57 protein-coding genes and 1 pseudogene (1 of these 58 cut by a window edge) are annotated in these 54,196 nt (G+C 74.0%); 24 read left to right on the top strand and 34 right to left on the bottom strand.

The features are described from left to right. Positions 1-295, top strand: the final stretch of a protein-coding gene (locus ACIRRH_RS10035) for a PHB depolymerase family esterase (RefSeq protein ID WP_403064400.1). It extends 1,184 nt beyond the left edge of the window; 295 of the gene's 1,479 nt are visible here — the last part of the coding sequence; the start codon falls outside the window, past its left edge; it ends in the stop codon at positions 293-295. A gap of 101 nt (positions 296-396) precedes the next feature. On the opposite strand, the gene mca is transcribed toward ACIRRH_RS10035, so the two are convergent. Further along, complete coding sequence (gene mca, locus ACIRRH_RS10030) at positions 397-1,302, bottom strand: mycothiol conjugate amidase Mca (RefSeq protein ID WP_403064397.1); 906 nt, start codon at positions 1,300-1,302, stop codon at positions 397-399. Positions 1,303-1,601: 299 nt separating this feature from the next. Here mca and ACIRRH_RS10025 point away from each other — a divergent pair, with 299 nt between their 5' ends. Both ACIRRH_RS10025 and ACIRRH_RS10020 read left to right on the top strand, forming a co-directional pair. Then, on the top strand, positions 1,602-2,249 hold the full coding sequence (locus tag ACIRRH_RS10025; protein ID WP_403064394.1) for a TetR/AcrR family transcriptional regulator: 648 nt from the start codon (positions 1,602-1,604) through the stop codon (positions 2,247-2,249). A 120-nt stretch (positions 2,250-2,369) separates the two neighbouring features. Beyond that, positions 2,370-3,050: a DUF6445 family protein gene (locus ACIRRH_RS10020; RefSeq protein ID WP_403064392.1), complete on the top strand. Its 681-nt coding sequence runs from the start codon at positions 2,370-2,372 to the stop codon at positions 3,048-3,050. A gap of 76 nt (positions 3,051-3,126) precedes the next feature. On the opposite strand, the gene ACIRRH_RS10015 is transcribed toward ACIRRH_RS10020, so the two are convergent. Further along, positions 3,127-3,750, bottom strand: coding sequence for an endonuclease (locus tag ACIRRH_RS10015; RefSeq protein ID WP_403064389.1), 624 nt, complete (start codon positions 3,748-3,750; stop codon positions 3,127-3,129). Between the two features lie 166 nt (positions 3,751-3,916). On the opposite strand from ACIRRH_RS10015, the gene murQ reads away from it, so the two are divergent. Further along, a complete protein-coding gene (gene murQ, locus ACIRRH_RS10010) occupies positions 3,917-4,822 on the top strand; it encodes an N-acetylmuramic acid 6-phosphate etherase (protein ID WP_403064386.1) in 906 nt (301 codons plus the stop codon). A 56-nt stretch (positions 4,823-4,878) separates the two neighbouring features. Here murQ and ACIRRH_RS10005 read toward each other — a convergent pair whose 3' ends face one another. Together ACIRRH_RS10005 and ACIRRH_RS10000 are read right to left on the bottom strand one after the other, a co-directional pair. Continuing rightward, on the bottom strand, positions 4,879-5,391 hold the full coding sequence (locus ACIRRH_RS10005; protein ID WP_403064383.1) for an isochorismatase family protein: 513 nt from the start codon (positions 5,389-5,391) through the stop codon (positions 4,879-4,881). A gap of 6 nt (positions 5,392-5,397) precedes the next feature. Further along, the gene (locus tag ACIRRH_RS10000; protein WP_403064380.1) at positions 5,398-6,072 is read right to left on the bottom strand and encodes a TetR/AcrR family transcriptional regulator C-terminal domain-containing protein; all 675 of its coding nucleotides are present in this window, start codon (positions 6,070-6,072) and stop codon (positions 5,398-5,400) included. A 127-nt stretch (positions 6,073-6,199) separates the two neighbouring features. Between ACIRRH_RS10000 and ACIRRH_RS09995 the strand changes: the two genes are divergently transcribed. Then, the gene (locus ACIRRH_RS09995; RefSeq protein ID WP_403064377.1) at positions 6,200-7,525 is read left to right on the top strand and encodes an MFS transporter; all 1,326 of its coding nucleotides are present in this window, start codon (positions 6,200-6,202) and stop codon (positions 7,523-7,525) included. Positions 7,526-7,593: 68 nt separating this feature from the next. Here the strand turns inward: ACIRRH_RS09995 and ACIRRH_RS09990 are convergent, their stop codons facing one another. Then, positions 7,594-7,905, bottom strand: coding sequence for a hypothetical protein (locus tag ACIRRH_RS09990; protein WP_403064374.1), 312 nt, complete (start codon positions 7,903-7,905; stop codon positions 7,594-7,596). Positions 7,906-8,136: 231 nt separating this feature from the next. After that, complete coding sequence (locus ACIRRH_RS09985; RefSeq protein WP_403064371.1) at positions 8,137-9,636, bottom strand: glutamate synthase subunit beta; 1,500 nt, start codon at positions 9,634-9,636, stop codon at positions 8,137-8,139. A gap of 177 nt (positions 9,637-9,813) precedes the next feature. On the opposite strand from ACIRRH_RS09985, the gene ACIRRH_RS09980 reads away from it, so the two are divergent. Then, positions 9,814-10,494 (top strand): response regulator transcription factor, encoded by a 681-nt coding sequence (locus ACIRRH_RS09980; protein ID WP_403064368.1) that lies wholly within the window; start codon positions 9,814-9,816, stop codon positions 10,492-10,494. Beyond that, positions 10,491-11,885 (top strand): ATP-binding protein, encoded by a 1,395-nt coding sequence (locus ACIRRH_RS09975; RefSeq protein ID WP_403064365.1) that lies wholly within the window; start codon positions 10,491-10,493, stop codon positions 11,883-11,885. The genes ACIRRH_RS09980 and ACIRRH_RS09975 overlap by 4 nt, the downstream gene beginning before the upstream one ends. Positions 11,886-11,938: 53 nt before the next feature. Here ACIRRH_RS09975 and efeB read toward each other — a convergent pair whose 3' ends face one another. From efeB to ACIRRH_RS09960, 3 genes are all read right to left on the bottom strand, one after another. Continuing rightward, positions 11,939-13,288, bottom strand: coding sequence for an iron uptake transporter deferrochelatase/peroxidase subunit (gene efeB, locus ACIRRH_RS09970; RefSeq protein ID WP_403064362.1), 1,350 nt, complete (start codon positions 13,286-13,288; stop codon positions 11,939-11,941). Continuing rightward, a complete protein-coding gene (gene efeU, locus ACIRRH_RS09965) occupies positions 13,288-15,345 on the bottom strand; it encodes an iron uptake transporter permease EfeU (RefSeq protein ID WP_403064359.1) in 2,058 nt (685 codons plus the stop codon). The genes efeB and efeU overlap by 1 nt, the downstream gene beginning before the upstream one ends. Before the next feature lie 240 nt (positions 15,346-15,585). Then, positions 15,586-15,912, bottom strand: coding sequence for a hypothetical protein (locus tag ACIRRH_RS09960; RefSeq protein WP_224283245.1), 327 nt, complete (start codon positions 15,910-15,912; stop codon positions 15,586-15,588). Between the two features lie 376 nt (positions 15,913-16,288). Here ACIRRH_RS09960 and ACIRRH_RS09955 point away from each other — a divergent pair, with 376 nt between their 5' ends. Then, positions 16,289-17,944 (top strand): cytochrome bc complex cytochrome b subunit, encoded by a 1,656-nt coding sequence (locus ACIRRH_RS09955; RefSeq protein WP_403064356.1) that lies wholly within the window; start codon positions 16,289-16,291, stop codon positions 17,942-17,944. Between the two features lie 94 nt (positions 17,945-18,038). On the opposite strand, the gene ACIRRH_RS09950 is transcribed toward ACIRRH_RS09955, so the two are convergent. After that, positions 18,039-18,368 carry a cytochrome C oxidase subunit I gene (locus ACIRRH_RS09950; protein WP_403064353.1) on the bottom strand — a complete coding sequence of 110 codons (330 nt, stop codon included), beginning with the start codon at positions 18,366-18,368 and terminating at the stop codon, positions 18,039-18,041. 276 nt (positions 18,369-18,644) lie between these two features. On the opposite strand from ACIRRH_RS09950, the gene ACIRRH_RS09945 reads away from it, so the two are divergent. The 3 genes from ACIRRH_RS09945 (at position 18,645) to ACIRRH_RS09935 (ending at position 21,469) form a co-directional block, all read left to right on the top strand. Beyond that, positions 18,645-19,259, top strand: coding sequence for a TetR family transcriptional regulator (locus ACIRRH_RS09945; protein ID WP_403064350.1), 615 nt, complete (start codon positions 18,645-18,647; stop codon positions 19,257-19,259). Between the two features lie 27 nt (positions 19,260-19,286). Beyond that, positions 19,287-20,909: an FAD-dependent monooxygenase gene (locus ACIRRH_RS09940; RefSeq protein ID WP_403064347.1), complete on the top strand. Its 1,623-nt coding sequence runs from the start codon at positions 19,287-19,289 to the stop codon at positions 20,907-20,909. A gap of 128 nt (positions 20,910-21,037) precedes the next feature. Then, a complete protein-coding gene (locus ACIRRH_RS09935; RefSeq protein ID WP_403064344.1) occupies positions 21,038-21,469 on the top strand; it encodes a YchJ family protein in 432 nt (143 codons plus the stop codon). A gap of 45 nt (positions 21,470-21,514) precedes the next feature. On the opposite strand, the gene ACIRRH_RS09930 is transcribed toward ACIRRH_RS09935, so the two are convergent. After that, complete coding sequence (locus ACIRRH_RS09930) at positions 21,515-22,582, bottom strand: polysaccharide deacetylase family protein (protein WP_403064341.1); 1,068 nt, start codon at positions 22,580-22,582, stop codon at positions 21,515-21,517. A 202-nt stretch (positions 22,583-22,784) separates the two neighbouring features. Here ACIRRH_RS09930 and ACIRRH_RS09925 point away from each other — a divergent pair, with 202 nt between their 5' ends. After that, a complete protein-coding gene (locus ACIRRH_RS09925) occupies positions 22,785-23,324 on the top strand; it encodes a GNAT family N-acetyltransferase (protein WP_403064339.1) in 540 nt (179 codons plus the stop codon). Here the strand turns inward: ACIRRH_RS09925 and ACIRRH_RS09920 are convergent. Then, positions 23,296-24,246: a carbohydrate kinase gene (locus ACIRRH_RS09920; protein ID WP_403064336.1), complete on the bottom strand. Its 951-nt coding sequence runs from the start codon at positions 24,244-24,246 to the stop codon at positions 23,296-23,298. The genes ACIRRH_RS09925 and ACIRRH_RS09920 overlap by 29 nt on opposite strands. Before the next feature lie 336 nt (positions 24,247-24,582). Between ACIRRH_RS09920 and ACIRRH_RS09915 the strand changes: the two genes are divergently transcribed. Both ACIRRH_RS09915 and ACIRRH_RS09910 read left to right on the top strand, forming a co-directional pair. Then, positions 24,583-26,136, top strand: coding sequence for a M1 family metallopeptidase (locus tag ACIRRH_RS09915; RefSeq protein ID WP_403064333.1), 1,554 nt, complete (start codon positions 24,583-24,585; stop codon positions 26,134-26,136). 233 nt (positions 26,137-26,369) lie between these two features. Continuing rightward, positions 26,370-26,606, top strand: coding sequence for a hypothetical protein (locus tag ACIRRH_RS09910; protein ID WP_403064330.1), 237 nt, complete (start codon positions 26,370-26,372; stop codon positions 26,604-26,606). A 38-nt stretch (positions 26,607-26,644) separates the two neighbouring features. Here ACIRRH_RS09910 and ACIRRH_RS09905 read toward each other — a convergent pair whose 3' ends face one another. The 4 genes from ACIRRH_RS09905 to ACIRRH_RS09890 form a co-directional block, all read right to left on the bottom strand. Next, entirely contained in the window at positions 26,645-28,228 is a 1,584-nt protein-coding gene (locus ACIRRH_RS09905; protein ID WP_403064328.1) for a sigma-70 family RNA polymerase sigma factor, read from the bottom strand. Positions 28,229-28,436: 208 nt separating this feature from the next. Next, a complete protein-coding gene (locus ACIRRH_RS09900; RefSeq protein ID WP_403064325.1) occupies positions 28,437-29,426 on the bottom strand; it encodes a CAP domain-containing protein in 990 nt (329 codons plus the stop codon). 115 nt (positions 29,427-29,541) lie between these two features. Next, the gene (locus ACIRRH_RS09895) at positions 29,542-30,021 is read right to left on the bottom strand and encodes a GNAT family N-acetyltransferase (RefSeq protein ID WP_403064322.1); all 480 of its coding nucleotides are present in this window, start codon (positions 30,019-30,021) and stop codon (positions 29,542-29,544) included. Positions 30,022-30,392: 371 nt separating this feature from the next. After that, positions 30,393-31,766 carry an FAD-dependent oxidoreductase gene (locus ACIRRH_RS09890; RefSeq protein WP_403064319.1) on the bottom strand — a complete coding sequence of 458 codons (1,374 nt, stop codon included), beginning with the start codon at positions 31,764-31,766 and terminating at the stop codon, positions 30,393-30,395. 318 nt (positions 31,767-32,084) lie between these two features. Between ACIRRH_RS09890 and ACIRRH_RS09885 the strand changes: the two genes are divergently transcribed. The 4 genes from ACIRRH_RS09885 (at position 32,085) to ACIRRH_RS09870 (ending at position 34,411) form a co-directional block, all read left to right on the top strand. Further along, positions 32,085-32,345 (top strand): ferredoxin, encoded by a 261-nt coding sequence (locus tag ACIRRH_RS09885; RefSeq protein ID WP_403064316.1) that lies wholly within the window; start codon positions 32,085-32,087, stop codon positions 32,343-32,345. Between the two features lie 91 nt (positions 32,346-32,436). After that, positions 32,437-33,651, top strand: coding sequence for a cytochrome P450 (locus tag ACIRRH_RS09880; RefSeq protein ID WP_403064313.1), 1,215 nt, complete (start codon positions 32,437-32,439; stop codon positions 33,649-33,651). Between the two features lie 150 nt (positions 33,652-33,801). Further along, positions 33,802-33,966, top strand: coding sequence for a hypothetical protein (locus tag ACIRRH_RS09875; protein ID WP_403064310.1), 165 nt, complete (start codon positions 33,802-33,804; stop codon positions 33,964-33,966). A 103-nt stretch (positions 33,967-34,069) separates the two neighbouring features. Next, positions 34,070-34,411, top strand: coding sequence for a hypothetical protein (locus ACIRRH_RS09870; protein ID WP_403064307.1), 342 nt, complete (start codon positions 34,070-34,072; stop codon positions 34,409-34,411). Positions 34,412-34,524: 113 nt separating this feature from the next. Here ACIRRH_RS09870 and ACIRRH_RS09865 read toward each other — a convergent pair whose 3' ends face one another. Genes ACIRRH_RS09865 through ACIRRH_RS09850 form a run of 4 tightly spaced genes read right to left on the bottom strand, consistent with a single transcriptional unit; the run spans position 34,525 to position 36,317 of the window. Next, positions 34,525-35,421 (bottom strand): hypothetical protein, encoded by an 897-nt coding sequence (locus ACIRRH_RS09865; protein ID WP_403064304.1) that lies wholly within the window; start codon positions 35,419-35,421, stop codon positions 34,525-34,527. 53 nt (positions 35,422-35,474) lie between these two features. Further along, the gene (locus ACIRRH_RS09860) at positions 35,475-35,759 is read right to left on the bottom strand and encodes a DUF427 domain-containing protein (protein WP_363394172.1); all 285 of its coding nucleotides are present in this window, start codon (positions 35,757-35,759) and stop codon (positions 35,475-35,477) included. Between the two features lie 60 nt (positions 35,760-35,819). Then, positions 35,820-36,056: a DUF6296 family protein gene (locus ACIRRH_RS09855; protein ID WP_403064300.1), complete on the bottom strand. Its 237-nt coding sequence runs from the start codon at positions 36,054-36,056 to the stop codon at positions 35,820-35,822. Positions 36,057-36,071: 15 nt separating this feature from the next. Further along, on the bottom strand, positions 36,072-36,317 hold the full coding sequence (locus tag ACIRRH_RS09850; RefSeq protein WP_403064297.1) for a DUF2277 domain-containing protein: 246 nt from the start codon (positions 36,315-36,317) through the stop codon (positions 36,072-36,074). Between the two features lie 156 nt (positions 36,318-36,473). Here ACIRRH_RS09850 and ACIRRH_RS09845 point away from each other — a divergent pair, with 156 nt between their 5' ends. Beyond that, positions 36,474-37,697, top strand: a complete 1,224-nt coding sequence (locus ACIRRH_RS09845; protein WP_403064294.1) for an MFS transporter — start codon at positions 36,474-36,476, stop codon at positions 37,695-37,697. 14 nt (positions 37,698-37,711) lie between these two features. Here the strand turns inward: ACIRRH_RS09845 and ACIRRH_RS09840 are convergent, their stop codons facing one another. Next, complete coding sequence (locus ACIRRH_RS09840; protein WP_403064291.1) at positions 37,712-38,254, bottom strand: gamma carbonic anhydrase family protein; 543 nt, start codon at positions 38,252-38,254, stop codon at positions 37,712-37,714. A 247-nt stretch (positions 38,255-38,501) separates the two neighbouring features. After that, a complete protein-coding gene (locus ACIRRH_RS09835; protein ID WP_403064288.1) occupies positions 38,502-39,068 on the bottom strand; it encodes a DJ-1/PfpI family protein in 567 nt (188 codons plus the stop codon). Between the two features lie 255 nt (positions 39,069-39,323). Between ACIRRH_RS09835 and ACIRRH_RS09830 the strand changes: the two genes are divergently transcribed. Both ACIRRH_RS09830 and ACIRRH_RS09825 read left to right on the top strand, forming a co-directional pair. Further along, positions 39,324-39,872: an RBBP9/YdeN family alpha/beta hydrolase gene (locus ACIRRH_RS09830; protein WP_403064285.1), complete on the top strand. Its 549-nt coding sequence runs from the start codon at positions 39,324-39,326 to the stop codon at positions 39,870-39,872. Between the two features lie 19 nt (positions 39,873-39,891). Then, positions 39,892-40,503 carry a hypothetical protein gene (locus tag ACIRRH_RS09825; protein ID WP_403064283.1) on the top strand — a complete coding sequence of 204 codons (612 nt, stop codon included), beginning with the start codon at positions 39,892-39,894 and terminating at the stop codon, positions 40,501-40,503. A 112-nt stretch (positions 40,504-40,615) separates the two neighbouring features. Here the strand turns inward: ACIRRH_RS09825 and ACIRRH_RS09820 are convergent, their stop codons facing one another. The 5 genes and pseudogenes from ACIRRH_RS09820 to map form a co-directional block, all read right to left on the bottom strand. Beyond that, the gene (locus tag ACIRRH_RS09820) at positions 40,616-42,937 is read right to left on the bottom strand and encodes a transglycosylase domain-containing protein (protein ID WP_403064280.1); all 2,322 of its coding nucleotides are present in this window, start codon (positions 42,935-42,937) and stop codon (positions 40,616-40,618) included. 170 nt (positions 42,938-43,107) lie between these two features. Further along, positions 43,108-44,610 carry an alpha/beta hydrolase gene (locus ACIRRH_RS09815; RefSeq protein ID WP_403064277.1) on the bottom strand — a complete coding sequence of 501 codons (1,503 nt, stop codon included), beginning with the start codon at positions 44,608-44,610 and terminating at the stop codon, positions 43,108-43,110. Between the two features lie 157 nt (positions 44,611-44,767). Beyond that, positions 44,768-45,180 (bottom strand): annotated as a pseudogene (locus tag ACIRRH_RS09810) (acyl-CoA thioesterase). Positions 45,181-45,254: 74 nt separating this feature from the next. Then, positions 45,255-45,950, bottom strand: a complete 696-nt coding sequence (locus ACIRRH_RS09805) for an HAD family hydrolase (protein ID WP_403064274.1) — start codon at positions 45,948-45,950, stop codon at positions 45,255-45,257. 47 nt (positions 45,951-45,997) lie between these two features. Further along, on the bottom strand, positions 45,998-46,765 hold the full coding sequence (gene map, locus ACIRRH_RS09800) for a type I methionyl aminopeptidase (RefSeq protein ID WP_403064271.1): 768 nt from the start codon (positions 46,763-46,765) through the stop codon (positions 45,998-46,000). A gap of 99 nt (positions 46,766-46,864) precedes the next feature. Here map and ACIRRH_RS09795 point away from each other — a divergent pair, with 99 nt between their 5' ends. Beyond that, positions 46,865-47,134, top strand: a complete 270-nt coding sequence (locus tag ACIRRH_RS09795; RefSeq protein WP_224282047.1) for a helix-turn-helix domain-containing protein — start codon at positions 46,865-46,867, stop codon at positions 47,132-47,134. A 132-nt stretch (positions 47,135-47,266) separates the two neighbouring features. Here the strand turns inward: ACIRRH_RS09795 and ACIRRH_RS09790 are convergent, their stop codons facing one another. The 3 genes from ACIRRH_RS09790 to ACIRRH_RS09780 are packed head-to-tail and all read right to left on the bottom strand — an operon-like array spanning position 47,267 to position 50,546. Beyond that, entirely contained in the window at positions 47,267-48,661 is a 1,395-nt protein-coding gene (locus tag ACIRRH_RS09790) for an ABC transporter substrate-binding protein (protein WP_403064268.1), read from the bottom strand. A 50-nt stretch (positions 48,662-48,711) separates the two neighbouring features. Beyond that, the gene (locus tag ACIRRH_RS09785; RefSeq protein ID WP_403064265.1) at positions 48,712-49,614 is read right to left on the bottom strand and encodes a carbohydrate ABC transporter permease; all 903 of its coding nucleotides are present in this window, start codon (positions 49,612-49,614) and stop codon (positions 48,712-48,714) included. Next, positions 49,611-50,546 carry a carbohydrate ABC transporter permease gene (locus tag ACIRRH_RS09780; protein WP_403064262.1) on the bottom strand — a complete coding sequence of 312 codons (936 nt, stop codon included), beginning with the start codon at positions 50,544-50,546 and terminating at the stop codon, positions 49,611-49,613. The genes ACIRRH_RS09785 and ACIRRH_RS09780 overlap by 4 nt, the downstream gene beginning before the upstream one ends. Before the next feature lie 215 nt (positions 50,547-50,761). Here ACIRRH_RS09780 and ACIRRH_RS09775 point away from each other — a divergent pair, with 215 nt between their 5' ends. Next, positions 50,762-51,448: an SMI1/KNR4 family protein gene (locus tag ACIRRH_RS09775; protein ID WP_403064260.1), complete on the top strand. Its 687-nt coding sequence runs from the start codon at positions 50,762-50,764 to the stop codon at positions 51,446-51,448. A 12-nt stretch (positions 51,449-51,460) separates the two neighbouring features. Here the strand turns inward: ACIRRH_RS09775 and ACIRRH_RS09770 are convergent, their stop codons facing one another. The 3 genes from ACIRRH_RS09770 to ACIRRH_RS09760 form a co-directional block, all read right to left on the bottom strand. Further along, a complete protein-coding gene (locus tag ACIRRH_RS09770; RefSeq protein ID WP_403064257.1) occupies positions 51,461-52,222 on the bottom strand; it encodes an SDR family NAD(P)-dependent oxidoreductase in 762 nt (253 codons plus the stop codon). Beyond that, positions 52,222-52,470 (bottom strand): hypothetical protein, encoded by a 249-nt coding sequence (locus tag ACIRRH_RS09765; RefSeq protein ID WP_403064254.1) that lies wholly within the window; start codon positions 52,468-52,470, stop codon positions 52,222-52,224. Before ACIRRH_RS09765 ends, ACIRRH_RS09770 begins: the two co-directional genes overlap by 1 nt. Positions 52,471-52,548: 78 nt before the next feature. After that, complete coding sequence (locus tag ACIRRH_RS09760; RefSeq protein WP_403064251.1) at positions 52,549-53,127, bottom strand: TetR/AcrR family transcriptional regulator; 579 nt, start codon at positions 53,125-53,127, stop codon at positions 52,549-52,551. Between the two features lie 153 nt (positions 53,128-53,280). On the opposite strand from ACIRRH_RS09760, the gene ACIRRH_RS09755 reads away from it, so the two are divergent. Next, positions 53,281-53,751, top strand: a complete 471-nt coding sequence (locus tag ACIRRH_RS09755; protein WP_403064248.1) for a DoxX family protein — start codon at positions 53,281-53,283, stop codon at positions 53,749-53,751. Here ACIRRH_RS09755 and ACIRRH_RS09750 read toward each other — a convergent pair. Next, positions 53,740-54,051 (bottom strand): MTH1187 family thiamine-binding protein, encoded by a 312-nt coding sequence (locus ACIRRH_RS09750; protein WP_403064246.1) that lies wholly within the window; start codon positions 54,049-54,051, stop codon positions 53,740-53,742. The two genes, ACIRRH_RS09755 and ACIRRH_RS09750, sit on opposite strands and share 12 nt — an antisense overlap. Positions 54,052-54,196 lie beyond the last annotated feature (145 nt).

The following is a 54,196-nucleotide window of genomic DNA, read 5'->3' as shown; positions in this document are numbered from 1 at the left end:
CACCGGGCTCACGGCCGGCACCACGTACGGCTACGCCGTGGCGGCGGTCGACGGGTCGGGCACGGTCGGCACCCGGTCGGCGGCGGTGACGGCGACCACCCCGGGCGGGGGTACGCCCCAGTGCTTCACCGCCAGCAACTACGACCAGGTCCTGGCCGGCCGTGCCACCCAGAGCGGTGGCCTGACCTACGCGCTCGGCTCGGGCCAGAGCATGGGGCTCTGGAACACGTTCGTCATCCACACCCTGAAGCAGACCGGCCCGGGCTACTACGTGCTCGCCGACGGCCAGTGCTGAGCGGGCGACAGCCGATGCCGACGTGAACAACACGGCACCGGACAGCATCGCCATCGCCCGTACGACGACGGCCCCCACCGCCACCGCGCCCTCCGTGAGGCTCATCCCGCCCCCACTTCCGCCCGGAGCCCGGCGAACAGGTCGGTCTCGATCTCGCCCGGCACGGCCGCCGTGCCGGGCCCCGGCACCAGGCTCCGGGCCAGGTGGTAGTCCTCGGTCGGCCAGACCTCGCGCTCGATGTCCCGCGGGTGGGACATGAAGGCCACGCCCGGCTGGACCTGAGTGGCGTGCGCCAGCATCGCCGCGTCCCGTACGGCGAACTGCTCGGCGCACGCTATCCGGGTGGTGGTGGCCAGGGCGGCCGGGGTGTCGGGCCAGCCGGCGAGCAGCTCGCCCATCTCGGAGGGGACGCCCCGTTCCGTCATGGCCTCGTGCAGGGCCTGGAACCAGGCCCGGGAGAGCGCCAGGTGGTAGTAGAGCTTGGGCACCTGCCAGGGCTCGCCCAGCCCGGGGTGGCGCTCCGGGTCGCCGGCGGCTTCGACGGCGGCCACGGTGACCCGGTGGGTCATCACGTGGTCCGGGTGCGGGTAGCCCCCGGTCTCGTCGTAGGTGATCACCACCTGTGGGCGGAACTCCCGGATCAGCGCGACCAGCGGTGCCGCCGCGAGCTCCACCGGCCGGGCGGCGAAGCAGCCCTCCGGGAGCGGTTCGTCCGGACCGGGCATCCCGGAGTCGACGAAGCCGAGGAACTGCTGGCGCACACCGAGGATCTCCCGGGCGGCCGCCATCTCCTCGCGCCGGACGCGGGCGATGTCGGCCCGGACCTCGGGCCGGTCCATGGCCGGGTTGAGCACCGAGCCGCGCTCGCCACCGGTGCAGGTGGCGACCAGGACGTCCACGCCCTCGGCCGCGTACCGGGCGAGGGTGGCCGCGCCCTTGCTGGCTTCGTCGTCGGGGTGCGCGTGCACGCTGAGCAGACGAAGGCCGTTCGGGTGACGGGTGAACACGGGTGCCTCCATGTGTGGGCGGTCGGGAACCGAGCGGCTGTCAGCCGGATTCGCGGGTGTTCGGACAGAGCAGCGCCGGAGCGACGGCGAGCTCGGACAGGGCCCGCACCCACCGGAAGGCCTCGCCGGCCGAGCCGCTGCCGGCCGGCCCTTCGCCGCGACGGACGTGGTCATGCGCCCTCCCCGAGTCGTTCCCCGGCGGCCGCTCCGGCCACCCGAGGAGAACTTAGGACGGACCCAGCAACTGGGTCAAGCACAATTACTGTGCTCGACCCAGCGAACTGCGCTACGCTCCTGCCATGACCGAGACCGGGACAACTCCGAACCTGCGCGAACTCAACAAGCGCCGCACCCGCGAGGCGATCTCGCACGCCGCGACCAGGCTCTTCATCGAGCAGGGCTTCGACCGCACGACCATCGCCGAGGTCGCGGCCGCCGCGGGCGTCGCCAAGATGACCGTCACCAACCACTTCCCGCGCAAGGAGGACCTCTTCTTCGACCTGCACGAGGAGCTCGCCGGCCGGCTCGCCGGAACCGTCGCCGGGCGCGCGCCGGGCGAGTCCGCGCTCGCCGCGCTGCGCCGCGACTGCCTGGCCGGGCTCGACCGGCACGACGCCCGGCTCGGCTTCGCCGACCCGGCCTTCGCCCGCACCGTCTTCGACAGCCCCGCGCTGGCCGCGCGGCTGCGCGAGCTGCACGAGCAGGGCGAGACGGCACTCGCCGAGGCACTGGCCGGAGCGGTGCACGAGATACCCGTCGGTTTCGAGTGCCGGGTCGCCGCCGCGCTGCTCGCCGCCGTCGACCGCGCGGTGTTCGCCGAGGTGTTCCGCCGCACCCTGGCCGGCGAGGAGCACGCGGCGATCGCCGCCGCGGTCCGCCCCTCGGCGGCCCGGGCCTACGACCGCCTGGAGGGCACCCTCGGGGGCTTCGCCGTGCGGGAGGCGTAGAGCACCCGAACGCCGCGCCGCACCGGAGGCCCGGGAATGTGCCCAGGCCAGCACACCCTTGACGAAAGGTTGACCTGCTCACGGCAGAAGGTTGACGATCACCGCCTCTATCGTCGGCCCATGCCCTCACAGCCCATCAGGCCCACCGCCCTGCCGGTCCTGCCCTACCGCAAGCCCACCCGGGGCCGGGACTACTGGGTCCTGGACAATGTGCTGCCCGACCCGGACGCCGTCCGGGAGCGCTGTCTGGCCCGCGGGGACTGGACCGAGGGCTACCCACACCGTCCCGAGACCTGGCCCGGAATGCGCACCATGCCGGGCCTGGACCCGGAGGAGCTGGCCCGGGTCGAGTCGCTGGTCCGCAAGGCCACCGGCGCCCCCCGGCTCTGGGTGCAGAGCACCCCGGGCGGCGGCACGCTCAACCACAATTGCGTCCAGGTCGTCGGCGCCGGGGAGTCGGAGTCCCGCCCGCACACCGACTCCCGCGCACTCTGCCGCTACGCCGCCGTCCTCTACCTCAGCCCCGGCGCCCCCAAGGACGCCGGCACCAGCTTCTACCGCCAGCAGTTCCCCGGCGGCCGGCTCGGCGGCAACCTGGTCAACGCCCCGCACAACAACCTGGTCGAGGCGCTCGGCACCCGCCACGTGCCGGCCGATCACTTCACCGAGGACGTGCGCGTCCCCAACCGCTACAACCAACTGCTCCTCTACCACGCCAACCTGATCCACAGCGCCACCGGCTACTACGGCACCGACCTGGCCGAGCGGCGGATGACGGCGGTCTTCTTCTGGATGGCCTGACCCCGCACGCACCCTTCGGACGACCGGGCCCTCACCCAGTTCCGGGACGGCTGCCCCGCCCCGGGGCGCCCCGCCCTCACCCGGCCCCGACGTGCGCCAGACTCGCCCTGGTCAGTGCCGCCGCCAACCTGGCCAGGTCCCCCGGCCCGACCAGCGCCGCCAGTGCGTCCGGTTCGCCCGGCAGCCCGAGCGTCCGGGCCTCCGCGAGCACCCGCTCGTCGAAGTACGGCCGCAGCGAGGGCCAGACCGCCTGTGCCTCGCGCCGGAAGATCCCGGCGCCGACCGGCCCGATCCGGGGGAACTCCCGGAGCAGCTCGCCGATCCGCTCCGGCTCTCCCCCCGCCTCCTCCCGCAGCCGCCGCAGGTCACCGTGCCAGCGGTCGAGCAGCAGCTCGGCCCCCTGCCCGAGCGCGGTGGCGGTGCTCTCGTCGTAGCGCACGTAGTGGGCCCGGCCCAGGGCCGCGATGAGCGTCCCGCGCCGGGCGTCGGCCATCGCGCGCGGGGTCCGCAGCCCGGCGGCCGACAGTTCCCGGGCCGCCGCCGTGGCGGTGGCGGCGCTGATCCGCACCGAGCACAGCACGGTCAGGACGAGCAGCCGGTAGAGCGGCGAGGGCTTGTCGCGCAGCGTGATCCCGGCCTCCCCCGCGTAGGTGCGGCCGAACCGGTCCAGCAGTTCGGCAACGGTCGGCCCCACGGCCATCACCTCCCTCCTCTCCACGCTTGCCCGGATTCGGGCGCCCCGCACCCGGGGAGGCTGGCCGCATGAGTGAGCGCAGCATGGGGGTACCCCCGGCCGGAGGCTGGGGGAGAATCATCGACAGGTGCGCGTGGGCGCATGCCCCTGCCGAGCGAAGCGAGGCGGGCGCATGAGCCGTGACACCGTATCCGCGACCGAGACCATCCGCCCCGAGTGGGCCGCGATCGACCAGCTGCCCACGGTCGAGCTGCTCCGTCTGATGAACGCCGAGGACCGCACGGTGCCCGCCGCCGTGGCCGGGGAGCTGGACCGGATCGCCGCCGTGGTCGACGCCGTGGCCGCCCGGATGGCGCGTGGTGGTCGGCTGGTCTACGCCGGCGCGGGGACGGCCGGGCGGCTCGGTGTACTGGACGCCGTCGAGTGCCCGCCGACCTTCGGCACCGATCCGGCGCTGGTCGTCGGGCTGATCGCGGGCGGGCGCCCGGCCGTCACGGCGGCCGCCGAGGGCGCCGAGGACCGCACCGACCTCGCCGGGGCCGACGTGGCCGCGCTCGCCCTCACCTCCGCCGACACCCTGGTGGGTGTCTCCGCCTCCGGCCGTACGCCGTACCCGTTGGCCGCCGTCCGCGCCGCGCGGGCGGCCGGGGCACTGACCGTCGGGCTGGCCTGCAACCGGGGCTCGGCGCTCGCGGCCGCGGCCGAGCTGGGCATCGAGGTGGAGGTCGGACCCGAGGTGCTGGCCGGATCGACCCGGCTCAAGGCGGGCACGGCGCAGAAGCTGGTGCTCAACCTGCTGTCCACGGCCGTGATGGTCCGGCTCGGCCGGACGTACGGAAATCTGATGGTCGACCTCCGCGCCACCAACGACAAGCTGCGCGAGCGCGCCCGACGGATCGTCGCCGAGGCGACCGGCGCCGACGAGGCCGCGGTCGACCGCGCCCTGACCGCGACCGGCGGCCGGGTCAAGGACGCGATCCTGTCCCTGCTCGCGGACGTGGACGCCCCCTCCGCCGCCCGACTGCTCACGGCCTCGGACGGACGGCTGCGCGAAGCCCTCCGCCTCGCCAGGCCGTAGCAGCCCCCGGCCGCAGCAGCCCCCCGCCTCGCCCGGCCGCGACCCGGCCCTCCGGCTCACCCCAGCCGCACGTCCGCCGCCGCAACGACCTCGCCGAGCCGCGGGAAGTCCAGTTCCACCGACGCCCGGTGCTCCTCCGCCGTGAGCGCGGCCATCGCGTCCTCGACGAACACCACCCGGTACCCGTGGTCGCCTGCCGCCCGGGCGCTCGACTCCACGCCGAGGTTGGTGGCGATCCCGGCGAACACCAGGGTCTCCACGCCCCGCGCCCGGAGCAGCCCGTCCAGACCCGTGCCCTGGAACGCGCCGATGGTGCGCTTCACCACGACCTCGTCGGCCACTGCCGCGACCTCCGCGAGCAGCCCGCTCCCCGGCGGCTGCTCGGTGACGTTCGGCCGCTCGACCCGGACCGCGACCACGGGCGCGCCCGCCGCCCGGAACTCCCGGGCCAGCTCCAGCGAGGCCTTCACCACCTCCGAACCGGTGCGCGGCGCGAGCGGGTTGGCGACGATCCGGTCCATCAGGTCGATCAGGACCAGGGCCGTGCTGCGGGGGTCAAGGGTGGTCATGGAGGGTCACGCTAGTCCATCGGACGACTGGCCCGTCGACCCCGGAGCGCCCTCCGCCGCCTCCCGCGCGATCTCCGCCCGGAACCCCTCGATCAGCACCCGCAGCCCGTACTCGAAGTCCGCGTCGTGATCGGTCATCCGCAGCACGTCGACCGCCTCGCGCAGCAGCGGCAGTTCACGCAGCGCCTCGTCCGGGAACGGCGGCCGGTCGCGGACCGCGGCGTCCTGTCGCCAGGCCTGCTCCTCGGTGACCCAGCCCATGATGTACCGATCGACGGTCAACAGCAGCCGCAGCGCCGTGCGCGGGCGCAGCCCGGCCCCGCAGAGGGCGCTCAGCTGGGCCTCGACCGCCGGGAGTTCGTCCTCGGTGGGCAGGGTGCCGGCGTGCACCCGGGCGCCGTCGCGATAGGCCAGCAGGGCGTTGCGCTTGGCGCGGGCGTCGGCGGCGATCCACTCGGGCCAGTGCGCCGGGTCCGGCGCGCGGTCCGGCGGGAGTGCCTCGGCGAGCATCGCCTCCGCCATCAGGTCGAGCAGTTCCCGCTTGTTCTTGAAGTGCCAGTACAACGCCGGTGACTGGACGCCGAGTTCACGGGCCAGCCGGCGGGTGGTCAGCCCGTCGATGCCCTCCTCGTCGAGCAGGCGCAGCGCCGTGCGCACCACTTCGTCGCGTTGCAGCGCCATCCGATCGGCCTCCTGGTCATTCGCTTGTCAGACCACCTTATCGCCGATAAGTTCCCTCACTGGAATTTATCAGCGATAAGGACGGCCGCCGCGACGCCGACCGGCCGCGAAGGGATCACCCCACCTCATGACCACCGGACCGAACACGACCTCCGGAACGGACCGCTTCCGGTCCCGACTGCTGCCGAACACCGCGCCCTGGCGGTCCTCCCGGGACTTCCGGCTGACCTGGACCTCCGGCACGGTCACCCTGCTCGGCTCGATCTTCACCATGACCGCGATCCCGCTCCAGATCGCCGACCTCACCGGCTCACCGCTGGCCGTGGGCGCGGTCGGCGCGGTCGAACTCGCGCCCACCATCCTGTTCGGCCTCTACGGCGGCGTCCTCGCCGACCGCGCCGACCGCCGCACCGTCGCGCTGGTCACCGAGATCGCACTGGCCGCGCTCAGCGCCCTGCTGCTGGCCAACGCGCTGCTCGGCACCCCCGCCGTCTGGCCCCTCTACGTCGCCGCCGGGGTGGCGGCGGCCCTCCAGGGCATCCAGCAGCCCTCGGTCGAGGCGATGGTCCCCCGACTGGTGCCCCAGGACCAGCTGGTGGCGGCGGGCGCCCTGCTCTCGCTGCGCTGGAGCATCGGCGGCGTGGTCGCCCCGGCGGGGGCCGGCCTGCTGATCGCCACCGCCGGCGTCCCGGCGGCCTACCTCGTCGACCTCGGCACCTTCCTGCTATCGATCGCGCTGCTCGCCCAGGTCCGGCCGGTCCCCTCGGCGCGGGACGCCGAGGCACCACAGCTCACCGAGTTCCTCGACGGTGTCCGGTACGCGGCCCGGCGACCCGACCTGACGGGCACCTACCTGGCCGACCTCGCGGCCACCGTCTTCGCCCTGCCAACCGCACTCTTCCCCTTCCTCGCCGCGGACCTGGACGCCGGCTGGGCGCTCGGCCTGCTCTACTCGGCCAGTGCGGTCGGCAGCCTGATCGCCGCCGCGACCGGCGGATGGGCGGAGCGGGTGCACCGGCACGGCCGGCTGGTCCTGCTCTCCGCCGCCCTGGTCGGCACGGCGACGGCCGCGGCCGCCTTCGCCCCGGGCCTGTGGGCCGTCCTGCTCTGCCTGACCGTCGCGGGCGGCGCGCACTGGATCGGCGACACCTTCCGCAGCGCCATCTGGAACCAGTCCATTCCGGACGAACTCCGGGGCCGCGCAGCCGGGTTGGAGATGCTGATCGGCTCCGCCGGCCCGGCCCTGGGCGACCTGCGGGCCGGCGGGCTCGCCGCCCGGCAGGGCATCCGGGCGGCCCTGCGCACCGGCGGCCTGCTCTGCCTCGGCAGCTCGGCCGCGCTGTCCGCCGCGATCCCCGCGCTCTGGCGCTACGACCAGCGCGCGCACCGCGCCGAGCCGGCCGGGGTGGAGCCCACCCCGTGCCGCACCACCCGCACCGACCCCACCGCATGACGCACCAACCGCACCGGCCCCGCACCGTGACGCACGCACAGGGCCGGCCCCAGCGCACGAACCGCCACTCAGTCCAGGACGAGCGCCGCCGCGTGCCGCTCGATCAGCTCCCCCAGCCGCCGGACGTCCTCGGCCCCACGCTTGGGCACCATGGTCAGCACCCGCGTCTCCTCGTTGCCGCCCAGCAGCAGGAACAGCCCGGGCGTCTCCAGGTGGTACCGCTGGTCCCGCCAGCCGAGCTCGGTGACCGAGACCGCAGTGCTCACGACCACCCCGTAGTCGTCCAGCAGGACCCGGAACTCGCCCTTGTCCGCCACCATCCGCATCGCCCGCCGCACCCGCAACCGGGGCTGCGCGAGCACCACCAGCAACGCGAACACCACCAGCACCGTGGCCGGCAGCAGCGCAACCCGCCGACAGCGGCGAGCAACCCGGTACCCGCCGTCGCACCGGCGGCCACCGCGTACCGAGCCGGCCGCCGGGGAGTTCGGCGTCCACCGCCGACGCGGCACGGCCGATCCCGGAGGCGGGACCCGGATGCCCCGAATCCGCCACCCGCCGCCCGCCGCGCGCGGCCTGCGCCCTCGCGGCCCGCGCGGACGCTCCCGGACTCACACCGTGAGCGCCCGCGCCGAGGCCCGGATCGGCGCCGGCAGCTCCGTCCACCCCCGCAGGTACCGGTCCACCACCGCCGCCACCGCCCGCCCCTCCGCGATCGCCCAGACGATCAGCGACTGCCCGCGCCCGGCGTCCCCCGCGACGAACACGCCCTCCGTCGCCGTGGCGAAGCCGTCGTCCCTGGCCAGGGTTCCCTCCGGCCCGGTGGCGAGGCCGAGTTGGGCGAACAGCCGCCGGTCCGGCTCGGGCCCGGTGAAGCCCAGTGCGAGCAGCGCCAGCTGCGCCGGCAGGCTCCGCTCGGTGCCCGCCCGCGGGCTGCGGTCGACCGGCTCGGCCTCCGCGAAGCGGACGGCGGCCAGCCGGCCGTCCGGCCCGGGCTCGAAGCCCACGGTGGCCGCCTCGAACACCCGGGGCCCGGCCTCCGCGGCACAGGACTCCTCGTGCGAGGTGGTCTCCCGGTACACCTTGGGGTGCACGGGCCAGGGCTGCCCGGAGGCCCGGCGCTGCGGCGGACGCGGGTTGATGTCCAGCTGGGTGACCGAGGCGGCGCGCTGGCGCAGCGCCGTCCCCAGGCAGTCCGCCGCCGTGTCCCCACCGCCGACGATCACCACGTGCCGCCCTTCGGCGGACAGCGGCGAGGCCGGGCAGTCGCCCTCGTCCACCCGGTTCGCCCAGGTCAGGTACTCCATCGCCTGGTGGACCCCGGACAGGTCCTGCCCCGGTACCGGCAGGTCCCGGCAGGCGGTCGCGCCCACCGCGACCACCACCGCGTCGTACCCGGCCCGCAGTTCCTCGCCCGGGACGTCCCGGCCGACCCACACCCCGGTGCGGAAGGCGGCGCCCTCGGCCCGCAGCTGGTCCAGCCGGCGCTCCAGCCGGTGCTTCTCCAGCCGGAACGGCGGGATGCCGTACCGCAGCAGCCCGCCCGCGCGGTCGGCCCGCTCGTACACCGTGGTGGCGTGCCCGGCCCTGGTCAGCTGCTGGGCGGCGGCGAGCCCGGCCGGGCCCGAGCCGATCACCGCGACCCGCCGCCCGTCGGCCCGCTCGGGCGGCCGGGGCCCGTCCCAGCCTGCCTCCCAGGCGCGGTCGGCGATCGCCAGCTCCACGTTCTTGATAGTCACCGCCGCGCCGTCGATCGCCAGCACACAGGCGCTCTCGCAGGGCGCCGGGCAGAGCCGCCCGGTGAACTCCGGGAAGTTGTTGGTCGCCAGCAGCCGCGCCGCAGCCGCCTGCCAGTCCGCTCCCGCGTCCGGTTCCCCGGCCGTCCCCGACTCCGCCACCAGCCGGTTCCACTCCGGCACCAGGTTCCCCAGCGGACAGGCGCTGTGGCAGAACGGCAGCCCGCAGTCCATGCACCGCCCGGCCTGCCCGCCCACCATCGGCAGCAGGGACCCCGGCCGGTACACCTCCTGCCGGTCCCCCAGCCGCTCCCGCGCGTCCCGCCGCGTCCGCTCCGCGCGCGGGGTGGTGAAGAAGGCCATCCGGTCTGCCATCGCGGCCTCCGGTAGGGCGTGCCGACACGGACCAGGCGGCTCACCCGGCGGCGCGCCACCGTCTGGCCACCGTACGCCCGCGAAGCACCGTGCGAAAGAGGCAGCGGTCCCGGACCGGCCCGGGATACCGCGGCCCCGCCCGGAAGCGTCGTGAGCACGCCAGGGAGAATCTCCGCCATGACCCACACCGTGCTGATCGCCGAGGACGACCGGGCCATCCGCGACTCGCTCGCCCGCGCCCTGATGCTGGAGGGCTACCGGGTGCGGATCGCCGCCGACGGCACCCAGACCCTGGCCGTCCTCGCCGAGCAGCGCCCGGACGTCCTGGTGCTCGACGTGATGATGCCCGAGCCGGACGGCCTGGAGGTCTGCCGTCGGCTGCGCGCGGCAGGTGACCGCACCCCGGTGCTGATGCTCACCGCCCGGGTCGAGGTGCCGGACCGGATCGCCGGCCTCGACGCCGGCGCCGACGACTACCTGGTCAAACCCTTCGACGTGGACGAGCTGTTCGCCCGCATGCGCGCCCTGCTGCGCCGTCGGCCGCCCGAGCCCGCCGCCGAGGTGCTGACCGTCGCCGACCTGCGGATGGAGCCGTCGGCCCGACGGGCCTGGCGCGCCGCCCAGGAGCTCGAACTCTCCCGCACCGAGTTCGACCTGCTGGAGCTGCTGGCCCGGCACGCCGGCGCCGTCCTCGACCAGGCCACCCTGTACGAGCGGATCTGGGGCTACGACTTCGGCCCCGGCTCGAAGAACCTCGCGGTGTTCATCGGCTACCTGCGCCGCAAGCTCGACCGCCCCGGCCTGGTGCCGCTGATCCACACCGTCCGCGGCGTCGGCTACACGCTGCGCGAGCCGTGACCGGCCCGGTGCCCCGCCGACCGCTGCGGACACGCCTGCCGCGCCCGGGCCTGCGCACCACCCTCGCACTGGCCTTCGCCGCGATCGCCGCGCTGGTCGCGGTGCTGATCGGCGCGCTCGGCTACCACGCCGCCGCCCGGCTGATCCGGGACGACGAGACCGCCGACTTCACCGCCGCCGTCGACTCCGTGGACCGGCAGGTCGAGCGGCAGGTCCTCCTTCCGGGCGACTTCGCCGGTGCGAGCGGGCTGAGCGACGACCTGGTGCGCCCGATCCGGGTCACCACGCAGTCCCTCGACCCCGACGGCCGGGTGCTGCCCGGCACCGCCCGGCTCGACCTGCCGCCGACGCCGGCCGACCACGATCTCGCCCACGCCGAGCAGCCCGGCCGCACCTCCACCGGGCTGCGCCACTGGCACGGCGACGCCTACCGGGTCGGTGTGGTCTCGCTCGGCGGCCGGCGCGGCGCGGTCCAGATCATCCAGCAGGTCGAGCCCACCGAGAAGCTGCTGACCGCCCTGCGGACCCGCACGGTGGCCCTGGTGGCGGTCGTCGCGGTGCTCGCCGGCGGGGCCGGCCGGCTGCTCGCCCGACGGATCACCGGACGGCTGGTCCGGCTCACCGACGCGGCCGAACTGGTCGCCGCCAGCGGGCGGTTGGACGTCCCGGTACCCGCCGCCGGAACGGACGAGGTAGGCCGGCTCGGCCGGGCCTTCGACCGGATGCTCGTCCGGCTCGCCACCGCCAAGGAGAACCAGCGCCGGCTGGTCCAGGACGCCGGGCACGAGCTGCGCACCCCGCTGACCAGCCTGCGCACCAACCTCTCGGTGCTCCCCAGTCTGGACCGGCTGCCACCCGCCGAGCGCGCCGCGCTGATGGCCGACCTGGCCGAGGAGGCACGGGAGTTGACCCAGCTGGTGGAGGAGCTGGTGGCGCTCGCGGCGGACCGCAGGGCGGACGAGCGGCCGACCGGGGTGGTCCTCGCCGACGTGGTCCGGCAGGCCGCCGCCCAGGCCCGGCGGCGCAGCGACCGGGAGATCGTGGTGGACGCGGACGGGACCGTCGTCACCGCCCGGCCGGACGCGCTGGCCCGCGCGGTCGGCAACCTGCTGGACAACGCCGCCAAGTTCGACCCGGCCGGGACGAGCCCGATCGAGGTGGTGGTGCGCGGCCGACGGGTGGAGGTGCGCGACCGCGGCCCGGGCATCGACCCGGCCGACCTCGACCGGGTCTTCGACCGCTTCTACCGGGCCACCGCCGCCCGCAGCCTGCCCGGTTCCGGACTGGGCCTGGCCATCGTGCACGAGGTGGCCCGCTCGCACGGTGGGACGGCCTTCGCCGCCAACCGGGAGGGCGGCGGCGCGGTGATCGGTTTCACCCTCGGTTCCTGAACGCGCCCGGACACGAAGGGGGCACGCCGGGGCCCGCCCTGTCCGGCACCGCGTCAGACGGCGGCCAGCAGCCCCCGCCCGAGCCAGTCGGCGTCGTCCCGCACGCCGGGCAGGGCGAAGAAGTACCCGCCGCCGGTCGGCGAGATGTAGTCCACCAGCGGCTCGCCGACGAGCCGGGTCTGGGTGGCCTCGAACTGCCGGACCACGTCCTGCTGGTAGCAGCAGAACACCAGGCCCATGTCCAGGTTGCCCGTCGGGTCGATCCCCCGGTCGTAGTTGAAGCCCCGGCGCAGGATGCGCGAGTCATCGGTGTCGGCGGTACGCGGGTTGGCCAGCCGGATGTGCGCGTCGAGCGGGATCGCGGTGCCGTTCGGGTCCTTGGCGTAGTCCGGCGCATCGGTCTCCCCGACGCCGTCCAGCGGCGCGCCGGTGTCGCGGCGGCGGCCGAACATCTTCTCCTGCTCGGTGAGGGTGACGCGGTCCCAGAACTCGATCAGCATCCGGATGATCCGGATCACCTGGTAGCTGCCGCCGGTCGCCCAGGCGGGCTCGCCCGTCCCGTCGGCGACCCAGACCAGCCGGTCCATCTCGCGCGCGGATCCGGTGTCCGGGTTGACGATGCCGTCCTTGAAGCCGAGCAGGTTCCGCTGCGCGCCGTCCGGGCGGGACTGGTTCTGGAAGCCGTCGATCCGCCAGAGGATCTGCATGGCGCCCCGGGTGTGCCGGGTGATGTCGCGCAGCGCGTGCAGCACGGTGTCCTGGCGGTCGGCGCAGATCTGCAGCGAGAGGTCGCCGTGCAGTTCGGCGGCCTGGAGGTTGTCGTTCGGGAAGGTCCTCATCGGCGCGAGCCTGACCGGTTTGGCCTTGGCCAGCCCGTAGCGGTCGTCGAAGAGCGAGGCTCCGACGCCGACCGTGACGGTCAGGTGGTCGGTGGGGACGGTCGGGCCGAGGATGCCGCTGTCCGAGGGCGGCGCTCCGACGCCGAGGTCGGGCGGGGTGCCGCCGGCGGTGAGGAAGCGGATCCGCTCGGTCAGGGTCCGGAACAGCTGTTCCAGCTCCTTGCGGTCCTGGGCGATCACCTGGCAGGAGACGAAGGCCGCGAAGCCGGGGGCCGGGGTGGTGATGCCGGCCTGGTGGGCGCCGTGGAACGGGACCGCCCCGCTCCTCTCCTGCTCGCCGTCCCCGGCGGCGGCCGGGCCGGCGCCGAGGGTGAGGGCGCCGCCGGCCAGGACGGCCGCTCCGGCACCGGCGCCGAGCGCGGCGCGGACGAAGCTGCGCCGGGCCGGTCCGCCCGGGCAGCCGCCCTGCGCGGCGACCCCGGCAGCAGCGGGGGCCTCCACGGCTGCGGTCTGCGCGACGTGCGGGAACGGGCAGGACCCGGTGGCTGCGGTGTGGTCGGTCATCAGGCGGCCTTCCGGATCTCGAGCAGGGCGGGGACGGGGGCGAGGTCTTCGAGCAGTTCGCCGGTGGCGCCGTTGAGCTGCCGCCGGGCGTCGGCGGGCAGCCGGTCGACCGGGGTCCAGCCCTCGGGCCGGTGGGCGGCGGCGACCAGGTCGCCGACCCGCTTCATCCCGGCGTTCACCCTGACGAGCACCTGCGGGTCCCGCCCGTCGAGCAGCGGCTGGAGCAGGGTCAGCAGCTCCTGGGTGCCGGTCAGGTTCGCCTGGGCGGTGGCCAGGTTGGTGCCGCTGCCCATGTCGGTGTCGCCGGTCAGCTCGAACCGGAGGGTGTTCTCCAGGATCTCGTGGGCGCGCAGCGGCAGGTCACCGGGGGCGAAGTCCTGCCCGGGGAAGTCGTGCGCCAGCTTGGCGACGTCCTGCGCCAGTTCGTCGGCGACGGGCGTCAGCTCCTCGGCGGACTGGCCGTGCCAGAGGCCGTACTCCAGCCGCAGGAAGCCGGTGAAACCGGGGTCCCGCTCCTTGTCGGCGAGGCCGTCCGGGCGGCCGTCGATCTTGCCGTCGAGGTCGGCGAAGGTGCCGTACGCGGCGCCGAGCGAGGCGTACTGGAGGTGGGCGGTGAGCCAGTCGGCCTTCGCCGCGCCGAGGTTGCCGTCGTGCACGTCGGCCTGGAGCTTCCGGCTCTGCGTCACGAGCGTCGCGAGGCCCTGGTCGACGTACTCCTTGTAGCTGTCGAGCGGGGCCTTGAGGTCGTCCTCGCCGACCGGCTTGACGGCCTTGACCTCGGTGCCGCCGCCGCTGACGTGCACGGCGGCCGAGGTGACGGGCTTCCCGCCGGTGGGCACGCAGCGCCAGGCGTAGTTTCCGGAGCCGATGGTGGCGGTCAGGGCGCGGGTGGTGCCGGGCGCCAGGCCCTCGATCTCGCCGTACACCGCGCCGCTGCCCGGGTCGACCAGGTAGACCTCGGCGACCTTGTCACCGGTGTTGCGCATCTGGAACACCTGCTGGCCGGGCCGCGGGTCGGCGAAGCCCTTGCCGCACTCCTGCTCGGAGACGGCGACGGTGGCGGAACCGTTCTGCTTGCCGTCGCTGACCGCGATCACGGCACCGGCCACCACCACCGGGACGGCGACAGCCGCGGTCGGCAGCACCCAGCGCGGCCGGCCCGCCCGTACCGGTTCGGCCCCGGCCTCGACGGCCTTCTCCGCGACGGCCTTCGCCGCGGCGGGGGAAGCAGCCGGGGTGCTCGCGCCGCCGCGGACCCCCTCGACGAACAGCGTCATCACGACACCCAGGTACGCGACGTAGCCGACGGCCTGGAGCACCGTCATGGTGACGGTCAGGTTGAGGGTGCCCTGGACCAGGGTCGCGTACCAGGACGAGGCGTCCAGGTGCCCGCTCAGGTCGAAGGCGTACGAGCTGCCGCCGCCGACCAGCCCGGACTCCTGGAGGTCGCGCAGGCCGTAGCCGAGCACGCCCGCCGCGACGACGATCAGGCCGATGCCGGTGATGGCGAAGAACCGGGTGAGGTTCATCCTCAGGGCCCGCCGGTACAGGCCCCAGCAGAGCCCGGTCGAGAGCAGCAGGCCGACGGCCGCGCCGATCAGCGGTCCGGTGGACTCCCCGGCGGTGCGCACGTTGGTCCACAGGAAGAGCGAGGTCTCCAGGCCCTCGCGGGCGACGGCGAGGAAGCTGGTGAGCACCAGCGCGCCAGCGCCCATCGCCAACGAGGCCCGGACCTTCTCCTTGATCTCGGCGGAGAGGGTGCGCGCCGAGCGCCGCATCCAGAACACCATCGCGGTGACGAAGCCGACCGCGATCAGGCTGAGCACGCCGCCGAACGCCTCCTGGGCGTGGCCGGAGAGGCTGGCGGCGGTGAAGGTGAGCACCGCGCCGAAGCTCAGGCTGAGCGCGACGGCCGCCGCGACGCCCGTCCACACCTGGGGCAGCCGGGCCTTCTGGTCCGCCCGGACCAGCGTGGCGACCAGGATCGACACGACCAGTCCGGCTTCCAGGCCTTCGCGCAGCCCGATCAGGAAGCTGGGAAACGCCTCATCCCACATGCGGCGGGCTCCTCCCCCGGGCCCGGCCCGGGTCGTTCACCTGTCCTCGACCCCGCTGCGGTGGCGGCGGAGCGGCGCAGCCGCGACGCCCCGGACACTGCGTCCGGGGCGTCGCGGCTTAGCTTAGGCAAACCTTAGAGCCGACGAGGTCAACTGCACCCCCGCTTCAGGTAAGGGTTCGGTATGAGACCCCCCGCGTCGAGCGAACCGGCAGGCCGGAGGGCCGTCAGGAGGACCGCGTCACCCCCACCACTGCTCCGGCACCGGTTCCGGGTCGGACGATTCCGGGACCGTCACCGGTTCGGCGCAACGCACCAGCAGATCACCCTCCTCCGTCCCGGCGACCAGGTAGCCGCACTCGCGCAGTACGACCGCGGCCGCGCCGCTCAACGCCGCGAGCGCCTCCCGAGAGGGCGGCGCACCCGGCTCCGCGCCCGGCCTCCAGCCGACCAGCACACCCTCGGGGTGACGGTCGATCCACAGCGGTGAGGGACCCTGCCCGGTGTCGAACCCGGCGCGGGCCAGGGCCTCGGTGACGTCCTCGAAGAGTTCACGGTGATCCACCATTGGCGCAGCGTAGGCCCAGGACCGCGCAACCCCCGGACGCGGCGCGCGCCGAAACGGTTCAGCGGCACCCGAGCGCAGCATCGGCACTCGTTGGGCCGAGCGGCGGCCAGCCGATCGGGCGTCAGGGACCCCCGTCCGGCCCGACACGAGCGGCCGGACGGGCCGATGGACGTGCACAGTCGGCCCCCTGCCGACAGCATGACAGAGTAAGCGCTCCATCACCCTGAGCAACGGGTCCGGCGGAACACCTGGTCCGCGCGCCGGTGCGGCCGGCGGAACCCGTATCGAGAGGTCCCATGATCACAACACTTCGCCGGCCGGCGTTCTCGCCGGCGGGCCTCCAGCACGGCACGCCGAGGACGCCGGGGAGCCCGTCGTGAGAACCGACCAGCAGTCGCAGCCGGGACCGGCGACCAGCACGCGCGCCAAGCCCGCCAACAAGGCCGAGACCCTGGCCGACTGGACCGACGGCCGGCTCGGCATCTACTCCCTGGCCAAGTCCAATCTCCGCAAGATCTTTCCCGACCACTGGTCCTTCATGCTGGGCGAGATCGCGCTCTACACCTTCGTCATCATCATCCTCACCGGTGTCTGGCTCACCATGTTCTTCACACCGAGCATGGGCGAGGTCGTCTACGACGGGACGTACGTCCCGCTCAGGGGCATCCCGATGTCCGAGGCCTACAACTCGACGCTCAGGATCAGCTTCGACGTGCGCGGCGGCCTGCTGATGCGCCAGATCCACCACTGGGCGGCGATCGTCTTCGTCGCCTCGATGCTGACCCACATGATGCGCGTCTTCTTCACCGGCGCGTTCCGCAAGCCGCGCGAGATCAACTGGGTCTTCGGCGCGCTGCTGCTGATCCTCGGCATGTTCGACGGCTTCATGGGCTACTCGCTGCCGGACGACCTGCTCTCCGGCACCGGCATCCGCTTCATGGAGGGGGCCATCCTGGCCATCCCGATCGTCGGCAGCTACCTGCAGTTCTTCATGTTCGGCGGCGAGTTCCCGGGCACCGACATCATTCCCCGGCTGTTCACCGTCCACGTCCTGCTGATCCCGGGAGTCATGCTGGGCCTGCTCGTGGCGCACCTGATCCTGGTCTTCTACCACAAGCACACCCAGTTCGCCGGGCCCGGCCGGACCAACCAGAACGTGGTCGGCATGCCGCTGATGCCGGTCTACATGGCCAAGGCGGGCGGCTTCTTCTTCCTGGTCTTCGGCGTGGTCGCGGTGATGTCGGCGATCGCCACGGTCAACCCGATCTGGGCCTACGGCCCGTACCGCCCGGACCAGGTGTCCACCGACGCCCAGCCGGACTGGTACATGGGGTTCTCCGAGGGCCTGATCCGCGTGATGCCCGGCTGGGAGATCAGCGTCTGGGGCGGCCACACCCTCAACCTCGGGGTGTTCATCCCGCTGATGGTCTTCCCGCTCGTGCTGCTGTTCATCTGGGGTTACCCGTTCCTGGAGGCCTGGATCACCGGGGACCGGGGCGAGCACCACATCGCCGACCGGCCGCGCAACGCCCCGGTCCGCACCGCCTTCGGCGTGGCGTGGATGAGCCTCTACCTGCTCCTGCTGGCCGGCGGCGGCAACGACCTGCTGGCCACCCACTTCCACCTCTCGATCAACGCGATCACCTATGCGGTACGGATCGGCTTCTTCACCGTGCCGGTGGTCGTCTTCGTGATCACCAAGCGGTGGTGCCTGGGCCTCCAGCGGCGGGACAGGGAGAAGGTGCTGCACGGCCGGGAGACCGGCGTCATCAACCGGCTCCAGCACGGCGAGTTCGTCGAGGTGCACGCCCCCCTGCCGCCGGGCCGGCTCTACACCCTCACCGCGCACGACCAGCCGCAGCCCTCCGAGCTGCCGCCGGAGGTGGACGAGAACGGGGTGGCCCGCAAGGCCGGGCTGTGGACCCGCGCGCGGGTGAAGCTCTCCCGCGGCTTCTACGGCAAGTACGGCCAGATCACCAAGCCCACCGTCGAGGAGCGCGAGGAGGTCACCAGCGGCCACGGCCACCACTGATCCAGCCCCGACGCCGGGAAGGGCCCGCTGCGCCGGGAACGGCACAGCGGGCCCTCGTCGCACCCGGGCCCGTCGACGGCGGGCCCGGAGCCGCTCAGCCGCGCAGGACGGCGGGGACGACGGCGAACAGCGCCGCCGCCACGGTGACGGAGAGGCAGAGCGCCGCCCAGCGGGCGCAGATCCGGCGGCACTCGGCGCGGTACCGGGCGGCCAGCCGCCGGCAGCGCTCGACCGCGCGGTCGACGACCTCCTCGGCGTAGCGCAAGCGGTCGGCGGCGTAGGCCTGTTCGAGGCTCTCCCGCTCCGGCGCCGGCAGCCACGGGAACTGCGCGGCGAACGCGCGGGCGTCCCGTTCGGCCGCCGCGACCTCCGCCTCCCAGGCCAGGAATCCCTCGATGCGGGCGAACTCCGCCCGGGGGTTCACCCGGGCACCGGCGCCGGCGGGCCTGCCCTGACGAGGGGTCCGCACTCTCGGCGGACGCTGTCTGCCACCCATGACCGCTCCTCAAGTCCTGTCGAGTCGTCCCGCCGGAAAGCCTGCGGGGAAGGGCTCCTGACGGGGATCGCTCCGCGACCAGGCAACTACTATCAGCGACAAACCGCAGGTGGCGGACGGCTCGCCACAGTCCACGCGCCCCGGAAAAACTTGCGCGCCGCGCACTATTGCGCAACGCGCACTTTTTGCGGGACAGTGGTGGCCATGACGAAGGGTCAGCCCGGTCTGCGGGAACGGAAGAAGGCCGCGACGCGGGAGGCACTCAGCTGGGCGGCCCTGTGCCTGGCGGTGGAGCGGGGGCTGGAGAACGTCCGGGTGGAGGACATCGCCGCCGCCGCCGGCGTGTCCCCCCGCACGTACAACAACTACTTCTCCAGCAAGGCCGAGGCGATCGTCCACCGGCACCGCGACCGCCTCCGGCAGTCCACCGAGGCACTGCGGGAGCGGCCCGCCGGGGAACCGCTCTGGGAAGCGCTCACCCGGGCCCTGCTCGCCCCGCACCACGACGCGGCCGAGCAGCCGGACCCACAATGGACCGCCGCTATACGGCAGTTGCTGCGCGAGCCGGTGCTCCAGGCCGAGCTGATGCGCGACGCGGCGCAGACTGCGGCCGGGCTCACGGCCGCGGTGGCCGCCCGGACCGGCACCGACCCGGAGCGGGACCTCTACCCGAAGCTGGTCACCGCGGCCGCGCTCGCCGCGATCAAGGCCGCCAACGACCAGTACCTCACCGCCGACCCGCCGGTGCCGTTCCAGTCGGTGCTCGAGGACGCCCTGCGGCAGCTGGCCGCCGGGCTGCCGGCCCCGTCGCCACATTGAACTCACGCTCTCAGAGGGGGACTCGAGATGGACCACGACGTCGTCGTCGCCGGCGCCGGCCCGAACGGGCTGCTGCTGGCCTGCGAACTCGCACTGGGCGGAATCCGGCCGGTGGTGCTGGAACGGCTGCCCGCACGCTCACAGGCCCAGAAGGCCAACGGGCTGGTCGGCCAGGTGCTCCGGCTGCTCGACCACCGCGGCCTGTACGAGCCGCTCACCGGCACCCCGGGCGCGCCACGGCCCGTGCCCCGCTTCGTGTTCGGCGCCTTCCCGCTGGAGCTGCACCTGCTCGACGAGAACCCGCTGCACGCGCTGCCCGTACCGCAGCACCGCATCGAGGAGGTGCTGGAGGAACGCGCTCACGCACTCGGCATCACCGTGCTCCACGGCCGCCAGCTCACCGGCTTCGCCCAGGACGAGGCCGGGGTGACGGTCGAGCTGAGCGGCCCGGCGGGCCCCGAGCGGCTGCGCGCCCGCTACCTGGTCGGCGCGGACGGCGGCCGCAGCGCCGTCCGCAAGCTCGCCGGGATCGGCTTCCCCGGGGTGACCTCGTCCGACCCGGTTTCGCGGATCGCGCATGTGCGACTCCCCGAGGACGTGCGCACCACCGCCGACGGCGAGTTCCTGCTGCCCGGCTGCCCGGTCCCGTTCCGCCCGTTCACCCACACCCGCACCGAACACGGCGTCATCGTCCTCGCCCCGCTCGGCCCGGACATCACCATGGTCGCCACCATCGAGTGGGGCGGACGGCCAGTGGACGAGACGACGCCGCTCACCCTCGACGAGCTGCGCGCCAGCATCCACCGGGTGACCGGCGCCGACCTGGCGCTCGCCCCGGCCCGCACGCCCGGACCGTTCACCCCACGCCGCCAGGTCGGCCACAACACCCGGCTCGCCGAGAGCTACCGGCAGGGCCGCGTGCTGCTGGTCGGCGACGCCGCCCACGTGCACGCCGCGACCGGCGGTCCGGGCCTCAACCTCGGCCTCCAGGACGCCGCCAACCTCGGCTGGAAGCTCGCCGCCGAGCTGCACGGCTGGGCCCCGCCCGGCCTGCTGGACACCTACCAGCGCGAACGCCACCCGGTCGGCGAGCGGGTGTTCATGCACTCCCAGGCCCAGACCGCCCTGATGGCCACCGGCCCCGGCACCACCGCCGTGCGCGCCCTGTTCGGCGAGCTGCTGGCACACCCGGACAACCTCGGCCGGATCGCCGCGCTGATGGCGGGCAGCGACGTCCGCTACGACGTGGACTGCCCGCACCCGCTGGCCGGGCGGTTCGTGCCGGACCTCACGGCGACCACCCCGGATGGCCCCGTCAGGATCGCCGAACTCGCCCGCACCGGGCGCCCGTTGCTCATCGACCTCACCAACGGGGAGCTGGGCCTCGCGGACCCGGCGGCGGGCTGGAAGGACCGGGTGGACCTCGTCACGGCCTGCTGCCCGCAGCCGCCGGCCGGGGCCCTGCTGCTGCGCCCGGACGGCTACGTCGTCTGGGCCACCGAGCCCGACCGGGCGGATACGGACGAACTGGTCCGGGCGCTGCGCAGCTGGTTCGGCGCGCCCGCTCCTGAACACGAGCTCCCTGTTCCTGCGCACGAGCGCCCGGCCCTTGAGTACGCGCACCCGAGGACGGACGCCCAGCCGCTCTGAGTACCCCGGGGCCGGGGCTCCGGGCGACGGGGACGGGCCCGCCCCTCGGTGCGCCGAGGGACGGGCCCGTTCCCGTCGTGTGCGGGGCGGCCGGGGAACCGCCCGGCGGGTGGGGGACAATGGGCGGCATGTCCCGACGTCGTTCCGCGCCCCGCCCCGCCGCGCCCCGGCTGCTGCCCTCCTCCCCCTGCCCGTGCGGCCTGCCCGCCGCCTACGGCGACTGCTGCGGCCGGCTGCACCGGGGCCAGGCCTCGGCCACCACCGCCGAATCCCTGATGCGCTCCCGGTTCAGCGCCTTCGCCGCGCAGGACGAGGCGTACCTGCTGCGCACCTGGCACCCGGACACCCGGCCCGCGGAGGTCGACTTCGACCCGGGGCTGCGCTGGACCGGGCTGGAGGTGGTGGCCACCACCGAGGGCGGCGCGTTCCACGCGGAGGGCACGGTGGCCTTCCGGGCGCACTGGACCGAGGGCGGCGAGGAGGGCGTGCTCACCGAGAACAGCCGCTTCGTGCGGCACGAGGGCGCCTGGGTGTACCTCGACGCCCTCTCCCTCGGCTGAGCCGCCCGGCCCTCGGCCGCTGCGGACGGCCGCTGAAGGCGGCCGCTACAGGTAGTCGTCCAGCCGGGCCAGCGCGAAGCCCTGCGCGGTGACGTCGTTGACGACCTTGCGCAGCAGGTCCGGCATGGACGCCTTCCAGACGTCGGTGCCCCGGAAGTGGGTCAGGATGATGTCGCCCGGATGCAGCTTCTGGTCTCCGTAGCGCCACTCCATGTGGTCCGGGAAGGCCTCCTCGTTCCACATCGGCACCGCCTTCACCCCGCAGGAGGCTGCCGCGCGCAGGGTGTCGTCGTTGTACTCGCCGTACGGCGGCCGGAACAGCCGGGGGCGCACGCCGATCTGCCGCTCCAGCTGGTCCTGCTGGGTGCAGATCTCCCCGCGCTGGGTCTCGTAGTCCAGCACCTTCAGGTTGCGGTGGTTGATCGTGTGGTTGTTGATCTCCACGCCCTGGGCGTGCAGGTCGCGGAAGTAGCCGTAGTTGTCACGCGCGACGTAGTCGGAGACGTAGGCGCTGAGCGGGATGCCCAGTTCCCGGGCCATCCGGGAGAACTCGGGGTCCTTCTCGGCGCCGTCGTCGACGGTCAGGAAGACCACCTTGTCGTCGGTCGGCACCCGGTAGACGACGGGCGGGCGACCGTCCGCGAGCTTGACCCCCTGCCCCGGGGTGAGCGCGGCCTTGGCCGCCGGGCGCGGCGGGGCCTTGAGCGGCGGGCGCTCCAGGCCCCAGCGCTGGGCGGTCTCCAGCGCGGTGCGGGCGGCCACCTCCTGACGGGCCGTGGACTCGCTGCTGCTCTCCTCCTTGCGGGCCAGGCCGGGCAGCAGTTGCTTCGCCTCGGGCGGGGCGCCCACGCGGTCGCCGCCCCCGGGGGCTGCGGCGCCCTCGGCGGCGGGCGCCGGCTTCGCGTTCGCGTCGGCGGCCGGGGCGGCCTTCGGGCCAGCGTCGGCGGCCGGGGCGGCCTTCGGGCCAGCGTCGGCGGCCGGGGCAGCCTTGGGGCCTGCGGGAGCGGCCGGACCGGCGCAGCCGGCGAGGACGGCGGAGAGGCAGACGGTGGCCAGCAGACCGGCCCGTACACCACTCCGGCGCTGCTGACTCCCCCTCAGACTCCCACTCATGCGACAACCTGATGGTCTATTCATAGATGCACTGCTCCCCCGCCGTCCACCAGCGCCAATCCCCTCGTCACCCGCGCGGGGCAACGACGCACCGGGGCCTTGCCGTTCCTTCGCCCGGGCGTCCGGGTGTTCGGAGATCAGGGCTCCGGGGGGCCGGGAAAACCGATTGCGGTGCCGGAGCCATGAAGTGGATCATGCGCGCATGACGAACACCGCGCCCGGCCACTCCGGCCTCTGGACCGCCGCCACGGCCGACGTGACCAGCCCCGAGGCCCTGGACCTGCTGCGTGAGTACTACTACGACGTGGCCAACCGCTACTACCGCCTGCACTTCGACCGGGAGGGCACCCCCGAGGAGCTGGAGTCCGGCCTGGCCGGCTCCCCCAGCGACGACCTCGCCGCCCCGGACGGCTCGTTCCTGATCGGCCGTCACGACGGCGCCGCCCACGCCTGCGCCGGACTACGGCGACTCGACGCCACCACGGCCGAGCTCACCCGCGTCTTCGTCCGCCCCGGCCTGCGCGGCACCGGCGGCGGCGCCGTACTGCTGGCCGCCGTAGACCGGGCCGCCCGCTCCCTGGGCGCCGACCGGATCGTCCTCGACACCCGCCTCGACCTGATCGAGGCCCGCACGCTGTACCTGCGGAACGGGTACCGGGAGATCCCCGCCTACAGCAGCGGACCGTACGCCGAGATCTGGTACGGGAAGGACCTCACCGCGGTTGAGCAGCCCGGCGGTTGAGCCGGTCCACCCGGCGGCCGCCGGAGCGGGACTGCGGCCCGTCCGCCAGCGCGGTCGCCAGTTCGGCCGCCGAGGGCGGGTTGGCGCCCGGGCGGGCGACGGTCAGCGCGGCCGCCGTCACCGCGTGGGTGAGGCAGGTCGCGAGGTCGGCGCCGGTCGCGCGGGCGTGCAGGAAAGCGGCCATGAAGGAGTCGCCGGCTCCGACGGTGTCCGCGACCGGCACCGGAACGGCCGCGGCCTCGACGTGTCCGCCCTCGGTGGTGCGGGCGAACGCCCCCTCGGCGCCGAGGGTGACCGCGACCGTGGAGGGGCCGAGGGCCAGCCAGCGCTCGGCAGCCGCCTCGGGCCGCTCGCCCGGGTAGAGCCAGGCCAGGTCCTCGTCACTGGCCTTGACCACGTCGCTCAGCGCCACCCAGCGCTCGACCCGCCGGACGGCCTCGGCCCGGTCGCCCATCAGCGCCGGGCGCACGTTCGGGTCGTAGCTGATCTGTGCCTGCCCGCGCCAGCGCTCCACCAGTGCCTGCACCGATCCCGCGCCGGGCTCGGTGACCGCGGCGATCGAGCCGAGGTGGATCGCGGCGGGCGGCTCGGCGAGTTCGGTCGGCGGGAGCGTCCAGCGGATGTCGAAGGCGTAGCGGGCCCGCCCCTGCCCGTCCAGTTCCACCACCGCCGAGGGCGTCCGGGCGACCTCGGCGGCCCGCACCCGCACCCCGGCCGACTCCAGGTGCTGCCGGATCAGCCGGCCGTTGGCGTCCGGCCCCAGCTCGGTGAGCAGCGTGGTCCGGCGGCCCAGCCGGGCCAGCCCGTAGGCGACGTTCGCGGGGCTGCCGCCGGGGTGCACCCGGTCCGGCGCGTCACCCGTGCGGACGATGTCGGCGACGCACTCACCGATCACCAGAACGGGGGAAGCTGGGCTGGTCACGGCGGCTCCTGGCATCCGGTACGCGGGCGTCGTATCGGATGCCAGCCTACGGGGCGCGTCCGGGCGTGCAGCGCCGGGGCAGAAGAGTACGGCCGCCGGACCTGGCCAGGTTTTCCGACGGCCGTGGCTCGTCCGTCAGGGGACGAAGCACTCCCCACGGTAGACCGCGGACGGGGGCGCCGCCATCACCGTGGGCCGTCCGGGGACCACGGTGTGTCGTCGAACCGCACCGACCGCGCCCGTGCCGGCCCGGCGGTCCGCTAGCATCCCTGGCCAGGCTCTCCCGTCCGGGCGGTTCCTGCCTCCGCTCCCGCTCGTGAAGTGCGGTGATCACCCTTGTTCAGGCCCCGCGCCGGCCTGGTCCTGTCGCTCGCGCTCAGTACGGCGCTGCTGTCCGCGAGCGTGCCGACGGCCGGCGCCGCCGACGGGCTGGGTGATCCGGTCTTCCCCTCGCTCGGGAACACCGGGTACCGGGCGCTCGGGTACGACCTGGCCTTCGACTACCGGGCCGGGACCAGGACGGTGGACGCCACGGCCGTGCTCACGGTACGGCCCGACCGCACCCTGGCCCGGCTGGAGCTGGACGCGCTCGGACTGACCGTACGCACCGTCCGGGTCGACGGGCGGCCGGCGGGCTTCGCGACCCACGACGAGAAGCTGACGGTCACCCCGGCCAGGCCCTTCCTCCCTGGCGCCGTCACCCGGCTGACCGTCGAGTACACCGCCGACCCACGCGCCGAACTGCCGCACACCGGCTGGGTGCCCACCCCGGACGGCTTCGCGGTGGCCGGCCAGCCGAACAGCGCGCACACCGTCTTCCCGTGCAACGACCACCCGGGCGACAAGGCCCGGTTCACCATCGCGGTGACCGCCCCGGACGCTCTCCTCGGCGTCGCCAACGGGGAGTTGGCGACCACCGAGCAGCTCGGCGACGGCCGCACCACCCGCCGGTACGTCTCCCGCGAGCCGATGGCCACCGAGCTCGTCCAGGTCTCGGTCGGCGACTACACCGTGCGCGAGCGCACCGGCCCGCACGGCCTGCCGCTGCGCGACGTCGTGCCGACCGCGCGCGCCGCCGAGCTGGAACCCGCGCTCGCCCTCACCCCCGGCCAACTCGCCTGGGCCGAAGCGCACCTGGGGCCCTTCCCGTTCGAGACGTACGGGATCCTGCCGGCCGACACGGACGACCCGTCCGCGTTCGCCTTCACCGGTCTGGAGAGCCAGACGCTCACCCTCTACAAGCCGGACTTCCTACGGCAGGCGGAGCCGGCGATCGGCTCGCACATGATGCACGAGCTGGTCCACTCCTGGTTCGGCAACAGCGTCTCCCCCGCCAGGTGGTCCGACCTCTGGCTCAACGAGGGCCACGCCGACTTCTACGGCCTGATGTACCGATATGAGCGCGGGTGGCCGGACGCCCGGGGCCACACCACGCTGGTCGACCGGATGCGCCACCTCTACGGGATGGGCGACCAGTCCCGGCACGACTTCGGACCGGTCGCCTCCCCCACCGCCGCCGACCTCTTCCGCGACCAGCGGTACACGGGCGGCGCGCTGGTGCTGTTCGCGCTGCGGGAGAAGGTCGGGACGCAGACCTTCGACCGCATCGAGCGCGCCTTCCTCGGCACGTACCGGTACGGGAACGCGACCACCGAGGACTACGTGCGGACGGCCTCGGCGGTGTCCGGGCAGGACCTGCGGGGCTTCCTGGACGACTGGCTGTACGGGCTGCGGACGCCGCCGATGCCGGGGCATCCGGACTGGGTGGTGGGCCCGGTGGGCCTGATGGGCGCGGCTCCGGGAGCATCGGCTCCGGAGGCTTCGGCCTGGGAGGGTGGGGCCGCAGGGGCGGGCGGGCCCGCGGTGGCGCGGGGCTCCGGGACGCTCTGACGGCGCGGCTGGGGCTGCTGGTGTACGCCCGGCGCGCCGCCGTGCGTCCGCCCGCACCGTGCACGCCCCTGACCGGCAGGGGCGGGTGGGGCCATGGTGGTTCCTACGGCCCGCCCGCCGCCCGGCAGAGTCCCGGTCGGCTCGCGGGCCGTCCAACGTCTCCGCGCGCTCCGGTGGCGGCGGTTGCGCGCGGCGGGCCGTAACCCTTGCGGCGCAGCCTCGTTGGACCGGCCATGAAGAAGCGCAGCATGTTCGCCGTTGCCTCGCTCGCCGTTGGTGTCGTGGCCTCCCTCACCGCGCCGAGTGCGCACGCCAGTGCCGTGGGCGGGCAGGAGGGGCTGCCCGGGCCGCTGAGCAGCGCGCCGGACATGGTGCCCGGGCAGGTCGGTGACGCGGGTGGCGTCCTCGGGGAGGCCACCGGCTACGTGACCGGGTCGGCGAACGGCCTGGTGGCGGCCACGCCCGCGTAGTCCCTGTGGTCCGCCGCCCGGCCATCAGCGGCCGCGGTTCAGGACATCGGGGCTCCGAGGTCCTGGGTCCAGTAGGGGGTGCCGGCGGAACTGGTGGCGAAGCCGACGCCGATGTCCTTGAATCCGCAGTCGAGCATGTTGGACTGGTGGATCCCGCCGTCCATCCAGCGGGCGAAGACGGCGGCCGGGGTGGTCGGGCCCCGGTCGAGGTTCTCGCCCCACTGGGACCAGCGGTAGCCGGCGGCGGTGATCCTGGCCTCGGCTCGGACGCCGTCCGGGTTGACGTGGCCGAAGAAGCCGCGGGTGGCCATGTCGTCCGCGTGTTTCTGGGCCGAGCCGTGCAGCCTGGCGTCGATCCGCAGCGGGGTGCAACCGGCCTTGGCGCGTTCGGCGTTGACCAGGTCCACCAGCTGACGCTCCGGGTTGGGCTGCGCTGTCGCGGTGGCGGTGCGGGTCGCGGTCGGCGTCGGTGTGGGCGTCGTCGGCGTCGGGCTCTCCGCAGGTGTCGGGGTCGGCACCGGTACGGGGGCAGCGGGTGCGGCGGCGGCCGTCGGGGCGTCCTGGGCCACGGCCGGCGCGGTGGGCTCCGGCGCCGTCGCCCGCGGGGGCTCGCCGGCCTGCGGCCAGACCAGGGCGAGGGTGGTCACGGCGACTGCCGCGGCCGCGCCGCTCGCCAGGACGGCCTTGCGGGCCGCGGTGCCGGCCCAGCCACCGTGCCCTCCCGCGTGCGCGCCGGTACCGGTGTGGGCTCCGGCACCCGCTCCCGCGCCGGAGCCCGCTCCGGTGACGGCGGCCGCCGGGGAGGCGACGGTGGCCGCGGCCTGCTGGAAGTGCAGCAGCACGGGCGAGTCGAGCGGGATCGGCACCAGGGCGAGGCCGGCCAGCAGCCCCTCGGCCGGGAACAGGTCACGGCCGAGGCCGCCGCAGTCGGAGCAGTCGCGGATGTGGCGGGCGATGCGCTTGCGCCAGACCGAGTTCGGGGTGCCGTCGAAGCCCGCGGTGAGCTCGGTCAGTCCGGGGCAGCGGGGGTAGGCGCCGAGCGCGCGGACGACGATGCGGCCCGCTTCGAGCTGCTTCTTCATCCGCTGCACGCGCACGGCGGTGTGCTGCGGGGTCAGGTCGAGCGCCTCGGCGAGTTCGGCGCGGGTCAGGTCGCCGGCGGCCTCCTGCCACCAGAGGGCGAGCAGCTCGCGGTCGTCGGGGTCCAGCCAGCGGGTGGCCTCGGCCACCTCGCGGCGCTGGCCGGACAGACCGAGGCGCAGGATGGTGAGGTCGGTGAAGTCGGCCCGGGGGTCGGCGACCTCCCAGGTCTCGTCCAGGCCACCGACGGCCGGCTGCTGCTGACCGGCGGCATGCCGACGGCGCACCTGGTTCATGGTGATGGCGACCAGCCAGGACCGGAAGGACTCCGGGTCGCGGAGCCCGTCCAGGCCGTCCAGGGCCCGGATCATGGTCTCCTGTGCGACGTCGTCCACGTCGGCGTGGCCGCCGAGGGCGCGGCCGGCCACGTTGTAGACGAGCGGCAGCCAGGTGGCGACCAGCGCCTCCCGGGCCTGCCGGTCACCTGCCTGGGCCGCGAGCACCAGGGTGGTCCCGGTCCTGTTCTGCACATCAGCCTTCATGGTCCGCGCTCCGTCTTGCCGTGTTTCCGTCCGCCGCTGCCTCCTCGGAGACCCGTGGGAAGTGATCAGATAACAACAATGTGCACGGAATCGGAAAATCGGCCCGGACCGCTCGGCCCGGCCGGGAGGCGGACCGGGCCGGGCGGGGACCCGCGCGGGGGCGGTCAGACGCGGGCCGGTTCCGGTCCGGAGCCGGCGCAGAGCCGGTTCACGCCGGGGCGGCGAGCACCTGGGTCCACCACGGACCGTTGGTGCCGGTCCGCACGCCCACGCCGAGTTGCTTGAACGAGCAGTTCAGGATGTTGGCCCGATGGCCGGGGCTGTTCATCCAGGAGCTCATCACCGCGGCCGGGTCCTTCTGCCCGCGGGCGATGTTCTCGCCCCAGGTGCTCCAGCTGTAGCCGGCCGCCTCGATCCGGTGATCGGCGTGATAGCCCTCCGGGCTGGCATGGTCGAAGAAGTTGCGGTCGGCCATGTCGTCGCTGTGCGACTGGGCCGCACTCGCCAGCCGGGGCTCGGCGCTGACCGGCCCGCAGCCGGCCTTGGCACGCTCGGCGTTGACCAGGTCCACGACCTTCTGGGCGTACGACGGAGCCGCGCCCCCGCCCGCCGATGCGGCCGCGGCGGTCCGCTCGGCGGCGGCCTGGGCGGCAGGGGCGGTACGGGTGGCGCCCGGGGTCGCCTTCACCGCGGAGGCCGTGGGGGTGGGCACGGCGGTCGGGGTGGCGACGGCCGAAGCCGTCGGGGAGGCCGGAGCGGTCGCGGTCGGCGTTGCCGAGGCACTCGGGGTGACCGCCGGGTCGGTGGCGGTGGGGGTGGCCGGCGGTGGAACGTCCGGGATCGTCCCGCCGGCACCGGGCACCTGGATGCCCTCGTGCGTGCCCAGTTCCGCGGAGATCAGCGCGTCGGCGGCCAGCGACCGGCCGGCCATGTCGCGGTCGGTCTGCTTGCCGGCGTACGCCGCGTAGCCCGCGCCGGCCAACGCGGCGAACAGCCCGGTGCTGGCCACGGCGGCGACGACCGCGGCGACCGGCACGATCCCGCCGCGCCGCCGCGCCCGCCGGCCCCGGCCGGTGTGCCGCTCGGCAGCCCGCCGCGCCGCCCGGCCGCCGGAGCGGCCGCGGACTCCACTCCCGCTCCCGCTGCCGGCGCCGCCTCCGCTCGCCGGGAGGATGGTCGTCCTGTCGTCGCTGTTCACGTGGCCACGCTTTCTGTTCCGGGTCGACTGGTCGGGTGCCGACACTTGGGAGACCTCCCGGCGGGGCGCCGATAACAGAAACTCCGAACGAATGTCCGGCGGTCGGGCCGCGGACTCAGCCGGCCGGGGCCTCCGGAGCCATGTCGTAGGTGAGGAACCTGGTCCGGGTGGCGACCTGGTCGTACTTGCCGCGGGCCCGGTAATTGTCCTCGGAGGTGATCCAGCGGACGGTGTTCCACCCGCGTTCCGCCGCGATTTCCCGCAGCCGGCCCAACAGCGCGTCCACCGCTCCGCCGCCCCGGACCTCCGGCGCGACGAACAGATCGTCCAGGAAGCACCCGACGGCCCCGTGCAACGGCCGCGAGAACGGCCGGTAGTGCGCGAGCCCGACCGGCCGGCCGGTCTCGTCCCGCACCAGCAGTCCCGCCAGTTCGTGCCCCGGATCCGTCAGCCAGGACCACACCAGTTCGGCCTTCTCCTCCGGAATCGGCACGCGGTAGAACTCGCAGTACCCGCGGAAGAGTTCACGCCAGGCTGCGTAGTCACCGGCTTCGGGCGCGCCGACGCGCCAGCGGGCCGTGGGGGTGTCGTTCATCTCGGTCTCCATCACTCAGCGGGTGGTGCGGGCCCCAGCATGACGCCCCGTCGCCCCGTCGCTGATCACCTCCCCGGCCAAGACCGGCCGCCACCTACGCCACTCCGGCGCCTTGCGGAGCGGGCCCGCGAACCCCGGGCCGGGCGCAGCGCCACCCGGTCCTCGGGCGTCAGCTCGGCTCGGCACCGAGCCGGCCGCCGCGCTCGACGAGCCCGAGCGCGGCGGCCGCCCTCCTCGGCGCCGGATCGTGGGCCCGCCACCGCGGCAAGGACACCGAGCGGGGCGGAACCGCCGGCCGCATCCGCCACGGTCACCTCGCGTCGGAGCTCGGCGAGGGCCCCGCTGCCGAAGGTGCGGGGCGGGGTGGGCACTCAGGCCGGGATGAGGGCATCCCACTGGTCTCGGGTCGGGCCGTCGGGCCGTGGCGAGAAGTCGGGGTGGGCGGCCAGCCAGGCGGTGACGTGGCGGTCCACCTCGTCGGTTCGGTAGGCCTCCTCGGCCGGTTGCAGGAGGTGGCGGACCCGGGCCCTGGCCCGCATGACGACGGGGTCGTCGAACGCGCAGGCAGCCAGGGCGGCAGTCCGCAGGTCCGCGGACGGTTGGGTTCTGGTGAGACGTTGCTCGTTGCCCCGGTCGGCCGTCACCTGCGCGTCGAACCAGGGACGGAGGGTCTGCGCCGCCCAGGCGTGGTAGCCGGTGGGGTCCGCGGCGATCCGTTCGACATGGGTGGCGATGTACTGGGCGGCGCGCAGGCCGAGGGCCGCGCCGTGGCCGAGGGTGGGGTTGGTGTGGACGAGGCTGTCCCCGGCGTTGATCAGGCCGGTGACGACGGGTCCGGCGTCGTCGGTGAGGGAGGTCCAGCGGTTGTCCAGGCCGCCCATGGCCAGGACGGCCGACTGCGGCTCGGGGTCCAGGTCGAGCCAGGCGGCGGTGGCGGGGAAGCTCCGGGCGACGGCCTCGAACACGGCGGGGTCGGTGAGCGCGCCGCGGGTCGGATCATCCGTGGGGAGCATCACGCTCAACGCGAAGGTGTCGTTGTCGGACGGGAACACGCCGGCGAGCGCGAACGGTGCGGTCGAGCCGGGCTTCACCCGCCCGGGGTCGCGCGGGCCGTCGGCACGCAGGCGGTACCAGCGGCACAGGTAGGCGATCCCGGTGCGGTGGCTGTCGACCACGGGCGGGCGGCAGCCGGCCGCGACCAACCAGGCGGGAACCGGAGAGCGACGGCCGGAGGCGTCGACGACGAGGTCCGCCCGGTACGTGTCCGCGCCCACCTGCACGCCGGTGACCCGGGCGGGGTGGCCCTCGTCGAAGGTGAGGGCCCGCACCCGGGAGCCTCGCCGCACCTCGACGGTGGGTTCGCGCCGCACGGCCGCGGTCAGGGCGGCCTCCAGCACGATGCGCCGGGTACGCAGGGTCACCAGGTCCTCGTCGCCGGCCCGGTGCGGCGGATGCTCGCCGAACCAGTCGAAGTCGTGGTACTCCAGGGCGCCGCGGGCCAGCAGGTCCGCGTGGACATCGGGGGCCTCGGCCCGCAGCACGGTGCGCACCGGTGCGAGGAACGAGTGGGGCTGGACGGCCTGCGGGACCCGGGGCCTGTCCCAGTGGAAGAAGTCCCGGTCCGGGTTCTCTCCGGCCTGCCGCGCGTCCTGTTCGAACAATGTGACCGGATGACCCCGCCGGCCCAGCATGAGCGCCGTCCCCAGCCCACTGATGCCTCCGCCGACCACCGCAACCCGCGCCAATGAACTCCCCTTCGCGTCGTGTTGCGAAATGATCTTACTACTCGGCGGTTTCCGGGCGGGCCCCCCACCCCCACCCCCGCACGGCGGCGGACGGCCGGACGTGGTGAGCCGGGAGCCGCGGAGGCGTACGCTTGTCCGGGTAACGTCAACTCAAAACCTGCCTCGCCGCCCGGCAGCTCCGACGGGAGCCGAATCGGCCATTCTCGGCGATCCCGCCGCGGCACCCTCCGTGAACGGAGCAGCGGCGGTTAGGTTGGCAATGACAACGAGAGGCGGCCGCCGGGCAGCCGGCGGCGCACTGGCGAGAGGTGCCCGACCATGCGGGTGAGTATCGACCGTGACCGCTGCTGCAGCTCCGGGATGTGCGTCACGAACGTCCCCGAGGTGTTCGACCAGGACGACCACGACGGTCTGGTGAGGCTCCGTCAGACCGCGTTCCGGCCCGACCAGTTCGACGATCTCAGACTGGCCGCCCAGCTCTGCCCGAGCGGCGCGATCACCGTGGTCGAGGGCGAGTCGACCGTGGCCGAGGCCGAGGCCGAACCCGCCGGGACGCGGACCGCCCCGGTCGACGGCTGACCGCCGTCGGCCCCGGCCACCGCGACAGACCCTGACGGACGTCCAGTCACGAACCCCACCGGAGAACCTCGCGACACAAGGAGACCCCGCCTTGACGAGCACACCCACCGCCCCCGCCGTCCCGCTGCCGTCCCCGCACTCCGCCAGCTGCCCGTTCGGCCCGCCGCCCGCGTACACCGAGGCCGCCGCCACCGCCCGACTGACCCGCGCCGACCTGCCCGGGGGCGAGTCCTGCTGGCTGGCCACCGGCTACGCCGAGGTCCGCACCGTCCTGTCCGACCGCCGGTTCAGCGCGGACGTGCGCCACCCGTCCTTCCCCCTGCTGGTCGCCGGCAGCCGGGAGCGGATCGCCGAGAACCCGAGCTTCCTGCGGCTCGACGACCCCGAGCACGCCCGGCTGCGCCGGATGGTCACCGGGGACTTCCTGGTCAAGCGGGTCGAGGCGATGCGCCCGGACATCCAGCGGATCGTGGACGAGGCGCTGGACGGGATGACCGCGGGCCGCACCGAGGCCGACCTGGTCGCCGACTTCGCGCTGCCCGTCCCCTCGCTGGTGATCTGCCTGCTGCTCGGCGTCCCGTACGAGGACCGCGAGTTCTTCCAGAGCATCAGCCGGACGCTGCTCAGCAACTCCAGCACGATCGAGCGGCTCCTCGAGGCCCAGGACGAGCTGCTGGAGTACCTGGAGGGGCTGACGGCCCGCAAGCGGGAGCATCCGGAGGACGACATCCTCAGCCGGCTCGCCGCCCGGGACGACCTCACCGTGCGCGAGGTCGCCAGCACCGGCATCCTGCTGCTGATCGCCGGGCACGAGACGACCGCGAACATGATCTCGCTGTCCACCGCCCTGCTGCTGGACCGGCCCGAGCAGGTCGCCAGGCTGGCCGACCCGGCCGCGCTGCCCGGCGCGGTGGAGGAACTGCTGCGCCACCTCACCATCATCCACACCGGGGTGCCCCGGGTGGCGCTGGAGGACGTGGAGCTGGGCGGCGTGACCGTCCGGGCCGGGGAGGGCGTGTTCGCGATGCTCTCCACCGCCAACCGGGACGAGGAGACGTTCGGCGGTGCCGGACGGCCGCCGGTCGACGAGCTGGACCTGGACCGGGACGCCCGGCGGCACATGGCCTTCGGCTTCGGCGTGCACCAGTGCCTCGGCCAGCCGCTGGCCCGCGCCGAGCTCCAGATCGCGCTGGCCACGCTGTTCCGGCGGCTGCCCGGGCTGCGGCTGACCGTCCCCCGCAGCGAGCTGGCGTTCCGCACCGACTCGCTCATCTACGGCATGCGGTCCCTGCCCGTCACCTGGTGACCCCCGGGTGAGGTCCGCGGTCGCTCGCCAGGTCACCCGGCTGGCCCTGGCGCCGGGGCGGAGGCAGGCTGGAAGGGCGAAGAGACACCACCGGCCCTGCCGCGCCCCCGACCCGGCGCGCCCGGACCGGCCTAGGAGACGGAGCCCGCGATGACCGACATGAGCGACCGGTCCAAGGTGAGCACCGAGGACGACGAGGACATCCGCGCCGCGGACCCCGAGGAGGGCATCCCCTCGACGCAGAACCTGCACGCGCAGGACACCTCCCAGGCGGAGGGCGCCCCCATGCCGGACCAGCCCGGCCAGCCCGGCTGACCGTCCGGCGTACCGACTCGACCGCCCGGTGGGACCGGGCGGTCGCCGCGACCGCGGGTGTCGCCGCTCCGGCGGCGGTCCACCCGCGAGGGAGGAGAGGCGCATGACCGAACAGGACGAAGGCGACCGCCGGGCCCGGCCGCCTGCGGACCCGCGCACGTCGTGGGCGACCTGGACCACCCAGTCGATCATCAGCGGCCCCGGTGGGGTCACCACCACCGAGGTCGGCCCGATCTCCGGCGACCTCACCGTGCACACCACCTGGGTGGACGGCGAGGCGCGGCTGACCGTCCAGTACACCGGCGCGCTGGACTGGTACACGGTCGTCGGCAGCCCGGTGCCGGCGGACGACGAGACCACCGCGCGGGCGATCCACCAGGCGATGGTGAACGGTGTCAAGGCCGGCCGGGGCGCGGGTGCCCCGCCGGCACCGCCGAAGCTCTAGGAACGTCCGGGAACAGTGACGAAACGGCGGCGCGCCCGGGACGGGGTGACCGTCCCGGACACGGCGTGCCGCTGCTCCCTGCGGCCACGGGCCTGACGGCTGCCCCCGGCGGGCTACGGAGCCGTCCCGTCCGCGTCCACCGCCCCGCCCCGTGCCTCCGTCCCGCCCTTCAGCGCCGAATCGGCCGAGGCCCAGTAGGTGCCGTCCGCCGGGCGGCGCCCGCGCAGGTCCTTCCGCACCTCGCCGGCCAGCCGACGGGTGTCGCGGCGGTTCATGGTGGCGCCGATGCCGGCGCCGACCAGCAGCGGGACCACTGCCGGCAGGTGGCGCAGCGAGCTGCGGGTCAGCCGGCGGCGGACCTGCCGGCGCACCTCCGAGCTGATCGCCAGCGCGGCGAAGCCGGCGGGCCGGACCAGCAGGCCCGCGTCGATCCCCCGGCGGTTGGCCCAGGCGCCGAGGTAGGCGCCGGCCCGCTGGACGGCGGCGCCCTGCGCCGGCGTGCCGTAGACCTCGTGCAGCTCGGCGATCAGCTTGATCTCCACGGCCGCCACCGCGAGCGTCTCGGCCGCGATCTCCAGCGGCATCGCGGGCGGCACCGGCAGCATCGCCGCCGCGCCGACGCCCGCGCCGAGCGCGCCGGAGGCCCGGACGGCACCGGTGACCAGCAGGTCGGCCAGCTGCTCCGGGAAGGCCGCGTCCGGGTGCTGCGCCCGCAGCGTGGCGAGGTCGCGCACCGGGATCCGCGGCGCGGCCTGCACCAGCTGTTCGGTCAGGGCCTTGCCGCCGTACACGGCACCCTTGGTCGCTCCCCTGGCGGCGGCGAGGCCGCCGTGGCCGAGCAGCCGGGCGGCGTGCAGGACCACGGCCCTGCCGCGCCGCTTCGCCGCGTACTCGGCGACCGGGCCCTCGCCGGCGGGCTGTTCGGACTCCTCGACCAGTTCGGCGATCCGCTCGCTCAGGTCGGGCTCGGGGGCCGGCCGGGAGCGGCCCGGCCTGCGGAAGACTGCCATGGGAATCCGGTACCCCTTTCGCGACGACGGCACCACCCGGTGCCGCGGGTCGGCTACTCGGCGACCTCCACCCCGCGCCAGAAGGCCACCCGGCCGCGCACGTGCTCGGCCTCGGGCTTCGGGTCGGCGTAGAACCAGGCGGCGTCCGGGTTGGTCCGCCCGTCCACCTCCAGGGTGTAGTAGCCGGCGGTGCCCTTCCAACCGCACACCGTGGTGGTCCCGGAGGGGCGCAGGTACTCGGTGCGCACCGCCTCCGCCGGGAAGTAGTGGTTACCCTCGACGACGACGGTGTCGTCACTCTCCGCGATCACGACGCCCTGCCAACTCGCTCTGGTCATACGGCGATTGTGCCCGACGGAGGGATGCCGCGGCGAGGGTTCCCGGGGCCGGCCGGGCGGTCAGGACAGTGGTTGGGCGTGCACCGGCAGGTGCGGGCTCTGGTGGCCGCCGCTGGCGAGCATCCGGACTTCGCCGGCATCGCTGATCTCGGCCCGGACGATGCCGCTCTCGTCCTGGCACACCGGGTGGCCGCCCGGGCCGGTCGCGTCGGTGCGGGCGACCACGATGACGTCCTGCGGGGCCTGGCTGCCCGGGGTGCCGGGGAAGGTGAGGGCGTAGCGTTCGGAGGGGTTCATCACACCTGCTCCTGCCTACCCGGTGGCCTCGGCCGGCGCGACGGTCCGGGCGTTCGAGCCGCGGACCTCCAGCTCGGCGAGCAGCCTGGCGGTGGCCTCCGCGACCGCGTCCACGGCCCGGTCGAAGGCCTCGCGGTTGTGCGCCGCGGGGGCGCGGAACCCGGACACCTTGCGGACGTACTGCAGCGCGGCGGCACGGAAGTCCTCCTCGTCGGCGTCGGACGTGACGGGAGGTCGCAGCGTCTTGATGTTGCGGCACATGCTCCCAGTCTCGCGCGCGGGAGCCGTGTCGGCGACTCCCTTTCGTCACGCGCACCTCACGGGGCCGTCATCCGGCCGGATTAGGATGCCGGACGAACGAATTCGTCCCGCCGCGCCGGACTCCCGGTCCGTCGGCATCACTCCGGAGCCACCCCCTTGCCTCTCGCGCTGCTCGCGCTGGCCGTCACGGCGTTCGCCATCGGAACCACCGAATTCGCGGCCATGGGGCTGCTCCCCCAGGTCGCCGACAGCCTCCACGTCTCGATCCCGCAGGCGGGCTGGCTGATCTCGGCGTACGCGCTGGGGGTGGTGGTCGGTGCGCCGCTGCTGACCGCGCTGGCCGCCGGACGGCCGCGCAAGGCGGTGCTGGTGGGGCTGGCCGGGCTGTTCGCGGCCGGCAACCTGCTGTGCGCGGTGGCGCCGGACTTCTGGACGCTGGCCGCCGCCCGGCTGATCACGGGGCTGCCGCACGGCGCCTTCTTCGGGGCGGGCGCGGTGGCGGCGGCCGAGCTGGTCGCGCCGGACCGGCGGGCCCGGGCGGTGGCCGTGATGTTCTCCGGGCTGACCGTCGCCAACATCGTCGGCGTCCCGGCCGCGACCCTGCTCGGCCAGCACCTGGGCTGGCGGGCGACCATGCTGGTGGTCGTGCTGATCGCGGCCGCCGGGACGGTCGCCATCGCTCGCCTGGTGCCCGCGCTCCCCTCCCCCGGACAGTCCGGGCTCCGGCACGAGCTGCGCGCCTTCCGCAGCGGGCAGCTCTGGCTGGCGCTGGCCACCGTGGTGTTCGGCTGCGGCGGCTTCTTCGCCTGCTACAGCTACATCACGCCACTGCTCACCGAGGTCTCCGGGTACGCCACCGGCTCGGTGACCCTGGTGCTGGCACTGTTCGGGGTCGGCATGACGATCGGCAACGTGCTGGGCGGGTTCGCCGCCGACCGGGCACTGCGCCCCACCGTCTGCGCGGCCTTCGTGCTGCTCTCCGCCACCCTGGCCCTGTTCGCGGTGACCGCGCACGCCCGCTGGTCGGCGGCCGTCACGGTGGTGCTGATCGGACTGTTCGGCTTCGCGATCGTGCCGGCCGTGCAGACGCTGGTGCTCCAGAAGGCGCGCAGCGCGCCGACCCTGGCCTCGGCGACGGTCCAGGGCGCCTTCAACCTGGCCAACGCCCAGGGGGCGTACTTCGGCGGGCTGGCGCTGGACGCCGGGTTCGGCTGGACCTCGCCGACGCTGGTCGGCGCGGGCCTGGCGGCCGCGGGGACGCTGGTCGCGGTGCTCGCCTGGGCGGTCGACCGGCGCCGGCCCGCGCCGCCGGCCGCGGAACCGGCGGCGGCCGCGGAACCGGCGGCGGCCGCGATGACGACGGTCCGGCTTCACGTCTGACGATTCGAGTCGGATCAGCGGGAATCGTCGGACACGCCCTCGATCTCCCGGTGGGCGTCGGCCAGCAGCAGGTAGCCCTCGCCGTTGAGCTTGATGCCCGCCCGCTCCTCCTCGGTCAGTTCCCGCCGTACCTTGGCCGGGACGCCGGCGACCAGCGAGCCGGGCGGGACGACCATGCCCTGGGGCACCACCGCGCCCGCCGCTACCAGCGAGCCGGTGCCGATCCGGGCGCCGTTGAGCACCGTGGCGTTCATGCCGACCAGCGCGTCGTCCTCGACCGTGCAGCCGTGCAGCACCGCGTTGTGGCCGACCGAGATCCGCTCGCCGAGCACCAGCGGGAAGCCGGGGTCGGCGTGCAGGGTGCAGTTGTCCTGGATGTTGCTGCCCGCGCCGACGCTGATCGACTCGGCGTCACCGCGCAGCACTGCGCCGTACCAGACGCTCGCGCCGGCGGCCACGGTCACGTCCCCCAGCACGACGGCGTTCGGCGCCACGAAGGCGCCCGGGTCGACGGCGGGCGCCTTGCCCCCGACTGCGGCGATCAGCGGCTCTGCCATGTCTCGTCCTCCTGATGACGGTGTGGGCCGTTGGGTCGCCGGTCAGCGTAGGGGGTCGGTCACCGCGCCTTGCGGGCGAGGTCGGGTACGGCGAGGTCCGGTACGGCGTTCCCGGCGACGGCCGGGTGGTGGCTCCGGTCCGGGTGCCGCGGAGGGCGGTCACGGTCGGAACGAACCCGGAGCCGTACCCGGGGACGGCTCGGGATGCGGCTGCGGGAACGCGGCCTGGCGGAGGCTCGGGCAGGTGTCAGGCGAGCGGCGCCTTGGTGCGCAGGACCTCGATGAAGGCCCGCAGCCACGCCGGGTGGTCGGGCCAGGCGCGGGCCGAGACGACCACGCCGTCCACCACCGCCTCGCCGTCCACGAACTCGGCGCCCGCCGCCTTGATGTCCGGGGCCAGCGCCGGGTAGGCGGAGGTGCGGCGGCCGTCCAGCACGCCTGCGGCGGCGGTGACCAGCGGGCCGTGGCAGATCTGGGCGACGGGCTTGTCCGCGGCGAAGAAGTGCCGGGCGATCCGCTGCACGTCCGGGTCGTTGCGCAGGTACTCGGGGGCGCGGCCGCCGGGGATGACCAGGGCCGCGTAGTCGGCCGGGTCGACGTCGGCGAGGGCCACGTCGGCGGGCCAGGTGTAGCCGGGCTTCTCGGTGTAGGTGTCGAAGCCCTCGACGAAGTCGTGCACCACGAACTGGAGGCGCTTCTTGCTCGGGGCCGCGATGTCGACCTGGTAGCCCTCCTCCCGCAGCCGCTGGTAGGGGTAGAACACCTCCAGTGACTCGGCGGCGTCTCCGGTGACGAGCAGGATCTTCGATGTCATCGCCGACATCCCTCCACGTGGTCGAGCCTCAGGTCGGGTACGGGTGCCGGGCGGTGGCGGCCGGCGCCGGCCCGGTCCAACCTCCCGTACCGGCAACACCGTTGGCAACGGGGCGCACCGGGCGCACAACGGCGCATGCGGAGGTGCGCGCGCCGGTTGCGCGGAGTGCGCGCCGGCCTGGCGCCCGGCTGCGGGGGCCGGCGGCCCGCGTCCTAGACTCCTGCTGCCCGCTACCGTCCTTCTCCCGGAGGAGCCATGCCCGACCGCACCACCTACGTCGTCCTCCCCGGCTATCAGAATTCCGGCCCCGAGCACTGGCAGACCCGCTGGGAGGCGGCCGAGCCGGAGTCCTTCCGTCGGGTCGAGCAGGCGGACTGGGACCACCCGGAGCGGACGGACTGGGTGGCCCGGGTGGACGCGGCGGTGGCCGCGGCCGCCGCCGCGGGCCCGGTGGTGCTGGTCGCCCACAGCCTGGGCTGCGTCACGGCGGCCCACTGGGTGGCCACCGCGCCCGCCGAGCGGACCGCCGCCGTCCGGGGCGCGCTGCTGGTGGCCCCGGCGGACGTCGACACCGCCGAGGTCCCGGCGCTGGTGGACTTCCGCCCGGTGACGCTGGAGCGGTTCCCGTTCCCCGCCGTCGTGGTCGCCTCGGCCGACGACCCGTGGGTCTCCACCGAGCGGGCCCGCGCGTTCGCCGCCGCGTGGGGCGCCCGATACGTCGAGCCGGGCGCGTACGGGCACCTCAACTCCGACTCCGGGCTGGGCGACTGGCCGGAGGGCCGCAAGCTGCTCGCCGAGCTGTGACCGCGGGAACGGGGGGACGATGAACCGGGCGACGATCAACCGACGGACGTCCCGGGCCAGGCGCATCCTGGTCCGGCTGCTGGCGGTCGGCGGGCTGGCCGCCGTACTGCTCTACACCGAGGGGCAGTGGGAGAGCAGGTCGGGCGGGCGGATGCTGGTCGCCGACCTGCTCAACCGGCCGGAGCTGCTGCTCGGCGGGGCGCTGGCGGCACTGATCGCGGCCGCCTGGCTGGGCGACCTGCGCAGCGCCGTCCGGACGGCCACCCGGGCGGTCACCGTGACCGCCGGCGTGGTGTTCCTGCTCGGCGCGCTGGCCGCGCACAAGGTGTCGGCGGCCGAGACCCGCAGCCGGGAGGACGCCCCGGCCGGGGCCGAGCGAGCCCTGGTGGTGGTGCACCGCTCGTACGCCACCGGGCCGACGGCGGGCGAGCGCTGGCAGGTGCTGCTGGAGAGCGGCGAGGGCTGGACGGCCCGGCGCTGGTCACTGGCGGACGTCGGCTCGGGCCAGGGCGACGCCCGGCTGGTGGGGGCGAGCTGGACCGGGCGCTCGCAGATCACCGTGGTGACCGACTCCTACCGGCGGGTGTTCAACCTCGACCAGGACAGCGGCGAGCCGGTCGAGGCGCGCTAACCCGGCTCGGCCCGGCCCCGGGGAGTGCGCACCGAGCACCAGCGGGACCATCCGTCCGCGGACGGGCTCCGGCCCCGCACGAGTACCCGTACTCGTGCGGGGCCGGCCGGTGTCACTGGTCCCCGGGGTCGGTGGCACCCGGCGGGACGGACGGCGCACTGCCGCCGGTCGGGCCGGTGCCGCGCGGCCTGCCGCCGTTGCCCGGGCCCCCGGTGGCGGGGGCGCCGGTGGCGGGGGCGCCGGTGCAGGTGACCGAGCTCGGCGAGCCGCTCGCGGTGGTGCAGTTGGCGTCCCGCCGGGGCGGGTCCGGGATGCGGACGGTGGTGAAGGGCTTCTCCGGCATGCCCCGGACCGCGTCACTCATCGCCTGCTGCCAGATCGGCCCGGGGCCGGTGGCACCGAAGACCTCCGCCTGGTACTTGCCGCCGATCCGGATGTTGCGCATCGGCACCTTGGTGCCTGGGCTGCCCAGCCAGACCGAGCCCGCCAGGTTGCCCGTGTAGCCGGTGAACCAGGCCGACTTCTTCTCGTCCGTGGTCCCGGTCTTGCCGGCGATCTGGCGGCCGTCGTCCAGGCCGAGGTCCCGCGCGGTGCCGCCCTTCTCGGTCACCCCGAGCAGCACGCTGTTGATCACGTCGGCGGTGTCCTCGGACATCGCCGGGGTGCACCGGGCCGGGGGCACCGGGACGTCGGTGCCGTCCACGGTGGTGATCCGGTTGATCGCCAGCGGTGCGCAGTAGGTGCCCCGGGCGGCGAAGGTCGCGTACACGTTGGCCATGGTCAGTGGGCTGACCTCCTGGGTGCCGAGGCCGAGCGCGGGCAGCTCCTGGAGCGGATCGCCGTTCGCCTTGCCCTCCACGCCGAGCTTGTTGGCCATCTGCTTGACCGCGCAGAGGCCGATCTCCTGCTCCATCTGCACGAAGTAGGTGTTCACGGAGAGCGCCATGGCCTGCTTGAGCTCGTACGGGCCGACCTCGGTCGGGCTCTCGTTGGGGATGCTCCCCTCCTTCTTGCCCTTGCTGAGGTTCTTCCAGGTGCCGTCGCAGGTCTTCATCGTCGGCCAGTCCATCCGGTTGGGCGAGTCGTACCGCTGGGTGGACGACAGACCGGCCTCCAGGGCGGCGGCGGCCACGATCGGTTTGAAGTTGGAGCCGGGCTGGAAGCCGATGCCGCCTCCCATCGCCGCGTCCACGTTGTAGTTGACGACGGTCTCGTTCTTCTCCTTGGCCAGGCCGTACGGGCGGGTCTGCGCCATCGCCAGGATCTTGCCGCTTCCGGGCTCGACCATCGTCATCGCGGCCGAGACCGGGTCGGTGACGTACACCTTGGTGGAGACCGCGTTCTGCGCGGCAGCCTGCTTGTCCGGGTCCAGCGTGGTGTAGATGTTCAGACCGCCGGTGTCCCACAGCTTCTTGCGCTCGGCCGAGCTCTTGCCGAACACCGGGTCCTGCTTGACCACGTGCCGCACGTAGTCGCAGAAGAACCCCATCCCGGCCTGGGCGGTGATGCAGCCGTTCCGCGGGTCCTTGTAGTTGAGGCCGAGCGGGGCGGCCTTCGCCTCCCTGGCCTGCTCCGCGGTGATGTGCTTGTTCTCCACCATCTTGTCGATGACGGTGTCGCGGCGCTTCTGGGCGGCCACCGGGTGCAGCTTCGGGTCGTACTGGGACGGGTTCTGCACCAGCCCGGCGAGCATCGCCGCCTCGGGCAGGTTGAGGTCCTTGGCGTCCTTGCTGAAGTAGCGCTGGGAGGCGGCCTGGATGCCGTACGCCTGGTGGCCGTAGAAGGTGATGTTGAGGTAGTTGGTGAGGATCTGCTCCTTGGTCAGGTCCTCCTCCAGCTTGATGGCGTACCGGAGTTCCTGGATCTTGCGGCCGAGGGTCTTGCGCTGCGCCTCGCGCACCGCGTCCAGGTCGTCCCCGGCCTTCTCCACGTTGACGTTCTTCACGTACTGCTGGGTCAGGGTGGAGGCCCCCTGGACGGCGGCCCCGCTCTCCGCGTTCTTGCTGATCGCGCGGAGGACGCCCTTGAGGTCGACGGCGCCGTGCTCGTAGAAGCGGGCGTCCTCGATGTCGACCTGGGCCTGCCGCATGAACGGTGACATCTGGTCGGCGGTGATGACGGTGCGGTCCCGCTCGTAGACCTTGGCGATCAGGCCGCCCCTGGCGTCGAAGATCTGCGTCGCCTGGCTCAGCGGCGGGGTCCTGAAGTCGTCGGGGATGCTCTCGAAGCCCTCGGCGCCGTTCTTCGCCCCGAGCCCGACCGCCCCGGCCGCCGGGAGGATCAGGCCCGCCAGCAGTACACCGCCCAGCACGCTGGCGCCGAGGAAGGTGGCCGCGTGGCCCAGGATGCCGATCGGGGTCTCGCGGCGCCTCGGGCGCGGCACCCAGGTGTCGCCCGGGTCCGAGGCGGCGGGTATGCGGCTCTTCGGTGACATAGATCGAACATTACGGCCGCGAACAGGCCGTGGGGGACGGGTGTTGGCGAAGGATTGTCACAAAATCGCGACGGATTCGACTCATTCCCGAGGGTCGAACGGGCGGGCACGGCAGGGCAAGGGCCGTTCGTCCACGGCCCGTTGCCCCGCCCGCACACCTCCCCGCCGGCTCAGCGGGCCGGGCAGAAGACGTCCCGGGCCGGGCGGCGGCCGGTGATCAGGTAGTCCGTCACCACCTCGTCGCCGCAGGCGTTCCCGTTGGCCCGGTACACGTCGTGGCCGCCCGAATCCACCGTCACCATCCGGGCCCGGTCCCCGAACGCCGCACGCAGCTTGAGCGCACCGGTGTACGGAGTCGCGGGGTCGCGCAGGTTCTGGGTGAGCAGCACGTCGGCCGGGCCGCGGTCGGTGATCCGCACCGGCGGCTCGGCGGGCGCGAACGGCCAGAAGGCGCAGGGCATCACGTTCACCGGCATGCCGGCGGTGAGCGGACGGGCGGCGCGGTCGGCGGCAGCGGCCTCGGCGTAGCCGGCCGGGTCGGCGGGCCACCGGACGTCGTTGCAGAGGGTGCCGACCGAGACCGCGACGGTGTTCTGCACCGCCTGCTCCGGCGGTACCACCGGGGCGGGCAGCGGACGACGGCCGAGACCCGCCAGCATCAGCCGGGCGAGGTCCGGGAACCGGGCGTCCGCGTACATGCTCTCCAGCAGGGTCTCGCGCAGCACGTTGCCGTTCAGCTCCGCCGGGTTGGCGCCCTGCCATGGCAGCGGGGCACGGTCGAGGCGGGCGGCGAGGTCGAGGAAGAGCGGGCGGACCTCCTCGGGGGTGTCCGCGACCCGGTCGGGATTGTCCGGCGCGGACGCCCACTTCGCGAAGTCGGGGAAGCGGTCCTCGATGCCCCGGCCGTAGTTGTCCAGCCAGCCGCGCTCGACCCGCGACGGGTCCGGGTCGTCGTTGCTGTCCAGCACGATCCGGTCGGTCCGCTCGGGGAACATGGTGGCGTAGACGGCGCCCGCGTAGGTGCCGTACGAGACGCCCCAGGCGGAGAGGCGGCGCTCGCCGAGGGCGCGACGGATGCTGTCGATGTCGCGGGCCTCGTTGGCGGTGGAGATGCTGCGCAGCACCGGGCCGCCGTTGCGGGCGCAGGTCTCGGCGACGCGGCGGGCGGTGGCCAGGTTCTCGTCGATCGAGCCGTCGGCGGCCGGCCAGGGGCGCAGCTTGACCATCGTCAGGTCGGCGGTGTCCAGCCCGCAGCTGACCGGGGTGGAGCGGCCGACGCCCCGCGGGTCGAAGCCGACCACGTCGTAGCGGTCGCGGACGGACTGCGGCAGGCGCCCGGCCATGCCCTTGACGAGGTCGAGGCTGGAGCCGCCCGGTCCGCCGGGGACGGCCAGCAGGACGCCGCGGCGCAGGCCGGGCTCGGCGGCGGTGATCCGGGAGACGGCGAGGGTGATGCGGGCGCCGTTCGGGTCGGCGTAGTTAAGCGGGACGCTGACCTCGGCGCACCGTTGGGGGCTGTCGGCCGGGGCGCCCGGACAAGCGGTCCAGACGAGGCCGTCCTTCCCGAGCGGAGCGGTGTCGGCCGCACCGGCGGGCAGGGCGCTCAGCGCGGTGACGGCGAGGGCGGCGGCCGCGGTGACCGCGGCGGTGATGGTACGGGTGGGCTTCGGCATGCCCAAGAGTCTGCTGCGGCAGGGCACTTGGGCCCATCCGGACAGCGGGCCGGTCGGGGGTGGGGAAATCCCCCGGGTGCCGGGGCAGGGCGGAGACCGCTTCCGACCGCGGTCTCCGGCCTCGGAGGGTGGCGGTGGTGGCGGGGGGCCGGTTCGCTCAGAGGCCGAGCAGGCCCGGGTCGGTGGCCAGGGCGCGCAGCGGCTCGCGCGGGTCGGCGACCAGCCGGCGCTCCGTCAGGTCGAGGATGCCGCCGACGGCGGTGATCTCGGCGGCCGGCACGCCGTCCGCTGCACCACCTGGAAGGTCTTTCCGTCCCGCCAGGTGAACGAACAGCCGACCTCCACCGAGTCGCCCGCGCGCAGCTCCCGCACGTACTTGCCCGTGGTCTCCAGGACCACCGGGCCGACCCCCTCGGCGACCAGGTCCGCCTGCTGGATCCCGGCCGCCCGGAGGTACTCCCAGCGGGCGTGCTCGGCGTACTGGAGGTAGACCGCTTGGTTGAGGTGGCCCTGGGAGTCCGTCTCGTACCCGCGGACGGTGACGTGCGTGGTGAAGTCCTGATCGCCCATGCCCCGCACGGTGCTCCGGGCCGCCAGGGCGCCACCTCGTGTCCTCCGTCACCCCGGCCGGGCGGCCTCCCGGCTCACCCGGACAGGGCCTCCAGGAGCGGTGTGAGGGCGTTCGGGCGCTGGTCGACGGGCAGGTGGTCGACGGGGTGGAAGCCGCAGCCGAGCGCGGTCGCGCCGCCGTCGCAGGTGCGGTCGTCGCCGACCATCAGGACGTCGGCCGGGGCGAGACCGAGCCGCTCGCAGGCGGTCTCGAAGATCGCCGGATCGGGCTTCTGTGCGCCCACCTCGCAGGACAGCACGTAGACGTCCACCAGCTCGTCCAGGCCGTGCGCGCGGAAGATCGGACGCAGGTCCCAGCCGACGTTGCTCACCACCGCGACCGGCACGCCCCGGCGGCGCAGCTCGCGCAGCACGGGGACGGCGTCCGGGTACGGCCGCCAGCTCGCGGGCGCGATGTGGGTGTCGTAGAGGGCGTCCACGTCGAGGCCGGCCGGCGGCTCGGCGGCCCGGGTCAGCGCGGTGTACGCGGCGCGGTGCAGCTCGGGGGTCAGGTCCCGGGTGTCCCAGGCCTGTCGGACCTCCGGCGGGATGCGGCGCGGCGCCACGCCGCCGGGCAGGGCGCCGAACTCCTCCAGCCGGGCCACCAGTTCGGCCTCCTCCCGGGCGGGCAGGTCGAGGCCGGTGGCGGCGACGTGGGCCGCCAGCCACTCGGTGGTGGAGACGACCCTGAAGAGGGTGCCGGAGAAGTCGAACATCACACCTTTGATCACGGCCGAGAGCCTAGCCGCACCCCGTCGCTCGTGGCCGGCCTTTCGGATCAGGGCAGGGTGAGGATGCGCGGTCCGTCCTCGGTGACGGCGACGGTGTGCTCGACGTGGGCCGCCCGGCTGCCGTCGACGGTGCGCAGGGTCCAGCCGTCCGGATCGGTGCGGTGGTCGTCACGGCCGCCGGCCAGCAGCATCGGCTCGATCGCCAGCACCAGCCCTGGGCGCAGCGGGTAACCCCGGCCCGGGCGGCCCTCGTTGGGCACGTGGGGGTCCTCATGCATCCGGCGGCCGATGCCGTGCCCGCCGAAGCCGTCCAGCATGCCGTACCGGTCGGAGCGGGCGACGGTGCCGATGGCGTGGGCGATGTCCCCGATCCGGTTGCCGACCACGGCGGCGGCGATGCCCGCCTCCAGGGCGCGCCGAGTGGTCTCGATCAGGGCGGTGTCCTCGGGGCGGGCGGTGCCGACGGTGAAGCTGACCGCCGAGTCCCCGGCCCAGCCGTCCAGGACGGCACCGCAGTCGATGCTCACCAGGTCGCCGTCGCGCAGCCGGTAGCCGTCCGGGATGCCGTGCACCACGGCGTCGTTCACCGACGCACAGATGACCGCCGGGAACGCGACGGGCGCGAAGGAGGGGCGGTAGCCGAGGAACGGCGAGGCGGCCCCGGCCGCCTTGAGCACGCCCCGCGCCACCTCGTCCAGTTCCAGCAGGCTCACCCCGACCGCCGCCTGCTCCCGGACGGCCGCCAGCGCGTCCGCCACCACCCGCCCGGCCTCGCGCATCGCGGCCAGCCCGGCGTCCGTCTTGAGTTCGACCATGGTGCATCTCTCCCCTGGGTCCAATTCTTATACCGGTATTTGTATCACGGTCGCGAGATGTGGACCGCCCCGGCGGCGTCAGGGCCTAGACTCGTCGGCATGGTGAGGACTCCGCTGACCCCGTGGGAGCGCGAGCGCGGCGAGCGCTTCGGGGCGCTGCTGCGCGAGGCGCGCGGCGAGCGCAGCATGGTCGAGGTGGCGGCGGTGGCCGGCGTCTCGGCGGAGACGCTGCGGAAGATCGAGACGGGCCGCGCGCCCACGCCGTCCTTCTTCACCATCGCGGCGCTGGCTTTCGCGCTCGACCTGTCACTGGACGAACTGGCGGCCGCGTGCGCGCCCTCGGAGAACGGCGAGGCGCTCTCCGCCTAGCTCCCCGCCCGGCGCCGTCGCTTCCTCCTCTCCGAGGCGGACGCGGCGCAGGGCCTCCCTCGACGGCGGCGGCCCGCCCTGCGCTCGGTGCGCGGGGCGGGCCGTCGTCGTGGTGCCGCTCGGCGGCGCGGTTCAGCCGACCGAGCTGTTGTAGCTCTCGATCGCCGGCTGGAGTTCCTTCGCCGCGTCGGCCAGGGCCTGCTGGGCCGGCTTGGTGCCCGCGATGGTCTGCTCGATCGCGGTCTCCACGCCCTTGCGGGCCTGCGGCATCACGCCGAGCAGGCAGCCGGCCGTGGCCGGGGTCGGCTTGGTGGCCTTCAGCTGGTCGATCGCAGTCTGGAACTGCGGGTACTTGGCCACCCACTCCTTGTCCTTGGGGTCGTCCAGGGACTTCTTGTTGACCGGGAAGTAGCCGGTGCCGGTGTGCCAGACGGCCTGCTGCTCGGGGGCGGAGACGAACTTCTCGAACTCCCAGGCGGCGCGCTTCTCGGCGTCCGAGTGGCCGGGGCCGCTGATCCACAGCGAGGCACCGCCGATCACCGGGCCGCCCTGGTCGGTGGCGGCCACCTTCGGGAAGGCCGCGGTGCCCACGCCGAACTTCGCCGCCTCGGTGTAGCCGCGCAGCACACCGGTGGACTCCAGGTGCATCGCGACCGTACCGGCCTTGAACGCGGCCTGGGCGTCGTCGGTGGTGCGGCCGGTGTTGGCCGCGTAGCCGCCCTTGACCAGGTCGGCCCACCACTGAACAATCTGGGCGCCCTGGGCGGAGTCGAAGACGACCTTGCCCGCCTTGTTGCTGCGGCCGTTGTCGTTGTCGCAGTACATGGAGCCGGACTCGGCCAGCAGCTGCTCGACGAACCAGCCGTAGATCGCGGCGCCGAAGCCGTACCGGACGGTCTTGCCGTCGGCGTCCTTCTTGGTCAGCTTCTTGGCCAGCTCGCCCAGCTCGTTGAGGTCCTTGGGCGCCTGGGCCGGGTCGAGGCCGGCCTCCTTGAAGGCGTCGGTGTTCAGGTAGAGCAGCGGCATCGAGGAGTTGAACGGCATCGACTGGAGCTTGCCGCCGACCGAGTAGTAGTTGCGGATGTTGGCGTCCAGGTCGTCCAGCGCGTAGCCGTCCTTGTCGGCGAAGGCCTGGGCCGGGACGGTCTGCTTGGAGTCGATCATGAACCGGGTGCCGATGTCGTAGACCTGCGCCAGGGCGGGGGTGCCCTTCTGCTGCACCGCGGCCTTGTACTTGGTGACCAGTTCGTCGTACTTGCCCTGGAACTGCGCCTTGACCTCGATCTTGCCCTGGTGGGCGGCGTTGAACTGGCTGACCAGCCCGTTCAGCACCTCGGCGTTCTTGCCGGTCATCGAGTGCCAGAACTCGACGGTGGTGACACCGGAGGCCTGGTCGAGCGCCTGGGCGCCGGGCGCGCCGGCGTCGGAGGAGCCGCCGGAGCCGGAACCGGAACCGCTGGAGCTGCAGGCGGTCAGGGACAGGCCGGCCACCAGCAGGGCCGCGAGCGCGCGCGCACTCTTCTTCACGAGGGTTCTCTCTCTATCCGGGAAAACGACGAACGTGGAAGGGAAACAGGTCAGCGGACCGCGCCCGCGGTGAGGCCGCGGACGATGAAGCGCTGGCCGAAGACGACCAGTGCGAGGGTGGGCAGCAGGGAGAGCACGACGCCGGCCAGGATCAGCCCGGGGTCGGCCATTTCGGAGTCGCGCAGCGAGGTCAGACCGATCTGGAGGGTCTGCATGTTCGCCGTGCGGGTGATGATCAGCGGCCAGAAGTACTGGTTCCAGGCCGACAGGAAGACGTAGATCGACAGCGCCGCGAGGGCCGGCTTGTTGAGCGGGACGACGATCCGCCACAGGAAGCGCCAGTGGCCGGCTCCGTCGATCCGGGCGGCGTCGCGCAGTTCGCCGGGCAGCTGGCGGAAGGCCTGGCGCAGCATGAACGTGCCGAAGCCGGAGGCCAGGAAGGGCAGCACCAGGCCGAAGTAGGTGTTGCCGAGCCCCCAGTCGGACAGCGTCAGGTAGTTGGGGATGATGATGGCCTCCCACGGGACCATCAGCGTGGCCAGGAACACCCCGAACACCACGGCCCGCGCCTTCATCGGCAGGAAGACGAAGGCGTACGCGGCGAGGACGGAGGTGAACAGCTGGGCGAGGGTGATGACGGTCGCCACGATCGCCGAGTTGGCGTACTGGCGGGCCAGCGGGATGGCGTCCACGGCGCCGGAGAAGTTCCGTCCGGTGACCGAGTGCGGCACCAGGGCCGGCGGGTAGGAGGAGAGTTCGGACGGGCCCATGAAGGCGCCGGCGATCGCGTAGTAGACCGGGAAGGCCACGGTGACGACGGCGACGGCGAGCAGCAGGTAGACGGCGGCGCGGCCGAGCAGGTCGCGCGGGGAGCGCCCGGCGAGGGCGCGGGCACGGGCGCGCGGGCGGGGCGCTCCGGCCTCCGTCCCGGCCTCGGTGGTCAGTGTGGTCATGCGTAGTGCACCTTCCGCTCCAGGACGCCGAACTGGACGGCCGTACAGGCGAGGACGACCACGAGCAGCACCACGGCCTGGGCGCTCGCGGTGCCGAAGTCGCTGGAGCCGTAGGCGAAGGCCTTCTCGTAGACGGAGTAGACGAGGGTCCGGGTGGAGCCGTCCGGCCCGCCCTTGGTGAGGATGTGGATCTGGCCGAAGCTCTGGAGCGCGTGGACGGTGGAGACCACGGTCAAGAAGAACAGGTTCGGGCCGAGCATCGGGATGGTGATCGAGCGGGCCAGCCGCAGGCCGGAGGCGCCGTCGATGCGGGCCGCCTCGATGACCTCCCCCGGGATCGAGCCGATGCCCGCGGAGAGCACCAGCACGTTGTAGCCGAGGTTCATCCACACCGTGGTGACGGCCACCGAGACCAGCGCGTACCGGGAGTCGGTCAGCCAGCCGATCGGGCCGAGGCCGACGTGCGAGAGCAGGCCGTTGAGCACCCCGCTGGCGGGGTTGAAGAACACCGCGAAGACCACCGAGGCGCTGGCCACCGAGAACGCGAAGGGCAGCGCGAAGGCCGAGCGCAGCAGTCGCACGCCCCGGATCCGGTTCTCCAGGAGCAGCACCAGCACCAGCGCGCCGAGCACCCCGGGCACCACGGTGAGCAGCGTGAACAGCGCCGTGGTCAGCAGGGTGCGGCCGAAGTCGGCCGAGGCGAACAGGTCGGTGTAGTGCTTCGTCCCCACGTAGCGGGAGGGCGCGCCGAAGAGGTCGTTGGCGTGTCCGCTCAGGTAGATCGTCCGCCACAGCGGGTAGCCGATGAAGAGGACGAAGACCACCAGGGAGGGCAGGAGGAAGGCCCAGGCGAGCCCGCGTTCGCCCCAGCGCCCTCGCCGATGCGGTCGTGGGCGGCCCGGGAGGGGCCCGGTGTGCGGTGCGGTCGGCATCGTTCGCGCGTCCGCCTTTCGTGATGTCGGTTCCGGCCGAAACCGTGTCTTGCCCGAACGACGGCGCGGAAACCCCGTGGTGATCAACGGGTGTCGCCGGGATTACGCGTTCGCGTCAGATCCGGCCGGTCGTGCGCGGAGGGGCGGCGGACGGGCGGCGGACGGGCAGTTGAGCGGTTCACCGCGCTGTCGGAGGGGTGGCGTACGGTGCGCTGGTGGACGAAACGGAATTCGACATCCCGGCCGCAATGGCCGAAAGTGTGCGCTCCCGCGAGGGTGCCTGGGCGCTCGTCAGGGGCTTCGCCGCGTACTGGGGCGAGCCCCTGGTGCCCGGCGACGGCTTCACGGACGCGGAGCTGGACGCCGCCGAGCGGCGGCTGGGCCTGCGGCTGCCGACGGCGCTGCGCGAGGCGTACCGGCTGTTCGGCCGCCGGGCCGACCTGACCAGCAGTCATGACGTGCTGCTGACACCGGACGAGCTGCACGTTCTGGACGGCGCGCTGATGTACCGGGCGGAGAACCAGGGCTGCGCGCACTGGGGCGTGCCGCTGGACGAGCTCGACCGGGAGGACCCGCCGACGGTGGTGCGGCCGGACCTGGCGGACAAGTCACAGGAGCGGTGGGAGCCCTGGGAGGAGCGCTTCTCGACGGCGGCCGCGGCGATGGCGCTGATGGAGAAGCTGCTGGAGGACCACGAGCTGAGCGACGTCCTGGAATCCGACGACGAGCTTCCGGGCGGCTTCCGGGAGTTGCCCGCGCTCGGCCGCAACTTCCGCTGGTACCAGGCGCCTGACGTGCTGGTCGGGGCGGCGCAGGACGCCTGGGTGGTGGCCCGGGCACGCACCCCGGAGGCGCTGGAGGCGCTCTACGAGGCGGTGCCCGGGCCGTGGTTGGGCGGGTAGACCCGCCTGCGGTCAGGCGGAGGAGCCGCCGTCCAGCACGAGGTCGCTGCCGACGGTGTAGCCCGCCTCCGGCGAGGCCAGGTACAGCACCGCGGCGGCCACCTCCTCCGTCGCGCCGGACCGACCGACCGGGACCTCGGCCTTCATCCGCTCGGCCTTCGCCTCGGCATCCTCGCCCGGCAGGGAGGACATCGGGGTGTCCACCGCGCCGGGGCTGACGGTGTTGATCCGCACGCCCTCGGCGATGTGGTCGAGGGCGGCGGCCCGGGTCAGCGCGGTGACCGCGGCCTTGCTGGCGGCATAGGCACCGACGCCCGCGATCCGCTTGTGGGCGCCGAGGTTGGCCGAGACGTTGACGATCGCGCCGCCGCCGTGGGCCCGCATGTGGACGATCTGCTGCTGCATGGCGAACAGGGTGCCGGTGACGTTGACGCCGATCACCCGCTGCCACTCAACCTCGTCGATCTCGGCGACCGGGCCGGCGGCACCGAACACTCCGGCGTTGTTGACGGCGACGTCCAGGGCGCCGAACCGCTCGACGGTCTCCCGGACCAGCCGGGCGGCGTCCTGGGCGTTCGTCACGTCGCCGGTCAGCGCAACCGCCTTGCCGCCGGCCTGCTCGATCAGCTCGACGGTCTCGGCGAGCGGGCCGGCGCCGCGCCCGGCGACCGCGACCCCGGCGCCCTCGCGGGCGAAGGCGAGCGCGATGGCCCGGCCGATGCCGCTGCCGCCGCCGGTGACCAGGACGGACTTGTCGGCGAAACGCGTGCTCATCAGGTGAACTCCTTGATTCGGATGGTGCGTTCGGGTGCGGTTGGGGTGGCGGTCCGGGGCAGGGCGGCGACCACCACGGCGGTGAGCGCGTAGGCGGCACTGAGCAGCAGCACCCCGGACGGTCCGAGAGTGAACTCCCGTGCCACCAGGGGCAGCGGCACGGTCAGGATCGCGATCGTGAAGATCAGCACCGCCTGGACGACGCCGAGCAGCGCGAAGCCGTACCGGCCGGTAGTGATGACGGCCATGTAAAACCCTCCCCCCTATAAAGACCGTTCGATCCAGAATGGACCCAGCAGGAGACGCCGGTCCGGGCCGACCGGGCGTCAGTCCAGCAGCGCCAGCGCCTGCTCGGCGGCGTCCCGCGCCCGGGTCGCGCCGTCGGCGGTCTTGCCCACCACCCGGATGCCCTGGAGCAGCACCACCAGCATCCGGGCGAGCGCCCGCGGGTCCCGCCCGGCGGGCAGTTCGCCCTGGGCGGCGGCCCGCACCAGGGTGGCGGTGAGCAGCGTCTCCAGGCGGTCGAGGCTCGCCTCCACCCGACGGGACGCGTCCGGGTCGTGCGGGGCCAGCTCCACCGCCGTGTTGGTGACGAAGCAGCCGCGCAGGCGCTCCCGCTCGCCCGTGGCGGCGTACTGGCGGACCAGCACCCGGACGGCCGGCAGCGCCGGGCCGGGCTGGGACAGATCGAGCAGCCGCACCGAGTCGCTCTGCTCGCAGTAGCGCTCCAGCGCCCGCAGGTACAGCTCGCGTTTGCTGCCGAAGGTCGCGTAGATGCTGGCCCGGGCGATGCCGAGCCGCTCGACCAGGTCGGCCATCGAGGTGGCCTCGTAGCCGCGCTGCCAGAACAGCTCCAGGGCCGCCTGCAGCGCCGCGTCCGGGTCGAATTCCTTCGTTCGCGCCATGTCGGGAACGGTAGCCCTTTCTGGATCGACCGGTCAAGAAAGGGCCATCAATGGTCCAGACCTGACTCCTGACGGAGCATTGCCAAGTGGACTAGACCACGGCTACCCCTTACCGCTCCCATCCACCTCCTCCCCCCACAGGAGGCGTTCCGCATGCCCGCACACCGCCCCAACCACCCCCGACAGACCGCCGAAGCCGTCAGACCCATCGTGCTGACGGCGTTCCGGATCGTCGTCGGCCTGCTCTTCGCCTGCCACGGCGCCGCCTCGCTGTTCGGCGTGCTCGGCGGCGCCAAGGGCGGTGGCACCGTCCCGCTCGGCCAGTGGCCCGGCTGGTGGGCCGCGCTGATCCAGCTGGTCGGCGGCGCCCTGGTGCTGCTCGGCGCCGGCACCAGGGTGGCCGCCCTGCTCTGCTCCGGCTCGATGGCCTACGCCTACTTCACCGTCCACCAGGAACACGCGCTGCTGCCCCTGCAGAACGGGGGCGAGCCCTCGGTGATGTTCTGCTGGGCCTTCCTGGCCATCGCGGCGCTCGGCTCCGGCCCGTACGCCCTGGACCGCCTGTTCGCCCGCCGACCCCTGGTCACGGCCGAGCCGGCGGTCCGGCCGACGTCAACGGCCTGACGGGCCGCCCGCGGCCAGGTGGCGCTCGACCGAGGCGACCTTGGCGGTGAGGCCGTCGGTGACCCCGGCCCGGTCGTCGATCTTGATGACCGTGCTCACCCGGTTGCCGTACGCCTTCACCGCCTCGATCGCCGCCCTGATCACCGGCATCACCTCGTCCCACTCCCCCTCGATGCTGGTGAACATCGCGTCCGTGCGGTTGGGCAGACCGCTCTCCCGCACCACCCGGACGGCGGCGGCCACCGCCTCCCCCACGTCCTCGCCGATCCCCAGCGGGGTCACCGAAAAGGCTGCGATCACGGCTCTGCGCTCCTTGTGGCCGACGGCACGGTCGTGGGGGGGGGGGGGGGGGGGGCGGGGCGCCCCCCCCCCCCCCCCCCCCCCCCCCCCCCCCCGGGGGGGGCGCGCGGCCCCCGGGGGCGGGGGCGCCCGGGGGGGGGGGCGC

The organism is Kitasatospora sp. NPDC101235 (genome assembly GCF_044767505.1).
Taxonomy (GTDB): domain Bacteria; phylum Actinomycetota; class Actinomycetes; order Streptomycetales; family Streptomycetaceae; genus Kitasatospora.
Note: the sequence above shows the minus strand (reverse complement) of the source record. Positions and strands in the feature narration are given on the sequence as shown.

Coding starts and splice junctions, on each gene's coding strand:
- ACIRRH_RS09850 (WP_403064297.1), bottom strand. CDS start 36,317: ATGTGCCGCAACATCAAGACGCTGCGACCTCCCGTCACGTCCGACGCC.
- ACIRRH_RS09895 (WP_403064322.1), bottom strand. CDS start 30,021: ATGAACGACACCCCCACGGCCCGCTGGCGCGTCGGCGCGCCCGAAGCC.
- ACIRRH_RS09825 (WP_403064283.1), top strand. CDS start 39,892: ATGAACCGGGCGACGATCAACCGACGGACGTCCCGGGCCAGGCGCATC.
- ACIRRH_RS09940 (WP_403064347.1), top strand. CDS start 19,287: ATGGACCACGACGTCGTCGTCGCCGGCGCCGGCCCGAACGGGCTGCTG.
- ACIRRH_RS09860 (WP_363394172.1), bottom strand. CDS start 35,759: ATGACCAGAGCGAGTTGGCAGGGCGTCGTGATCGCGGAGAGTGACGAC.
- ACIRRH_RS09870 (WP_403064307.1), top strand. CDS start 34,070: ATGACCGAACAGGACGAAGGCGACCGCCGGGCCCGGCCGCCTGCGGAC.
- ACIRRH_RS09815 (WP_403064277.1), bottom strand. CDS start 44,610: ATGCCGAAGCCCACCCGTACCATCACCGCCGCGGTCACCGCGGCCGCC.
- ACIRRH_RS09995 (WP_403064377.1), top strand. CDS start 6,200: ATGACCACCGGACCGAACACGACCTCCGGAACGGACCGCTTCCGGTCC.
- efeU (WP_403064359.1), bottom strand. CDS start 15,345: ATGTGGGATGAGGCGTTTCCCAGCTTCCTGATCGGGCTGCGCGAAGGC.
- ACIRRH_RS09785 (WP_403064265.1), bottom strand. CDS start 49,614: ATGACCACACTGACCACCGAGGCCGGGACGGAGGCCGGAGCGCCCCGC.
- ACIRRH_RS09755 (WP_403064248.1), top strand. CDS start 53,281: ATGCCCGCACACCGCCCCAACCACCCCCGACAGACCGCCGAAGCCGTC.
- ACIRRH_RS09885 (WP_403064316.1), top strand. CDS start 32,085: ATGCGGGTGAGTATCGACCGTGACCGCTGCTGCAGCTCCGGGATGTGC.
- murQ (WP_403064386.1), top strand. CDS start 3,917: ATGAGCCGTGACACCGTATCCGCGACCGAGACCATCCGCCCCGAGTGG.
- ACIRRH_RS09865 (WP_403064304.1), bottom strand. CDS start 35,421: ATGGCAGTCTTCCGCAGGCCGGGCCGCTCCCGGCCGGCCCCCGAGCCC.
- ACIRRH_RS09855 (WP_403064300.1), bottom strand. CDS start 36,056: ATGAACCCCTCCGAACGCTACGCCCTCACCTTCCCCGGCACCCCGGGC.
- ACIRRH_RS09820 (WP_403064280.1), bottom strand. CDS start 42,937: ATGTCACCGAAGAGCCGCATACCCGCCGCCTCGGACCCGGGCGACACC.
- ACIRRH_RS09960 (WP_224283245.1), bottom strand. CDS start 15,912: ATGGTGGATCACCGTGAACTCTTCGAGGACGTCACCGAGGCCCTGGCC.
- ACIRRH_RS10020 (WP_403064392.1), top strand. CDS start 2,370: ATGCCCTCACAGCCCATCAGGCCCACCGCCCTGCCGGTCCTGCCCTAC.
- ACIRRH_RS09980 (WP_403064368.1), top strand. CDS start 9,814: ATGACCCACACCGTGCTGATCGCCGAGGACGACCGGGCCATCCGCGAC.
- ACIRRH_RS09875 (WP_403064310.1), top strand. CDS start 33,802: ATGACCGACATGAGCGACCGGTCCAAGGTGAGCACCGAGGACGACGAG.
- ACIRRH_RS10025 (WP_403064394.1), top strand. CDS start 1,602: ATGACCGAGACCGGGACAACTCCGAACCTGCGCGAACTCAACAAGCGC.
- ACIRRH_RS09770 (WP_403064257.1), bottom strand. CDS start 52,222: ATGAGCACGCGTTTCGCCGACAAGTCCGTCCTGGTCACCGGCGGCGGC.
- ACIRRH_RS09835 (WP_403064288.1), bottom strand. CDS start 39,068: ATGACATCGAAGATCCTGCTCGTCACCGGAGACGCCGCCGAGTCACTG.
- ACIRRH_RS09760 (WP_403064251.1), bottom strand. CDS start 53,127: ATGGCGCGAACGAAGGAATTCGACCCGGACGCGGCGCTGCAGGCGGCC.
- ACIRRH_RS09765 (WP_403064254.1), bottom strand. CDS start 52,470: ATGGCCGTCATCACTACCGGCCGGTACGGCTTCGCGCTGCTCGGCGTC.
- map (WP_403064271.1), bottom strand. CDS start 46,765: ATGGTCGAACTCAAGACGGACGCCGGGCTGGCCGCGATGCGCGAGGCC.
- ACIRRH_RS09830 (WP_403064285.1), top strand. CDS start 39,324: ATGCCCGACCGCACCACCTACGTCGTCCTCCCCGGCTATCAGAATTCC.
- ACIRRH_RS09925 (WP_403064339.1), top strand. CDS start 22,785: ATGACGAACACCGCGCCCGGCCACTCCGGCCTCTGGACCGCCGCCACG.
- efeB (WP_403064362.1), bottom strand. CDS start 13,288: ATGACCGACCACACCGCAGCCACCGGGTCCTGCCCGTTCCCGCACGTC.
- ACIRRH_RS10005 (WP_403064383.1), bottom strand. CDS start 5,391: ATGACCACCCTTGACCCCCGCAGCACGGCCCTGGTCCTGATCGACCTG.
- ACIRRH_RS09930 (WP_403064341.1), bottom strand. CDS start 22,582: ATGAGTGGGAGTCTGAGGGGGAGTCAGCAGCGCCGGAGTGGTGTACGG.
- ACIRRH_RS09935 (WP_403064344.1), top strand. CDS start 21,038: ATGTCCCGACGTCGTTCCGCGCCCCGCCCCGCCGCGCCCCGGCTGCTG.
- ACIRRH_RS09780 (WP_403064262.1), bottom strand. CDS start 50,546: ATGCCGACCGCACCGCACACCGGGCCCCTCCCGGGCCGCCCACGACCG.
- ACIRRH_RS09985 (WP_403064371.1), bottom strand. CDS start 9,636: ATGGCAGACCGGATGGCCTTCTTCACCACCCCGCGCGCGGAGCGGACG.
- ACIRRH_RS09945 (WP_403064350.1), top strand. CDS start 18,645: ATGACGAAGGGTCAGCCCGGTCTGCGGGAACGGAAGAAGGCCGCGACG.
- ACIRRH_RS10015 (WP_403064389.1), bottom strand. CDS start 3,750: ATGGCCGTGGGGCCGACCGTTGCCGAACTGCTGGACCGGTTCGGCCGC.
- ACIRRH_RS09910 (WP_403064330.1), top strand. CDS start 26,370: ATGAAGAAGCGCAGCATGTTCGCCGTTGCCTCGCTCGCCGTTGGTGTC.
- ACIRRH_RS09840 (WP_403064291.1), bottom strand. CDS start 38,254: ATGGCAGAGCCGCTGATCGCCGCAGTCGGGGGCAAGGCGCCCGCCGTC.
- ACIRRH_RS09905 (WP_403064328.1), bottom strand. CDS start 28,228: ATGAAGGCTGATGTGCAGAACAGGACCGGGACCACCCTGGTGCTCGCG.
- ACIRRH_RS10000 (WP_403064380.1), bottom strand. CDS start 6,072: ATGGCGCTGCAACGCGACGAAGTGGTGCGCACGGCGCTGCGCCTGCTC.
- ACIRRH_RS09795 (WP_224282047.1), top strand. CDS start 46,865: ATGGTGAGGACTCCGCTGACCCCGTGGGAGCGCGAGCGCGGCGAGCGC.